Annotated in this window: 57 protein-coding genes, 1 rRNA gene and 1 riboswitch (1 of these 59 running past the window's edge); of the genes, 8 read left to right on the forward strand and 50 right to left on the reverse strand. The window is 53.5% G+C overall.

Annotated features, from left to right (window positions below; genetic code table 11):
- The 8 genes from PRECH8_RS06030 to PRECH8_RS06065 all read right to left on the reverse strand — a co-directional run.
- Positions 1-76, reverse strand: a 16S ribosomal RNA gene (locus PRECH8_RS06030); the annotation flags it as partial.
- Between the two features lie 1,071 nt (positions 77-1,147).
- Entirely contained in the window at positions 1,148-3,085 is a 1,938-nt protein-coding gene (locus tag PRECH8_RS06035; protein ID WP_200966201.1) for a heavy metal translocating P-type ATPase, read from the reverse strand.
- A gap of 179 nt (positions 3,086-3,264) precedes the next feature.
- Positions 3,265-3,489, reverse strand: coding sequence for a heavy-metal-associated domain-containing protein (locus PRECH8_RS06040; RefSeq protein ID WP_200966202.1), 225 nt, complete (start codon positions 3,487-3,489; stop codon positions 3,265-3,267).
- Between the two features lie 304 nt (positions 3,490-3,793).
- Complete coding sequence (locus PRECH8_RS06045; RefSeq protein WP_200966203.1) at positions 3,794-5,173, reverse strand: nucleotide sugar dehydrogenase; 1,380 nt, start codon at positions 5,171-5,173, stop codon at positions 3,794-3,796.
- A 181-nt stretch (positions 5,174-5,354) separates the two neighbouring features.
- Entirely contained in the window at positions 5,355-6,374 is a 1,020-nt protein-coding gene (locus PRECH8_RS06050; protein ID WP_200966204.1) for a glycosyltransferase family protein, read from the reverse strand.
- Positions 6,375-6,381: 7 nt separating this feature from the next.
- Entirely contained in the window at positions 6,382-7,095 is a 714-nt protein-coding gene (locus PRECH8_RS06055) for an acyltransferase (protein WP_200966205.1), read from the reverse strand.
- Complete coding sequence (locus PRECH8_RS06060) at positions 7,079-8,143, reverse strand: glycosyltransferase family protein (protein ID WP_200966206.1); 1,065 nt, start codon at positions 8,141-8,143, stop codon at positions 7,079-7,081. Before PRECH8_RS06060 ends, PRECH8_RS06055 begins: the two co-directional genes overlap by 17 nt.
- Complete coding sequence (locus PRECH8_RS06065) at positions 8,137-9,147, reverse strand: glycosyltransferase family protein (protein WP_200966207.1); 1,011 nt, start codon at positions 9,145-9,147, stop codon at positions 8,137-8,139. Before PRECH8_RS06065 ends, PRECH8_RS06060 begins: the two co-directional genes overlap by 7 nt.
- Before the next feature lie 187 nt (positions 9,148-9,334).
- Here PRECH8_RS06065 and PRECH8_RS06070 point away from each other — a divergent pair, with 187 nt between their 5' ends.
- Positions 9,335-10,348 (forward strand): DUF4855 domain-containing protein, encoded by a 1,014-nt coding sequence (locus PRECH8_RS06070; protein ID WP_200966208.1) that lies wholly within the window; start codon positions 9,335-9,337, stop codon positions 10,346-10,348.
- A 627-nt stretch (positions 10,349-10,975) separates the two neighbouring features.
- Here PRECH8_RS06070 and PRECH8_RS14470 read toward each other — a convergent pair.
- The 15 genes from PRECH8_RS14470 to PRECH8_RS06145 all read right to left on the reverse strand — a co-directional run bounded on the left by PRECH8_RS14470 (position 10,976) and on the right by PRECH8_RS06145 (position 24,059).
- Positions 10,976-12,055 carry an NTTRR-F1 domain gene (locus tag PRECH8_RS14470; protein ID WP_242457460.1) on the reverse strand — a complete coding sequence of 360 codons (1,080 nt, stop codon included), beginning with the start codon at positions 12,053-12,055 and terminating at the stop codon, positions 10,976-10,978.
- Between the two features lie 238 nt (positions 12,056-12,293).
- Complete coding sequence (locus PRECH8_RS06080; RefSeq protein ID WP_200966209.1) at positions 12,294-13,289, reverse strand: glycosyltransferase family 4 protein; 996 nt, start codon at positions 13,287-13,289, stop codon at positions 12,294-12,296.
- Entirely contained in the window at positions 13,286-14,245 is a 960-nt protein-coding gene (locus tag PRECH8_RS06085; RefSeq protein WP_200966210.1) for an NAD-dependent epimerase/dehydratase family protein, read from the reverse strand. The genes PRECH8_RS06080 and PRECH8_RS06085 overlap by 4 nt, the downstream gene beginning before the upstream one ends.
- A 2-nt stretch (positions 14,246-14,247) precedes the next feature.
- Positions 14,248-15,309 carry a Gfo/Idh/MocA family protein gene (locus PRECH8_RS06090; protein ID WP_200966211.1) on the reverse strand — a complete coding sequence of 354 codons (1,062 nt, stop codon included), beginning with the start codon at positions 15,307-15,309 and terminating at the stop codon, positions 14,248-14,250.
- A complete protein-coding gene (locus PRECH8_RS06095; RefSeq protein WP_200966212.1) occupies positions 15,306-16,418 on the reverse strand; it encodes a DegT/DnrJ/EryC1/StrS family aminotransferase in 1,113 nt (370 codons plus the stop codon). The genes PRECH8_RS06090 and PRECH8_RS06095 overlap by 4 nt, the downstream gene beginning before the upstream one ends.
- The gene (locus PRECH8_RS06100; RefSeq protein ID WP_200966213.1) at positions 16,419-17,423 is read right to left on the reverse strand and encodes a CgeB family protein; all 1,005 of its coding nucleotides are present in this window, start codon (positions 17,421-17,423) and stop codon (positions 16,419-16,421) included.
- Between the two features lie 328 nt (positions 17,424-17,751).
- Positions 17,752-18,495, reverse strand: coding sequence for an IclR family transcriptional regulator (locus PRECH8_RS06105; protein ID WP_200966308.1), 744 nt, complete (start codon positions 18,493-18,495; stop codon positions 17,752-17,754).
- 89 nt (positions 18,496-18,584) lie between these two features.
- Positions 18,585-19,178: a GTP cyclohydrolase I FolE gene (gene folE / locus PRECH8_RS06110; protein ID WP_200966214.1), complete on the reverse strand. Its 594-nt coding sequence runs from the start codon at positions 19,176-19,178 to the stop codon at positions 18,585-18,587.
- Between the two features lie 78 nt (positions 19,179-19,256).
- Positions 19,257-19,466 carry a YneF family protein gene (locus tag PRECH8_RS06115; protein ID WP_200966215.1) on the reverse strand — a complete coding sequence of 70 codons (210 nt, stop codon included), beginning with the start codon at positions 19,464-19,466 and terminating at the stop codon, positions 19,257-19,259.
- Between the two features lie 101 nt (positions 19,467-19,567).
- Entirely contained in the window at positions 19,568-20,605 is a 1,038-nt protein-coding gene (locus tag PRECH8_RS06120; protein ID WP_200966216.1) for an HD-GYP domain-containing protein, read from the reverse strand.
- A gap of 71 nt (positions 20,606-20,676) precedes the next feature.
- Positions 20,677-21,846, reverse strand: a complete 1,170-nt coding sequence (gene queG, locus PRECH8_RS06125; protein ID WP_200966217.1) for a tRNA epoxyqueuosine(34) reductase QueG — start codon at positions 21,844-21,846, stop codon at positions 20,677-20,679.
- A 49-nt stretch (positions 21,847-21,895) separates the two neighbouring features.
- Positions 21,896-22,336 (reverse strand): ribonuclease HI, encoded by a 441-nt coding sequence (gene rnhA, locus PRECH8_RS06130; RefSeq protein ID WP_200966218.1) that lies wholly within the window; start codon positions 22,334-22,336, stop codon positions 21,896-21,898.
- Between the two features lie 60 nt (positions 22,337-22,396).
- Positions 22,397-22,951 (reverse strand): signal peptidase I, encoded by a 555-nt coding sequence (gene lepB, locus PRECH8_RS06135; RefSeq protein ID WP_200966219.1) that lies wholly within the window; start codon positions 22,949-22,951, stop codon positions 22,397-22,399.
- 4 nt (positions 22,952-22,955) lie between these two features.
- Entirely contained in the window at positions 22,956-23,510 is a 555-nt protein-coding gene (locus PRECH8_RS06140; RefSeq protein WP_200966220.1) for a DUF402 domain-containing protein, read from the reverse strand.
- Positions 23,511-23,696: 186 nt separating this feature from the next.
- Positions 23,697-24,059 carry a GNAT family N-acetyltransferase gene (locus PRECH8_RS06145; RefSeq protein ID WP_503826590.1) on the reverse strand — a complete coding sequence of 121 codons (363 nt, stop codon included), beginning with the start codon at positions 24,057-24,059 and terminating at the stop codon, positions 23,697-23,699.
- A gap of 616 nt (positions 24,060-24,675) precedes the next feature.
- On the opposite strand from PRECH8_RS06145, the gene PRECH8_RS06150 reads away from it, so the two are divergent.
- Positions 24,676-25,287: a superoxide dismutase gene (locus PRECH8_RS06150; RefSeq protein WP_200966222.1), complete on the forward strand. Its 612-nt coding sequence runs from the start codon at positions 24,676-24,678 to the stop codon at positions 25,285-25,287.
- A gap of 122 nt (positions 25,288-25,409) precedes the next feature.
- Here PRECH8_RS06150 and PRECH8_RS06155 read toward each other — a convergent pair whose 3' ends face one another.
- From PRECH8_RS06155 to PRECH8_RS06175, 5 genes are all read right to left on the reverse strand, one after another.
- Positions 25,410-26,141, reverse strand: coding sequence for a metallophosphoesterase family protein (locus tag PRECH8_RS06155; RefSeq protein ID WP_200966223.1), 732 nt, complete (start codon positions 26,139-26,141; stop codon positions 25,410-25,412).
- 72 nt (positions 26,142-26,213) lie between these two features.
- The gene (gene mutY, locus PRECH8_RS06160; RefSeq protein ID WP_200966224.1) at positions 26,214-27,410 is read right to left on the reverse strand and encodes an A/G-specific adenine glycosylase; all 1,197 of its coding nucleotides are present in this window, start codon (positions 27,408-27,410) and stop codon (positions 26,214-26,216) included.
- A gap of 93 nt (positions 27,411-27,503) precedes the next feature.
- Complete coding sequence (locus PRECH8_RS06165; protein WP_276569094.1) at positions 27,504-27,818, reverse strand: DMT family transporter; 315 nt, start codon at positions 27,816-27,818, stop codon at positions 27,504-27,506.
- Positions 27,818-28,162, reverse strand: coding sequence for a DMT family transporter (locus PRECH8_RS06170; RefSeq protein ID WP_200966310.1), 345 nt, complete (start codon positions 28,160-28,162; stop codon positions 27,818-27,820). The genes PRECH8_RS06165 and PRECH8_RS06170 overlap by 1 nt, the downstream gene beginning before the upstream one ends.
- Positions 28,163-28,248: 86 nt before the next feature.
- Positions 28,249-28,358, reverse strand: a riboswitch (guanidine-I (ykkC/yxkD leader).
- Positions 28,359-28,412: 54 nt separating this feature from the next.
- Positions 28,413-28,559 carry a hypothetical protein gene (locus PRECH8_RS06175; protein ID WP_200966225.1) on the reverse strand — a complete coding sequence of 49 codons (147 nt, stop codon included), beginning with the start codon at positions 28,557-28,559 and terminating at the stop codon, positions 28,413-28,415.
- 322 nt (positions 28,560-28,881) lie between these two features.
- Here PRECH8_RS06175 and PRECH8_RS06180 point away from each other — a divergent pair, with 322 nt between their 5' ends.
- Entirely contained in the window at positions 28,882-29,250 is a 369-nt protein-coding gene (locus PRECH8_RS06180; RefSeq protein ID WP_200966226.1) for a c-type cytochrome, read from the forward strand.
- An 84-nt stretch (positions 29,251-29,334) separates the two neighbouring features.
- Here PRECH8_RS06180 and PRECH8_RS06185 read toward each other — a convergent pair whose 3' ends face one another.
- The 7 genes from PRECH8_RS06185 to PRECH8_RS06210 all read right to left on the reverse strand — a co-directional run bounded on the left by PRECH8_RS06185 (position 29,335) and on the right by PRECH8_RS06210 (position 37,615).
- The gene (locus PRECH8_RS06185) at positions 29,335-30,963 is read right to left on the reverse strand and encodes a response regulator (RefSeq protein ID WP_200966227.1); all 1,629 of its coding nucleotides are present in this window, start codon (positions 30,961-30,963) and stop codon (positions 29,335-29,337) included.
- A gap of 35 nt (positions 30,964-30,998) precedes the next feature.
- Positions 30,999-31,121: a hypothetical protein gene (locus tag PRECH8_RS14615; RefSeq protein ID WP_276569095.1), complete on the reverse strand. Its 123-nt coding sequence runs from the start codon at positions 31,119-31,121 to the stop codon at positions 30,999-31,001.
- Positions 31,122-31,141: 20 nt separating this feature from the next.
- Positions 31,142-32,470: an ABC transporter substrate-binding protein gene (locus PRECH8_RS06190; protein WP_200966228.1), complete on the reverse strand. Its 1,329-nt coding sequence runs from the start codon at positions 32,468-32,470 to the stop codon at positions 31,142-31,144.
- Positions 32,467-34,236, reverse strand: coding sequence for a cache domain-containing sensor histidine kinase (locus PRECH8_RS06195; RefSeq protein WP_200966311.1), 1,770 nt, complete (start codon positions 34,234-34,236; stop codon positions 32,467-32,469). Before PRECH8_RS06195 ends, PRECH8_RS06190 begins: the two co-directional genes overlap by 4 nt.
- Before the next feature lie 90 nt (positions 34,237-34,326).
- Complete coding sequence (locus tag PRECH8_RS06200; protein WP_200966229.1) at positions 34,327-35,172, reverse strand: carbohydrate ABC transporter permease; 846 nt, start codon at positions 35,170-35,172, stop codon at positions 34,327-34,329.
- The gene (locus PRECH8_RS06205) at positions 35,172-36,125 is read right to left on the reverse strand and encodes a carbohydrate ABC transporter permease (RefSeq protein WP_200966230.1); all 954 of its coding nucleotides are present in this window, start codon (positions 36,123-36,125) and stop codon (positions 35,172-35,174) included. Before PRECH8_RS06205 ends, PRECH8_RS06200 begins: the two co-directional genes overlap by 1 nt.
- 134 nt (positions 36,126-36,259) lie before the next feature.
- Positions 36,260-37,615, reverse strand: a complete 1,356-nt coding sequence (locus PRECH8_RS06210) for an extracellular solute-binding protein (RefSeq protein ID WP_200966231.1) — start codon at positions 37,613-37,615, stop codon at positions 36,260-36,262.
- Positions 37,616-37,867: 252 nt separating this feature from the next.
- Here PRECH8_RS06210 and PRECH8_RS06215 point away from each other — a divergent pair, with 252 nt between their 5' ends.
- Positions 37,868-39,670, forward strand: a complete 1,803-nt coding sequence (locus tag PRECH8_RS06215) for a SulP family inorganic anion transporter (protein WP_200966232.1) — start codon at positions 37,868-37,870, stop codon at positions 39,668-39,670.
- Positions 39,671-40,004: 334 nt separating this feature from the next.
- Here the strand turns inward: PRECH8_RS06215 and acpS are convergent, their stop codons facing one another.
- From acpS to PRECH8_RS06240, 5 genes are all read right to left on the reverse strand, one after another.
- Positions 40,005-40,394, reverse strand: a complete 390-nt coding sequence (gene acpS, locus PRECH8_RS06220; RefSeq protein ID WP_200966233.1) for a holo-ACP synthase — start codon at positions 40,392-40,394, stop codon at positions 40,005-40,007.
- Positions 40,395-40,428: 34 nt separating this feature from the next.
- Positions 40,429-41,238, reverse strand: a complete 810-nt coding sequence (gene nadE, locus PRECH8_RS06225) for an NAD(+) synthase (protein WP_200966234.1) — start codon at positions 41,236-41,238, stop codon at positions 40,429-40,431.
- 540 nt (positions 41,239-41,778) lie between these two features.
- Positions 41,779-42,216 carry a BrxA/BrxB family bacilliredoxin gene (locus PRECH8_RS06230; protein WP_200966235.1) on the reverse strand — a complete coding sequence of 146 codons (438 nt, stop codon included), beginning with the start codon at positions 42,214-42,216 and terminating at the stop codon, positions 41,779-41,781.
- A gap of 144 nt (positions 42,217-42,360) precedes the next feature.
- Complete coding sequence (locus PRECH8_RS06235) at positions 42,361-42,795, reverse strand: DUF3905 domain-containing protein (RefSeq protein ID WP_200966236.1); 435 nt, start codon at positions 42,793-42,795, stop codon at positions 42,361-42,363.
- A gap of 21 nt (positions 42,796-42,816) precedes the next feature.
- On the reverse strand, positions 42,817-43,719 hold the full coding sequence (locus PRECH8_RS06240; RefSeq protein ID WP_200966323.1) for a hypothetical protein: 903 nt from the start codon (positions 43,717-43,719) through the stop codon (positions 42,817-42,819).
- A gap of 231 nt (positions 43,720-43,950) precedes the next feature.
- Between PRECH8_RS06240 and PRECH8_RS06245 the strand changes: the two genes are divergently transcribed.
- On the forward strand, positions 43,951-45,231 hold the full coding sequence (locus tag PRECH8_RS06245) for a BaiN/RdsA family NAD(P)/FAD-dependent oxidoreductase (RefSeq protein ID WP_276569096.1): 1,281 nt from the start codon (positions 43,951-43,953) through the stop codon (positions 45,229-45,231).
- Here PRECH8_RS06245 and PRECH8_RS06250 read toward each other — a convergent pair.
- The 9 genes from PRECH8_RS06250 to PRECH8_RS06290 all read right to left on the reverse strand — a co-directional run bounded on the left by PRECH8_RS06250 (position 45,204) and on the right by PRECH8_RS06290 (position 54,913).
- A complete protein-coding gene (locus tag PRECH8_RS06250; protein ID WP_207161775.1) occupies positions 45,204-45,641 on the reverse strand; it encodes a hypothetical protein in 438 nt (145 codons plus the stop codon). The two genes, PRECH8_RS06245 and PRECH8_RS06250, sit on opposite strands and share 28 nt — an antisense overlap.
- Positions 45,642-46,062: 421 nt before the next feature.
- Positions 46,063-47,031: a sugar phosphate isomerase/epimerase family protein gene (locus PRECH8_RS06255; RefSeq protein WP_200966238.1), complete on the reverse strand. Its 969-nt coding sequence runs from the start codon at positions 47,029-47,031 to the stop codon at positions 46,063-46,065.
- Between the two features lie 111 nt (positions 47,032-47,142).
- The gene (locus tag PRECH8_RS06260; protein WP_200966239.1) at positions 47,143-48,243 is read right to left on the reverse strand and encodes a Gfo/Idh/MocA family protein; all 1,101 of its coding nucleotides are present in this window, start codon (positions 48,241-48,243) and stop codon (positions 47,143-47,145) included.
- Between the two features lie 91 nt (positions 48,244-48,334).
- Positions 48,335-49,093: a sugar phosphate isomerase/epimerase family protein gene (locus PRECH8_RS06265; protein WP_200966240.1), complete on the reverse strand. Its 759-nt coding sequence runs from the start codon at positions 49,091-49,093 to the stop codon at positions 48,335-48,337.
- A gap of 107 nt (positions 49,094-49,200) precedes the next feature.
- Positions 49,201-49,776 (reverse strand): TetR/AcrR family transcriptional regulator, encoded by a 576-nt coding sequence (locus PRECH8_RS06270; protein WP_200966241.1) that lies wholly within the window; start codon positions 49,774-49,776, stop codon positions 49,201-49,203.
- 24 nt (positions 49,777-49,800) lie between these two features.
- A complete protein-coding gene (locus PRECH8_RS06275; RefSeq protein WP_200966242.1) occupies positions 49,801-50,517 on the reverse strand; it encodes an MBL fold metallo-hydrolase in 717 nt (238 codons plus the stop codon).
- A gap of 146 nt (positions 50,518-50,663) precedes the next feature.
- The gene (locus tag PRECH8_RS06280; protein WP_200966313.1) at positions 50,664-52,451 is read right to left on the reverse strand and encodes an ABC transporter ATP-binding protein; all 1,788 of its coding nucleotides are present in this window, start codon (positions 52,449-52,451) and stop codon (positions 50,664-50,666) included.
- Between the two features lie 103 nt (positions 52,452-52,554).
- Positions 52,555-54,291, reverse strand: a complete 1,737-nt coding sequence (locus PRECH8_RS06285) for an ABC transporter ATP-binding protein (RefSeq protein WP_200966243.1) — start codon at positions 54,289-54,291, stop codon at positions 52,555-52,557.
- Positions 54,284-54,913, reverse strand: a complete 630-nt coding sequence (locus tag PRECH8_RS06290; protein ID WP_200966244.1) for a MarR family winged helix-turn-helix transcriptional regulator — start codon at positions 54,911-54,913, stop codon at positions 54,284-54,286. The genes PRECH8_RS06285 and PRECH8_RS06290 overlap by 8 nt, the downstream gene beginning before the upstream one ends.
- 190 nt (positions 54,914-55,103) lie before the next feature.
- Here PRECH8_RS06290 and PRECH8_RS06295 point away from each other — a divergent pair, with 190 nt between their 5' ends.
- The 3 genes from PRECH8_RS06295 to PRECH8_RS06305 are packed head-to-tail and all read left to right on the forward strand — an operon-like array spanning position 55,104 to position 56,716.
- On the forward strand, positions 55,104-55,670 hold the full coding sequence (locus PRECH8_RS06295) for an RNA polymerase sigma factor (RefSeq protein ID WP_242457461.1): 567 nt from the start codon (positions 55,104-55,106) through the stop codon (positions 55,668-55,670).
- Complete coding sequence (locus PRECH8_RS06300; protein WP_200966245.1) at positions 55,663-56,433, forward strand: hypothetical protein; 771 nt, start codon at positions 55,663-55,665, stop codon at positions 56,431-56,433. The genes PRECH8_RS06295 and PRECH8_RS06300 overlap by 8 nt, the downstream gene beginning before the upstream one ends.
- Positions 56,369-56,716 (forward strand): hypothetical protein, encoded by a 348-nt coding sequence (locus PRECH8_RS06305; protein ID WP_207161776.1) that lies wholly within the window; start codon positions 56,369-56,371, stop codon positions 56,714-56,716. The genes PRECH8_RS06300 and PRECH8_RS06305 overlap by 65 nt, the downstream gene beginning before the upstream one ends.
- A gap of 246 nt (positions 56,717-56,962) precedes the next feature.
- Here PRECH8_RS06305 and PRECH8_RS06310 read toward each other — a convergent pair whose 3' ends face one another.
- On the reverse strand, positions 56,963-57,671 hold the 3' portion of the coding sequence (locus tag PRECH8_RS06310; RefSeq protein ID WP_200966247.1) for an MFS transporter. 587 nt of this gene lie beyond the right edge of the window; 709 of the gene's 1,296 nt are visible here — the last part of the coding sequence; the start codon falls outside the window, past its right edge — the gene reads right to left on this strand; it ends in the stop codon at positions 56,963-56,965.

Here is a 57,671-nt window from a genome sequence, read left to right on the forward strand (position 1 = left end):
GATGACTCCGCTCGACTTGCATGTATTAGGCACGCCGCCAGCGTTCGTCCTGAGCCAGGATCAAACTCTCCGTAAAAGGCCCTCAGGATGAGGTCGTTCGACGTTGTCGCATGGACGCGACCGCTTGCAGTCGAACTTCCGCTGATCCCAGAGGGATATTACAGAGCTTTTGAACTAAGCTCGAAAGTTCATTCATTGACGTGTAAGATGCACTAACCGTCATCGGCTAGTCATGTCTTACTGACAGGACATACATGTTCGTTCTGCAGTTTTCAAAGAACAAGCGTGTTGATCTTGTCTCTCGAGATCACTCGACTGTTGCCGGCGTCTCATGAGAGCTTATTTAATTTATCATGTTCTTTAACGAATTGCAAGAGGTTTTTCTGGGCTGTATAACCCGTTATAATCAATGTCTCATAATCAACGTTCCCATTGATCCACCGCGCCGAAGGAAACTCCAACAACGCAGCCGTTATTCCCTCTTGTTTAAGTGCCGCCTCGCGGCGACAGAATATAATTTAACACAGCTTAATATTCAAATGCAAGTCCAGAAAGCTGGAAATCATCGAACGCAATAGTGCATATGAGAAACGCCGGCTCCATCCCGTTACAGTACTGCCAGGACTGATTAAAGCAGTCCATGAAGCAAAGGATTCTGGAATTGTCCGCAGGACTGTCTTTATTAATAAACGTAAGATGCGCAGCTTTCCTCAAGAGTATTCCTTTGCTCCATGCTGCTTGGCTGCACAATTTCCGCCGTCACCTATGTTGCGCCTTGATTGCACCATGCAGCCCCACAGGTTTTATACGATTTTTAGGTCAAAACCTTTCTCCAAATGCACCATTTCAAGCTTTTTGTACGATTTTTCGGATAAAATACTGCACCTAACACTGCATCGGAACCTTTTTATACGATATTTATGACAAAAACCTCAACCGACGCGTTTCCTCCATCATTTTATACGACTTTTGGGACAAAATCTTCACCCGGCTCTCCCGGACCTTCCCAATCCTCCGGATCTGACCAAGCTCTGGATCTTCCCAATACTCCGAATCCTCCGCATAATCCCGCCCGCGAACCCCCTATCCCGAACCTTCCTAAACCTCCTAACCAGCACCACCCCAGCCTTCCCCAGCCTTCCAATGACTACACCGCTTCCCGCATGACCTCACCGCGTTCTACACGCCCCATCGTCCCTCCACCTCTCGGCCCAGGATAACGAATCAAACGCATCGCATTCAAAATCACGATCAGCACGCTTGCTTCATGGATGAACATCCCCGAAGCAAGATGAATATCGCCGCTCAAGACACCGACTAACAGCACTGCAACCACAGCAACAGCAAACCACGTATTCTGCTTCATATTACGCATCGTGGCGCGTGCCAGTGAATGCGCGTGGGCGAATTGGCTCAGCTTATCGGCCATCAGTACAACATCTGCCGTCTCCATCGACACATCCGTACCGCCTTCTCCCATCGCCAGGCCGATATCCGCTGCAGCGATCGCCGGTGCATCATTGATTCCATCTCCCGCCATCGCCACCACATATCCTTCCGCTTTGAGCTTCTCCACATAAGCCGCTTTGTCCTGCGGCAGCAGCTCCGCATGAACCTCATCCAGTCCCAGTTCATCGCCAACCAGCTTGGCCGTATGACGGTTATCGCCGGTTAACATGATGAACTTCTTAACCCCATTCCTGCGCAAGGCAGCAAGGGCTTCCTTCGCATCTTCGCGAATCTGATCGGCGATGGAGATGACACCGGCCACACGCCCGTCAACAGCGACATATACCGCCGTATGACCGGCACGCTCACGCTGTTCCGCATGGATCACAGCTTCCATCACAGCTTCCATCCCCGCCTCATCGCTCAGCAGAATCCCCCGCTCCTGCATCAGCTTACGATTGCCGATCGTAACCGTATGGCCGCGGACAGATGCTTGAATCCCTCCGCCCTTGATCACTTCACCCTGCGGCTTATCTTCTGCCAGCTGCAAGTTCCTCTCATGAGCGGCTTGCACGATCGCTCTCCCGAGATGATGTTCGGATATCCGTTCTGCCTCTGCTGCGATCAGCAGCAACTCTTCGTCACTCAGATCGCCGAAGCTTCGCACCTCCGTTACTTCCGGCGCCCCCTTCGTCAACGTCCCCGTCTTATCCAGGACGACAGCATCGATCTTCGCCAGACGATCCATCACTTCCCCGCCCTTGATGAGCACTCCGTTTCTCGCGCCGTTTCCGATTCCAGCCACCGTGGATACCGGCGCACCGATGACCAGTGCACCCGGACATGCGACCACGAGGAAAGTAATCGCCATATGGAGATCTCTGGTCAGAACATATACCAGGACCGCGAAGACGACAACGGCCGGCGTATAATAACGGGCGAAGCGGTCAAGATACTTCTCAGCAGGCGATTTGGCTTCCTGAGCTTCCTCAACCAATTCGATGATCTTAGCAAATGTCGTATCCTCGCCCACCTTCTCTGCGATGACCTCGATATAGCCGCTGTCTACGATCGTACCGCTGAATACATGATCATCCGGCTCCTTCGTCACGGGGAGGGATTCCCCGGTGATCGCCGCCTCATTCAAGACGGCATGCCCCGCTGCGATCCTGCCGTCCGCAGGCACCTTGCCGCCGGAGCGGATGATCAGCCGATCACCGACGGCGACCTCATCGGCGGGAATCGTGATCTCCTCTCCATCCCGCCTTACCACTGCCTCCTGCGGTGCCTCATCAATCAGCGCCTGCAGAGAAGAACGCGTCTTCTCCAAAGTCCGCGATTCCAGGTAAGCTCCGAACAAGAAGAGGAAAGTCACCACGGCGGACTCGATGTATTCCTGGATGTACAATGCGCCGATGACAGCGATGGTGACGAGCAGTTCGATGCTGAACACCTTCATTCGCAGGGCTTGGTAAGCTCTCACAGCGATCGGCACGCCTGCGAGGATCGCAGCCGCGATGAGGAGAAAATCACGCAGCACCGCAAGCCCTAGCGTACCTGCCGCGATTCCTCCGCCGATGAGGATGCCGGATCCGACAGTCATGACATTTCGATAACGATGGATGATCTGAAGCATGTGAACCCTCCTCTTCTTGTTCCATTTGTGCTGTTCGCATAGTCGATTCCCCTTGTGCTATTCACACGGTCAATTCCGCTTATTGCCGCTTAAGTCCCGCAACTAACCACAGAGCCTGCATCTTTCCTGCGCTATAGATTCGCACGTTTCGCAGCTGCACTTCATCTCGGATGCTTTACTCAGGATTCCTTAACGGATAACACCGCATAGCCTAGATTGCGGATCACAGACTGCAGATCCTCAACCGTCGTCTTCGCCTCATCATATTCCGCTTTTACCTTGCTCGAGTTAAACAGCACCCTTGCTGACTGCACCCCATCCACTTTGCTCAGCGCTGTTTCGATCTTCTTAATGCATGTTGGGCAAGTCAGGGTTTCCAGTTGCAAAACGGCTTTTTTCGCCATATGGATCACTCCTTGCATCTTATTGTGTCTTCAGTGTAGTGCAGTTCCAGATCAGGCACCTTGACGGCGGTCAAGTTTTTGAAAACCGCTCACACGCCGCACGATGATCTCCATTCGTTCTCCATGCTTTTTCTTGCCAGTCCTCCTTCGATTCCCCTTCAACAGAAAAAGCCGCACCCGCAGCGAACATCCACGATGTTCAACTGCAGGCCGGCCGATCTTCATCTGCGACCTTAGCGCATCTCCCTTAACGCTTCTGCCGCATCATTTCTGCGTGGTTCAGCCTGTTCAGCTTCAATATCTTCTACTTCATCTTCTTCCGTCTCTTGCTTCTGCCCTTGCCGCTGCCCAATCGATACACATGAGCGGCCTCCTTCATCGCCGCCGTCACGTTCCGTGTATCGAACACCAGCTTCGATTCAGCAATGATGCGCTCCACGGGGATGCTGCTGTGATCGGTCAGGATGACGACGCAATCAGCGGCTTGCAGCACCTCATCGGTGAGCTCCACACTATGCATAACTTGCTCGCCAAGCCGTATCTCTTGGATGTATGGGTCACAATACGCTACCTCTGCCCCCCTGTTCTGCAGGATGGGGATCAGATCAAGTGCCGGGGACTCGCGGACATCGTTAACATCCTTCTTATAGGCCACGCCATAGAGAAGGATGCGAGGTTTACCCGTTTCCCTTTCCTCCACAAGACTGTTCCCCGACGTTCGATTTTCCCCCAAAAGCTCAAATACCTTGTCGGCAACCTGCTGCGGCATTGAGCGGTTCAGCGCTTCGGATAACGCGATGAATTGGCTCTTGATGCCGTAAGCCTGTGCCTTCCACTGCAGATACAATGGATCGACCGGAATGCAGTGGCCGCCGATCCCCGGGCCTGGATAGTACGGCGTGAATCCGAAGGGTTTCGTCGCTGCCGCATCGATCACTTCCCATACGTCAATCCCCATCTGTTCACAGATCAAAGCCAATTCATTGACGAAGGTAATATTCACGAGGCGGTGGCTGTTCTCCACGATCTTCGCCATCTCGGCGACCTCCGGGGACGAGACCCGCACGACCCGCTTGAACACCCGGCGATACCAAGCCTCGGCGACATCTCCGCACTTCTCAGTCAGCCCGCTGACCAGCTTCGGGATCTGATCGACGGTATAGGTCTTGTTCCCGGGATCGATTCGCTCGGGGGAATAACCGATATAGAAATCCTTCCCCGCTCTCATGCCGCTCATCTTCTCCAAGATCGGCCGCAGCACCTCGTTTGTCGTTCCCGGATAAGTCGAACTCTCCAGGATCACGATCTGTCCCTGCCGCAGCTGCTCACCCACGGAACGGGCGGCATTCTGCAGGAAACTGAGATCGGGTGTATGATAAGCGGTCAGCGGCGTCGGCACGCATAGGATGATCATTTCCGCTTCGCCAGCGGCGGCGTAATCCGTCCCGGGATGGAAGCGGCCGCTGCCCATAGCCCGGCTGATATCTTCATCGTTCACATCAGGAAGATAACTTATGTTCTCTTGAAGCTTCTGAATTTTCCGTTCATCCACATCGATCCCGTATACTTCAAATCCTTTATCAATCAATAGAAGCGCGAGCGGCAGTCCCACATATCCTAAACCGATTACGGCTGACCTTGGCGGCGTATGGATCTCATGGGAGGACGACCCTTGTTCAGCCATCAGGTATTAACCTCCTCCTAATAATCTCAGTCCAGATACACTAGTGTATTAGAGAGAAGGTCGGCCTGACCCGCCGCATGTCCATGGTTGCGAAGAATGGGGATTGGAACCAAGTAAAATATCTCGCTGAGAGCGCCGCACTTCACACGCAGAGCTCCTCACACAACACCTCGTTAATCCACTACCGCTGTACTCTGGCCGCTGTCAATCGTTCTTTGCCTGAGGCTAATCGATATACCTCCATCACCTGCTTGACCACCACATCGCTGCTGTGCACCTTCTCCACATATGCCCGTCCGGCTTTGCCGCTGGATCTCCTAAGTTCCGCATCATTAAGCAGGTTCTTGAGTACATCGTAGAGCGTATCCGGATTGGCATTGTGGATCGGCGGCATGTTCCCCTCCGCTGCCAGGTCCTCGCGGATATACGCGATGACAGGCTTGCCGTAAGCCATCGCTTCTACGCTGAACAAACCGTAAGAGCCGCAGAGGATCTGATCGATGATGATATCCGCTTTTTTGTACAACCTGACCGCTTCTTGATGGGACATTTTTTCGATCCGTACATAATGAAACTTCCGTTCACTGCGCAGCTGATCGATGACGCGTTCGATCACCTCGGTTCCCTTGAACTCCTTGTTCGTAGGCGCATGGATGATCGTCGGCTCGGCAACATCCAGCCGCGGATAGACGGGTGTGAACTTGCGGAGATCCACAGCGATCGGAATCACATGCACGCGCTCATAGTATGGAGCAACATAGGGGTACACCTCATAATCCTGCACGATGGCATCGCGGATATATCCTTTAAGGATGCTGAGATCCTGGTGCACTTTGTCCGCATCGGGGCAATCCCCCGTGTACATATAGCGGTTGTTTGCCGAAGCCTGTTCATGGGTGCGCACATCGCTGCCCCAGTGATGCATCACCATCGGCTTGCCCATCTCGTGAAGCATGGCGATATCCTGGAACTGTGGAAGAATCGAGAGCCCGTAATGATAGTGGAACAGATCGAAGTAATTAACGGCTTCTTCAACCATCCGGCCCATTTCGAAGCTGTCCGTATTCATCAGATAATCCTTGTAACCAAGATAAGTGGAAAAAAAATTATACCCGCTCGCAAACAGACCGCGTTTCCTCAAAGCCCCGCACAGCACTCCGATCTGACCGGCGATCTCGATGGGGGCATGCAAGATTTTCATCCATCCTTCAACTCCTCTCTTGCTTCTTATGAATTGGCCGGGCAGGATTGCCCACCACGGTTTGTTCATTCGCCACATCTTTCGTTACGACGGCCCCGGCTCCCACCACCGCTTCTTCGCCGATGATTACACCCGGCAGCAGAGCGGCGTTGTTCCCAATCCGAGCTCGGCGCTTGATGATCGGGCCTTGGTGTTTGTAGTTGCCGCAGCCCATATACTTGTCATTTGATGTCGAACAGCACGGACCGATGAACACCTCATCCTCGATGACCATATCGCTGGTTATATAGGAAGCAGTTTGGATCGTCACCCGGTTGCCGATCACCGTCTTCGGTTCGACGGTTACCGCTCGGCCGATGATACTGCTCTTGCCGATCGCCACGCGCTCGCGGATGCTGGCCAGGTCACCGATGAGCACATCCTGTTCGATCATCACACCGCGATAGATGACAACATGGGCGCCGATCTTCACGCCGTCGCCGATGATCAGCGGCCTTAGCTCCTGAGCCGGCTTCATCGCCATCTTGTTGTTCCCAGCAGGCATCTTTCCTAATACAACGAGATCGCCGATTTGCACGCCCTTGCCGATGATCGTATCGCGCTTGATCACCGCATAGTGACCGATGCTCACATCATCGCCGATCACCACTCCCGGCTCGATCACCACCCCTTTACCCATAGTCACATTGCTGCCGATGACAGGTTCATCGTTTGCGTTCATCCCTTGCCGCCCCTTTCCCTGGTTCAAGAACCTCTTGATAGATGGTAAGCAACTGCTTAATCACCGACTCGGCGGAATGATAATTCTCAACATAAGCTCTGCCCTTCCGTCCCAGCTGATGGCGGCGTTCAGGATCCAGAACCAGCGCCTTCACCTCATCATAGATCGTGTCGGGATTGGCCGAGACGATCGGCAGGTCCGGCGGATATTTGTCCATGAGGTCGGGACGAATATAGCAAACCACCGGTTTCCCGAGGGCCATGCCTTCAATGCTAAGGTTGCCATAGGCTCCGCAGAGCACTTGATCGATGATAATATCGGCCTGCTCGTACATGTTCCAAGCATCGGCATGGGGCATATGCTCCACAAGCTGATATCGCACGGGCAGTTCCGCCTGCAATTTCTCCATCGCTTGGTTGATATATTCCGTACCTTTAAAATCCCGCTGCGTAGGTGCATGAACGATCAAGATCTTCCGGTCAGCTGCTTCCTTTTTTACATATACAGGCTGTCTGCGGTGCACATCGAATAACCTGGGCAGGATGTAGACCTTCTTGCCTTCCGCTGCATAGTAATCTTCCACGTACGAAAGCAATTCATGGTCCTGCACGATCGCTGCGGTAACACGGCTGGCAAAATACCTCAGATTGCGGTCGATCTCCTCATCCGGCAGCGAGCTCTCTGCATTGACATAAGGATTCTCATATCCATTCCAAGCTCGGGACCGTTTCCTGGAACGCACATCATTGCCCCGATGATGCATGATGATCGGTTTGCCGTGTTCGAGGATGACCTCAATATCTCTGAAATCCTCGAAGAAGGTATAGCCGTTGTGAAAATGAAACAGATCATAATGCTTGATTAAATCCTCTACGATTTTAGCCAGTTCATAGGAATCGGTATCGATCACATTGGTGTATTTGAGATAGTTTGGAAAATAGTTGTACCCAACCGCTTCTATATTGTACTTCTTGAGAAACTGACAGATCATCCCGACCTGTCCCGCGATCTCCAGGGGCGCATGCACCACCTTGAGCCCATCTAACATACGGCGTAATCCTCCTTCTCAAGCTGCGCATACACCTTCAGGATCTTGGGTACCACCTGCTCCACCGCATGATACCGCTTGACGAAATTCCGGCCTGCGATGCCGATCTGACGACGTTTCTCCGGATTCTGCAAGAGATCCAGCAGCACATCGCGAATCGTATCCGGCGAAGCCGTAACGATCGGCAGTTCATAAGGAATCTGTGCTCGGACATCATCGCGAACGTAGGCAACCACCACTTTGCCCATGGCCATCGCCTCGACGCTCAACATCCCGTAGGTTCCGCATAGGATCTGGTCGATGATGATGTCGGCCTTTAGATACTGTTTCATCGCTTCGTCATGGCTCATCTTCTCGATCGTTCGATAGTGGAACGGAACTTTCCCGTTTAGATCGGCGATTGCTTTCTCAACATATTCTGAACCTTTGAATTCCCGATTGGTCGGTGCATGGATGATGGTTGGTTGATTGCTTTTGTCACTGGGGTAAGCATAGGGGATGTTGTAGACGTTCACAGCAAGCGGGATCACATGGACGTGCTCGTAATAGTCGCTTACATGGGGATAGAGTTCGTAATCTTGTACGATGGCATGGCGGATATAACGGGACAGAAGTTTCAGCCGGTCGGTGATCTTCTCGTCAGTGAGGTAGCTGGTTGGGAACGGATACTTATTCAGCAGCTTGGAGCGTTCGGCGGTGCGCACATCATTGCCCCAATGATGCATGACCATCTTCTTGCCCGCATCATGTAAGAGAGGAATATCGGCATTGCCTATCAGGAAGGTGTTTCCATTATGAAAATGAAAGATATCCGTATGCCGAAGGATTGGATCGATGATCTTCTTCAATTCATAGGCTTCAGTATTGATCACATGACTGCTTTGGTAGTTCAGATACGAATGAAACCAGTTATAACCAAGGGCTTCATGACCTAATTTGCGCAAGCCATAGATCAATGTCCCCATCTGTCCCGCGATCTCTGTAGGTGCATGGACGATACGCATGCGGCAGATGCCTCCTTCTCATCAGGTATAACCTTCTCAATGGTCTGTATTATGTTGTATGCATCCCGCCGCAAGCTTGACTGTATACGAATGATAAATGGTCAAATACCCTTGGCGCACTCTGCTCATTTGCCTCATAAGATATACAACGAGACTGGGATGGAATCTACAAAGGAGTGAATCTGGCATGTTTAAAACATCCACCGACGGCTACCTAGCACCGGACGCCTTCGATGTGCAGAACCATATCGCCGTTATTCCATGCGGAGGATTATCCGAAAACAGCATCCTAAAGTGGACTCGCGACCAATTGCAATATTATGTTTCATATATTGTAGAAGGTAAGCCCATCGACCGCATGTTCGGCGGCGTCATCTTCAACGGCATTCAGATGCGTGACAAATCCTTCATACATCCGCTGTTCGTCGGTTTCGGAAAACCTTCCCGCAAGCGAGACTGGCAGCTGTGGATTGAGACCCTGTTCGCCAAGAATGCCAATCTCTACGCATTGTACGATGCGGCTGGCAATTACAAACTAGATGTATGGGTGACGATTCCTTATCCGCATACATCACAAAGAGATTTTGGCGAAGTCCGCGATGAGGATCTGGATTTTCGCAAGGAAGCCGATCGTACCCGTGCGATCCGATGGTGGCTGGACCGTTTCCTGCAACGCTGGAAAAGCGAGACCAAGCTCCATGATAAGCTGACCTTCCGCGGTTTCGTCTGGCAGCGGGAAGCTATCGATGAAGCCGATGCGGAACTGGTTAAGAAAGTGAACGGGATGATCCATCGGCGCAGCTGCCTCAGCATGTGGCTGCCCAACTACGGATCGAGCGGCGTTATCAACTGGCGGGACTTCGGCTTCGACATGGCGATCTTAAACAGCAACTATTACGGCAATACGGCCTATGATCATACTTGGATCAACAACACCTGCACCTTCGCCAAATACTACAACAACGGCATTCAGATTAACTATGGCAAGGGATTGATCTATAACGACACGCATCTGCTGGATTATCTAAACCTCGGACTCCCTGAACATAATAACTACATGACAAACTCGATGCTCGTCTATCAATTCCCGAACCAGTCACTGGATGTGGTCTATCGCGATAAGTTCGTCGATTACGTCCGTTTGTACACCTTCATCAAAGGCCTGTACCAACGCGTGGACTACCCCGGCATCGGTTATTAATTTGAAACCATTGAATCTGTGAGTAAAACCTGTCCGTGTAAATATTGCTTGCAAGTAAGCACCCGTCAGCGCCAAGGTCAAGCAGTCCTTGGCATTCTGTTTTTTCGCCGATACAGAGGCTTAGAAGATGCAGTCTTAGAAGTGAGTCCTGATGAGCATATCTTTGAAAGCAGAGTCCTTCGAATCCCTGGATGCTGGATCCCTAGATGATGAATCCATCGATGCTGAATCGATCGTTTTTGCCGACCCACGGGCTGATCTCATATTTCGCACTATGAGACAACAGATTTTGTTGATTCACTAGAGAGGATCAACTTCTGCTCGTTGAGACGACACTTTCTGTTGACTCACGACTGGATATCAGCATCTGCACCTTGAGACGACACTTTCTGTTGACTCACGACTGGATATCAGCATCTGCACCTTGAGACGACACTTTCTGTTGACTCACACTGATCAGTCATTATGTATCCAGAGTCAGCTCTCCTTACTGCTTCGATCAGACAACATACCAAAACTGAACTTCATAAAAATAAGGCCTTTCTTCCCAAGAAGAGAGGCCTTATTTATCTGCACTATTCGTCCAGTCCAGCTGTTAATGAATCAACATAGATTCTACGTTAATTATTAGTCATCCAAGCGTATAATCGTTAACCCTGCTCCTAATCCATCTTGAAGGGTAACTAACTCAGCCAATCCGAATAATTCGAGAGTAAGCGTGTCATTAGCTGCCAGTGTTACGATTGCTTCACCATTCAGGGAGGAAGCGGATAATGCCGGAGCACGCGTTAACTCATCGACGGGCGCACCATTTATCGTAACCCTTGCCCCCAAGAGCAGCGCTGCTGTCAGGTTGACATTGAAGTGGATATAGTAGCGCCCTGCAAGAGTAACAGTAAATACTGTATTTGTTCCGTTAACCGTGATGTTGTTCAAGTTCTGCGCATCGGGCAGCGGGACCGGTGTTCCACCTAAGATAACCGTAATTGAAGGCCCTGAGGTATTAGCTGCAAATCCGGATGTTTCGGTAAAACTGATCCCTGTCGGACCCGTCGGACCTGTCGCACCGGTCGGACCTGTCGCGCCAGTCGGACCTGTAGCACCTGTCGCACCTGTCGCACCTGTTGCACCTGTCGCACCTGTTGCACCTGTCGCACCTGTCGGACCCGTCGCGCCTGTCGCGCCAGTCGGACCTGTCGGACCTGTCGGTCCGATCACGCCCGTTCCTAGTGCTGCTAACAGCGACACATCATCAACCAGCACGTCCGAGCTTACCGGTCGTGGAAGCTTATTGATCAATACGAAGACATAAGCGGCGTTAGCAGGCGCAGGACCCGCCGTTGAGTAGAACTCCGTCCAGCCGTCCGTATCGACATTCGGAAGTCTGCCGTCATCGATCACATCGATGAGCTGATATTCTATAAAATTAAATGCAGCATCATAATATTCCACGCTTAGACTGACAGCAGGGCTCTCTCCGGGTCCGCGGCTGGAGAGGGACACGAGCAGTTCGAAATTCTCTCCAGGACTAACCGGTGCGATCTGGTAGATAAACGAGTTGATCGGACCGCCGGGCATCAGTACACTGAAGAAACCCAAATGGCTGTAATCGCGGGTAATCGTTGCATTGAACGGCACGAAAGGACTGAAGTCACCCGTTTCGAAACTGCCGTTAACGATGCGATTATCGATCGTCAACCGTCTCACCCCTTCTTGCGTTAAAGTGTTCCATGCTGAGCATGAAACCTTATACACCATATGAGGCTTCGACAGTACTTGTCCCGGCACTTGGCAATGTCATTTCGCTCATTTTTTCTTCTAACCCGTCATCCGCCCCGCACCGAACCGCAGCAGCATTGGACATAAGAGCAAAAAAATCAGACCCTGCATCATCGTACGAAAAATGGCAGGATCTGATCAATCAGTTCCCTCGTCCTTCCAGCCTTTATTGCTCCACATCCAATTCGCGGTAGATTCGCTCCAATTGGTCCACGACCACTTCCTTCGCATGATACGCTTCCGCATAAGCCCTGCCCCGGTGTCCAATCTCCTCGCGCAGCGCTTCGTTATCCAGCAGCTCGGCTAATTTGTCTTTCAGATTATCAGGATTCGCATTCATCACCGGCAGCTCCGGCGGGAAAGTCGGCACCAGATCATCCCGGATGAAGGTGATGACCGGCTTGCCCAGCGCCATCGCCTCCACGCAGAGCAGCCCGTAGGAGCCGCATAAGATCTGATCGATGATCAGGTCTGCCTCCGCATACCGCTTAATGGCCTCCTCATGTTTCGTCTTCTCGATGCGCCGGTATTCGAAGTCATATTGTTGCTGCAGGGCATATATCGCTTCCTCGATCACCTTCGTACCCTTAAAATCCGGATTCGTCGGCGCATGCAGGATCAGCATACGGTCGTGCCGTTTAGGCCTCGCTAATCCCTTGAACTTCGACAGATCGATGGCGATCGGCAGGATATGCACCTTCTTATAGTAAGGCTTCACATAGGCCGCCACCTCGCGATCCTGGACGATCGCTTCATGCACATATTGCGAGATCTTGCTAAGCCGTTCATGGATCACTTCATTGGGCGGAGAATCGCCGGTATAGACATAAGGATTGTGCACTCGCGCTTGATCATGGAAGCGGACGTCGTTGCCCCAGTGATGCATGATGATCTTCTTGCCCTTCTCACGGATCAAGGGGAGATCCGCATAGTCCTTCAGCAAACTGCTCGCATAATGAAAATGAAACACATCAAATTCCTCGATCAACTGCTCATGCTGAGCCGCGATTTCTTCCTCACTGGTATTCACTAGATGCTCCTCGTAACCAAGATACGAATGAAAGCTGTTGTACGCCTTCGCATCGTATCCGCGCCGCTTCAGTTCCCCGCACAGGATGCCCATCTGGCCGGCGATCTCGACCTGACCGTGGAAGATCCTCACGCCGAATCACCTCCTCCACGCAGCCAATCATAGGTTCGCCTCAGCCCCGTTCGCAGATCAACAGCGGCCTTCCATCCCAGGGTCTGCTGCAGGTAGGAAGCATCCAGACAGCGGCGGTAGACGACATCCACCGGTCTTTTGGCTTCATACACAATCGGATAATCACTGCGGCCGGACAGCTCGCCGATCATCGCCGCCAGTTGATTAACAGAAGTTTCGGTCCCTGTGCCTACATTGAACACCTTGCCGACAGCATCCGGATGCACCGCCGCCAGCAGGATGGCATACAAAGCATCTTCTATAAAGGTAAAATCCCGCGTCTGATTCCCATCCCCATAGATCGGCAGCGGCTCCCCATGGTCCATCGCTTCGAAGAATTTAGCCACTACGCCGCAATATGGATTAGAAGCAACCTGTCCCGGACCATATACATTTGACAGCCGCAGGATGCTCACCGGCAATTCATACATCTCGTTATACACTTGGCAGTAATGTTCCATGGACAGTTTGCTCGCCGAATAGGGCAGCGCTGTATGATAGTATGACTCAGGTGTCGGCAGGATCGGAGCGTCCCCATAGATCGAAGCTGTCGAAGTATAGATGAACCTTTGCAGATGGCTGCAACATTGCTGGGCTTTCTGTAAGAGCAGGTAACCGCCGTAGAGGTTGACATGGTAATCATCATCCATATCCCGTGTTGACATCACGATATTACGGCAAGCGAGATGAAAGATCGTATCGACCTTCGGCAGCACCTTCTCAAGCAGCGGACCGTCCACATAAGATCCTTCAATAACATGCAGATGATCCGACTTAGGCAGCGCTGCTCTGCTTCCCGTTGACAGATCATCGATCACCGTAATGTGATCCGCGATGGGCAGCAGACGGCGGACGAGCTGCGAACCGACGAATCCCGCGCCGCCTGTAACCAGCACCCGTCCGAATCTATGCTCCATAATTAACCCTCCCATTCCGTCATCATCGTCGTCGCAAAATTCCTAAGCGGCAGTGAAATCTCCCGCCCCTGCCGGACGGATTCATACAGGGCGAAGATCATCTCCAGCGCCTTGCTGCCATCCCCTGCATCGATGAGCATCTGATCCGCATCTCCTTCCAGCGCCCGCACATAGGACTCATACATCAACTGATGTTCATCTATCTTAAGTTCATCTTCATCCGGCGGCTGGGCGCCGTCTTCGATGTACCAGCGTCTGATCTCATTCATCTTAATGCCGCCGATGCTGATTGTTCCCCGTTCGGCGAACAAGGTGACGGCATTGTCGAAGTTGCCGGGCTTCGAGATCGTATTGGCCTCGATGATCCCGATCCCCCCGCCAGCGAACTGGATGATGCCGGCGGCGATGTCCTCCGTCTCTTTGGGCATCGATGTCCGCGCCATCTTGCCGTAGACATGAACCGCATCACCAAGGAACCATTGGAGCAGATCGATCAGATGGATGCCTTGATTCAGCAGCATGCCGCCGTCCTGTTCCCAAGTTCCGCGCCAATGCGCTTCTTCATAATAGCGCTTGGAACGCTGCAAACGGATCGTCGCCGTTCCCATGTATACCCGGCCAAGCGCCCCTTGCTCGATCAGGTCTTTGACCCGGCGCATCAGCGGCCGATAGCGCAGCTGGTGGCAGATCTGTACCTTTAACGCCTTCTCCTCCGCAAGTTGAATGATGTGCTTCGCATCCGCCAAGCTGAGCGTCATCGGCTTCTCGAGGATCACATGTTTGCCTGCTTGCAAGGCACGCAGGGCCAATTCTGCATGCAAAGCGGAGTGGGTGCAGATCACTATGGCATCGATCCGATCATCCTGCAGCAGATGATCGACATCAAGGTGCTGCGAGATCCCTTTGCTGACCCCTCCGCGCATGCGATAGGCCTGCTCAGCCTCGCGCATCCGCTCTTCGCGGATATCGCACAGGGCCGCGAGCTCCGCTCCGCGGCATGCCGCCAGGGAAGCGATATGCCGGTCAGCGATGCGGCCGCAGCCGATCAAGCCGAAGCGAATCAATGCTCCGGACCTCCTTCCGCTTCCCGCAGCACACGGATCACAACGTCCTGTTCCTCTTCCTTAAGGAAAGGACTGAGCGGCACCGCAAACAGTCGCTGAGACTTCTGCTCAGCAACCGGATAGTCCCCCCATTGGGATCCCAGATGGCGATAAGCCTCTTGCAGATGCAGCGGCAGCGGATAATAGACCGCGCTCTGCACCCCTGCTTGCTGCAGCACCCTTAGCATCTCATCGCGCTTCGCCGATTCCAGACAATAGAGATGGTAGATATGCTTCCTGCCCTTCGCCTCCTGCGGGAGATGAAGATGCGAATGCCCGCTTAACCGCTCGTTATATCGCGCCGCTAATCGGCGGCGCTCAGCGTTCCATCCGTCGAGCTTGCGGAGGCAGACGCGCAGGATCGCCGCATGCAGTTCATCCAAACGGCTGTTATAACCGATCCGTTCATGATAGTACTTCTTCTTGCTGCCATGATGCCTTAACTGCCGGATCCGCTCCGCGAGCTGGTCATCGTTGGTCGTGATCAGCCCGCCGTCGCCGACCGTTCCTAGGTTCTTCGTGGGGAAGAAGGAGAAACATGCGGCATGCCCGATGCTGCCCGCCCGCATCCCGTGATACTCCGCCCCGAAGGCCTGACAGGCATCCTCGATGACCAATAGGCCGTGCCGCTTTGCTATATCCATGATTTCTTTCATATCTGCGGGCTGACCGAACAGATGGACGGGGATGATCGCCTTGGTGCGCTCCGTGATCGCCTCCTCGAGCCGTTCGACATCGAGGTTGTACGTCTGCTCATCGATATCAACGAAGACGGGCACCGCCCCTACCCGCGAGATCGCTTCAGCACTGGCGAAGAATGTAAAGGGCGTCGTGATCACCTCATCCCCCGGCCCGATCCCGCAGGCATCAAGTGTAAGCACCAAGGCATCCGTTCCATTCGCCACGCCGACGGCATGTTTGACACCGAGATAGATGGCCGCTTCAGCTTCCAATAAACGCACATTAGGACCTAAGATATAATGACCGGAGTCAATCACCGCTTCGATCTGCGGGATGATCTCATCCTTGATCGACTGAAATTGCCTCTGCAGATGTACCAATTCAATCATTCATATAACGCTCCTTTTCATCATTCGCATCCGTTTCCGGACATGAGGCCAAAGCATGGTTAAACGATGCTCAAAGGTATGTTCCCGCATAACCGCCGCTCTTGCCTTCATCCCAATCCTCAGCCGCTCCTCCGGGTGACGCAGGTAATACTCCACCAGCTCCAGCGTCTCCTCAGGAGAAGACGAGAGGACGATCTCCTCTCCCTCCCGGAACAAACGCATGAGTTCCGGCGTCCGGCTGGCGATCATAAACGCTCCTGTGCCCAAGATCTCGAAGGTGCGCTGCGTCACCTGATCCTCTGCATTTTGCACGCCCAGCATGATCCTGCTCTGATGATAAACTTCCGCCGTGCGTTCGAAGGGCAGGAATCCATGATCCCATTCCGGAGGCAACACCAAGCCGAACTCCTCCTGCAGCTGCTGCCGAACCTTCTGCCAGTTCCGTCCCCACACTTCCGTGCGAATCCCGGCCTTAACCAGCGGAAACAGCAGATGTTTCAAGCTCGTATATCGGTAAGTCCTTACTTCGAGATGTGTGGTACCGACGAAGGATAGATCATAGATCTCTCGGGAAAGATCGGTCTTAGGCGGAAATAAGCGGGGATTAAGTGCGAAGTTAAAATGAATCGCGGAGAATCCGTGCCGTTGATACATGGGAATGCAATCCGGATGCAGTGTCAAAATCAGATCGGGCTTCAATCTCTGCACCACGGGCAGGGAGATGCGGTCATAGTGAATCTTATCCTCCGTTGCCCAATATAAGTGGATCATGTGAAGCCGGTCGCATAGTTCCCGCAGCCGGACGGGCATCGCCGAGGGACCCTCCTCCCGGCAGCCAACAGTGATTAACAGATCCGGTTTGATCCGTTCTGCAGCTGCCGCAATCTCTCCATCTTCCCAAGACGGGAGGCAATATACGGCATGCCCTTGCTGCTTCAAAGCATCCCCCAGACTCTGGGTATAGTTCGACAACTCGGTGATGAACAGAATCTTATAAGGCTCCATAGCAAACACCTCCTTGTCACCCGTCTCACTGCGCTTACCCGTTTCACTGCGCTTGATGAGCATTCTCTAGAGAATATGTGGCGTGGATGAAGATGGAAACGGCTTATGCGGCATAAACGGCTATCCTGTCCTGCCCATTTTGCTTGAGGCTCCGGCGGTCGGTCCCTCGTCCATACACGGCGAACTCACCGATCGTTCAGCGGCATCCATGCAGCCAACAAAAAAAAACGCCGGGCTTCTTACCATCAGCCTCGGCGTTTCGTTGATCGTATGTATGAAAATGTATGACTGCTGCATGCTGAGCGGGCCCCTCAGAACCCATGGGGTCCTATCGAAGCAGCTTGCCCATCACTTGCGCGGATTCGATCACCTTAGGTGCGATCTCCTGCATCTTCTGCAGCGTGAACCGGTTCGAAGGACCGGATATGGACAGCGCTGCCGCCAGCTGCCCTGAACGATTGAAGATCGGCGCAGCCACCGCAGCCGCACCGAGTTCGCGTTCTTCGATGCTCGTCGCATAACCGAGCTTGCGAATGTCCTCCAGCTGCGCCAGATAGGCTTGTCGTTCCACCGAATCCGGCCAGCTGGGATCATTCAGCACCCTGTCGCGAACATCTTCGTCGGCGAAGGCCAGCAGCACCTTGCTGGAAGCACCGACATACAGGGGCAGCCTGGCGCCGACTTCTGCGACCCGGCGGATCGCTTGCCGGCTCTGCACCGCTTGGATGCGTATCCTCTCTATGCCGTCGCGGATGTACAAGGAAACCGTCTCTCCGATCGCATCGCGCAGTCTCTCCATCTCCGGCAGAAACAGAACAGCTGGGTTGTCCGTTTGGTCCAGGCTTGCCGCCAGCTCCCAGATCCGAATGCCCAGCCGATACTTGTCTGTATGTGAGTCGCGCACGATGAAGCCCTTGCCCTCAAGAGAAGCCAGGAGGCGATGAACGGTGCTCTTATGCAGACCGACCTTCGCAGAGATCTCCGAAAGACCCAGCTCCCGCTTCTCAGTAAAGCACAGCAAGATATCCATTGCTCGCTCTACGGCACGCACCGTCAGCTTCTGCTCCTCCACCGCCATCGCCTCCTTAGGAACTGTCATCAATGATAGATGTTCATGTATCGAACTAAAGCCAGCGCATCCGCGAATCCCTGTCTATGATTCTACTTCAACAGAGACAGGAATTCCGAGCGGGATGCCGCATCGGTGCGGAAGATGCCGCGTACGGCTGAAGTGACCGTCATACTGCCCGGCTTGCGGACGCCGCGGGCACACATGCACATATGCTCCGCTTCGACGACGACCATCACGCCGTGCGGTTCTAACACTTCCATCAAGATATCCGCGATCTCGGAAGTGATGCGTTCCTGCACCTGCAGTTTGCGCGTCACAGCTTCGGCCAGACGGGCGAACTTACTGAGGCCGGCGATCTTCCCGCTGGGGATATAGCCGATGTGGATCTTCCCGAAGAAGGGCGCCATGTGGTGTTCACATTGGCTGTAGAAGGTGATATCCTTCACGATGACCATCTCTTCATGCTGTTCATCGAAGGTGACGCCCAGCACCTCCCGCGGATCCAAGCTGTAGCCGGCGAAGATCTCCTCATACATGCGGGCTACGCGGGCCGGTGTATCCTGCAGCCCTTCGCGGTCGACATCTTCGCCGATTAAGCGCAAGATTGCCCGGATATGCTCCTCGATCTCCTGTCTGTTCTGATCAACCAGATGATTACGATATACTTTCAAAGAATCAGACATCTTGGTTACTCCTCTCTGACGGACTCAACACAGACTGATCTCCTGCAGCAACTTAAGAATGTTAGAACGCTGTATGAATCACTTGAATTTTTGTTTTTTGAGCATGTTCTGAACTTGGTTCAGCTGCTGTTTGTTGACTTTGTAGCCCATCTTCCTGGCCATCTCTTGAATCATCTTCGGATCGGACTGCATGCGTTCCAGCTGCTTGCGCAGGTAGAACACCCCGATGAAGAACCCGATTAAGATCCCTGCTAATCCCGTAAGGATCGGGAGGATGACATCCCACATTATTCCATTCCACCTTTACTGATCATCTAGTATAACGTATCAGAGTTTCCTCTCATCTATAAAAAAGCCGTTTAATAAAGCCAATTAATCTCTCATCTTCCTTAAGTCAATACCCGCTCGATGAAGATCGTCGGATGTTTGGCCAGGTCGATTTCTTTGACCTCGATATGGTCTGCGGTCTTATCCGCTTCGATCACCCGAACGATCGGCCGGCTGGGCAAACCCCGGTGTTGACCGACGATCACACCGATCTCCTTGGTCGAAAGCTGCACAGTGATCCCCGTTGGATAGACGGATACCACCTTTAAGAATTCCACCACACACTCGTAGTCCAGCACATTGCCTGCCATCGCCATCAACCGTTCACAGGCTTCATGCGGCATCACCGGCTTGTTGCTCGAATCGCCCGCCGTGAGATTATCGAACACATTCGCTACGGAGACGATCTTAGCATAGGGGTGGATCTGGTCCCCCGTCAGTTGTCTCGGGATCCCGGTCCCATCCACATGCTCATGATGCTGCAGAGCGATATGCGCAGACATCAAGCTGAATTCGTGCTTGTTCTTGATGAACTCAAAGCCCCGCCAAGTATGATGCTCCCTGCTCTCCGGATCCTCCCGTACATCGATGGGCAGACCCACTTTCCCCACATCATGCAGCAGGGCTCCCATAGCCAGTTCCTTAAGCTGCTGAGGTTGATAGCCCAGATTCATACCGATCAACACGGCCATGACACAGACATTCAAGGCGTGGATGAACTGCTGGTTGTCATGGGTGCGAATATCCGTCAGCTGGACGAGGATCTCCTTGTTCAAGAACAACTCTTCCAGCAATCGATCGATCGTTGTGCTGAGACTCTTCGTATGAAACTCCTTGCCGGACTTGATCGCTTCGAAGGTCTCGATCATCTTGTTGATCACGGCCCGCTTCGTCTCATCGGAGACAACCTGTTCCAATTCGACATCATCATACAACGGGTCCTTGATGTAGACCATCGTCACGCCCACTCGTTTGAGCGTGTTAATCATATAGACCGTTAACTGGACGTCCTCGGCCAAGAGCACCGTCCCATTGTTGGAGAAGATGCTGCGGCCTAAGATCTGGCCGGGTTCCAGCGAGTTAACATCGACGTATCTCATGTTGTTAGTGCCTCCTTAGCGGCCCACCTTAATCCATATTATTGATTTTTCCAGCCAGTTTCAAGCAATTCTTACTCTTCCGCTTCACCGCACAGCCGCTCCAGTTCGGTCAAGACCTCCGGGTCTTGTTCGACTTCCCTGGCCTTATGCAGTGCCCGTTCAGCTTCTTCGCCGCCGATCCGACTAAGAGCCCAAGCCGCCGTCGCCCGGATTACGGGGCGCGGATCGCGGATGATGAGTTCGGCTAGGAGAGGTATCGCCGTATGATCTTTGAAGTTGCCCAAAGCGATGATGGCGTTGCGCTGGATTGGCTTCTTGCCCCGCCATGATGAAGCGTTGTCCCCGTATCTGGCTTTGTATTCCCGGTTGGATATCGTAAGCAGCGGTTTGAGCAGCGGCTTGACCAATTCCGGGTCCGGCTGCAATTCGGGATGATGGGTAGAGTTGATCTTGCGATTCTTCGGACAGACGACCTGACAAGTATCGCATCCATAGAGACGGTTGCCGATCTTCTTCTTGAATTCATCCGGCAGCAGATCCTTGGTCTGTGTAAGGAAGGAGATGCAGCGCTGGGCATTCAGCTGCCCCGGTCCAACCAATGCACCGGTCGGACATGCATCGATGCAGATCGTACAATCGCCGCACCCCTCGGTGATCGGCTCATCCGGCGGGAAGGGAATATTCGTGATCATTTCACCGAGATAGACCCAGGAGCCGTACTCCGGGGTGATGATCGCACAGTTCTTCCCCGACCAGCCGATCCCCGCCCGCTCTGCAACCGCCCGATCGACCAGGGCTCCGGTATCGACCATGCTCATAAAGCGCGCATCAGGAACGCGCTCAGCGATCCATTCCTCGAGCCGCTTCAGCCGCTCGCGCAGCACATGATGATAATCCTTCCCCCATGCCGAGCGGGCCAGGATGCCGCGGTATGCGCCCGGCTCCGAACGCGGCGGGTTGGACATCTTAGCTGGGTAAGCCACGGCGATCGAGATGATCGAACGCGCCTCGCTCATATTAAGCGACGGATATACCCGCTTCTCGATATCCGGTTCTTCAAATCCAGACTCATACCCCTTGCGGCGGCGCTCGATCAACCGCTCCTTGAGCTCAAAGAAGGGATCTGCTGTCGTGAATCCGATCTTATCTATGCCTAAAGACTTCGCCGCCTGTTTGATCTCATCTTTAAGCTGCTGCCAAGCTGCTGGTTTGGCCTTATTCGCTGTTTCTGCAGGGGCCATAAGCAGATCCCCCTTTCTATTGTGAGTTTTGATCGTACGGTGTGATGCCTTAGTTGTTCAGTGACTGAATCGCCTCTCTCGCCAACGCATCACAGCGGTTATTCCATTCATTGTCGCTGTGACCCTTCACCTTGATATAAGTGACCTCGTGGATGTCCATCAGCTCCAACAGCCTGATCCACAAATCCTGGTTCTCAACGGGTTTGCCCTTGCTGTTCTTCCAGCCGTTCTGCTGCCATCCGATGTACCACCTCTCACGGAAGCAGTTCACCAGATATGCTGAATCGCTGTAACACTGAACCTTGCAAGGCTCCTTCAGCATCTCCAGCGCTCGAATGACAGCGGTAAGCTCCATGCGGTTGTTCGTTGTCTCGGGTTCCGCACCGGAGATTTCTTTGATATGCCCTTTATACATCAGCACAGCTGCCCAGCCTCCGGGGCCGGGGTTCCCTGAGCAAGCACCGTCCGTATAGATCACAACCTCTTTCAAGATCACTGCTCCTTACCGTTTTGTTTCCGATGTGCTTAAATTTATAAATGAATGAACATCTTAAATATCGCCGATCTTCGACACCGGCCACAGGATGAAGTCCGCCTTGCCTTTGATCATACCCTTAGGAATCCAGTTGATCAGCGGATTACGGCTGTCATTGCTTTCGCCGCGGCGGCGGTTATCCCCCAGGACAAAATACGATCCTTCAGGCACAACGCCCGGACCCCAATCCCCATCTTCGATCTTCGAGCTGGTGTAAGGCTCGTCCACCGCTTCCCCGTTCCGATAAAGCACGCCGTCAACGATCTCCAGGGTGTCCCCGGGAACGCCGACGATGCGTTTGACGAGGTATTTCTCCCGGCCGCCCAACGGATTCTCCAGAATGACGATATCCCCCACCTGCGGTTCGCGAATCAGATAGACCAATTTATTGACAAAAAGCCATTCCCCATCCGAAAGCGTTGGATCCATGGAATGACCTTCTACTTTCGACAGATGAAAAACAAATTGATTCAGCAGGAATACGATGACCACAGCGACAACCAGCGCCTTCAGCCAATCGAGCAATTCCCGCACGGCTTGCGATGTGCCTTGCGATGCACTTTGATTCATCCGATCACCCGTTCATGGATTTCCATTCTTCATAATAATGATAGGCTGTATGCTCCTCGAAGGGCGTCCTTGCTTCTTGCACGCGCTGCAGGAGCTTCTTCAGTCCTTGTCCGACTTTATGTTCCACAAGAGATGAGTAATGGTACAATCTGCGGTGTTCTGCATATTCATCCTCATCGACGACCACAATCTCACCGTCGGCCGTTCTAATCACATCGAGGTCATAGTCGATATACGTGATCGTATGGTGAGTAGCATCTTGATACGGCGGCGAGGCTACATTGCAATAGAATCGCACGCCTTCTTCTTCAAGCAAAGCCACGATGTTATACCATTCACCCGGTATGAAAAAAGAAACGCCAGGAACTTTACTCGTCCATTGGCTGCCATCGGCTTCTGAGATTAACGTCTGTTCATTGATCAAGATGAGCATCTGCTCCGCCGCATGTTCCGGCAGCAGCAATTGCTGCGGCACTAACCAGTTCTCATACCAGGTGCGATGGATGTGCCCGTTATGCTTAAAGCTCTTGATTACGTAACGCTCATAATCCGGCTTCATCCCGATCGCTTCCTTTACATATGGAGCTCAGCGCTTCTAGATTGAGCTTGCTTGAACTTGCACTTTTTGCACTTTAATAATAAGGTAATCATAATTATTTCAGAAAAGCAACACAATGTTTAAAGAATACCCGCCAGTAAAAACCATATAAAAAAAAGCCCCTTACCGGGGCAAGTAATCCGTCTATCAGCCGTTTACGATACGCAGCGAAGCGATTCCTGACATGAAATCCTTCGCCTGATAACCAAGCGACTCATAAAAGGAGCGAAGATGCTCATTGTGCCTGTCCAAAGCGATCATGATTTTGTTCACCTTGCGGTTCTGGAATCGCTTGTCCAGATGGCGGATCAACGTGCGGCCGATGCCGCGGTTGCGATGGCTGACATCGATCGCCAGGCGGTAGTAATATCCTTTGTTATCGTCCACCGTGCCGATAATCACACCGACAACTTGCTGATCAACCTCAGCTACTAAGATTAAGCCGCTGTCCAGCGAAAGCTGATTCGCCAGCGCATCGATCGTCTCCTCGTAGCAGTCCGCTGTCAGCACTTCCGACAACAAACGATTGACGCAAGCATGATCTGAAAGTCGAAAAGAGCGAATGATCATCTCATTAAGCCTCTCCTTCTAAATCGGGTATCCCATACGTGATCGAACCTATGATGCATGCGGTTAGTCGCTTGTGTTTTGCATAGCTGCGGTCTGGAACTGGTGGTAAATCTTCGTGACAGGATGAGTACTGTGAAGGTGTATAAGCTCTAACCTTGCTTCTGACATGTTACGGAATCATTGGCGGATGGTCTGTGACATATGTTTCCTAACGTGCGAATCGCTAATTGCTTTTAATATTATACGACATTAGCCGACATTGTCCTTCCCCAGAATCAAAAATAATTAAAAAATCATTAATTCCATTGTGAAAACGCTTTATTTTAAGCGCTTTCTTGTCTTTTTTTGAACAGGATGAAAGGTTGAGGATGAAAAAGGAAGAACAATATAAAGAAATTATGAAGAATATGGAACGCATGAGTTGGAGAGCCTATCATTTGTCGAAGGATTGCCCGAGATTTGTCGATACTTTTGAAACATAAGTATTGATTTATTATCATAAGTAGGCGATAATACATTTAGAAAAACCTACATATCGTATAGGAGGTTGTATACAATGGCACATCAACTGCCACCACTGCCGTATCCGAACAATGCTCTTGAGCCTTATATCGATGAGATGACGATGATGATTCACCATGATCGCCATCATAACACGTATGTGACCAACTTGAACAAAGCACTGGAAGGTCATCCTGAACTGCAAAGCAAGTCCGTTGAAGAACTGATCAGCGATCTCAATGCCGTACCGGAGTCGATCCGTACAGCGGTGCGCAACAACGGCGGCGGCCATGCTAACCACTCCCTGTTCTGGACGGTCATCGGTCCAAACGCCGGCGGCGAGCCGACTGGCAGCCTGGCTGAAGCGATCAACGCCGAATTCGGCAGCTTCGAGAAGTTCAAGGAAGAGTTCTCCGCTGCTGCAGCAGGCCGCTTCGGAAGCGGTTGGGCATGGCTGAGCCTGGACAACGGCAAGCTCGTTGTTCACAGCACGCCGAACCAAGACAGCCCGCTGATGGAAGGCAAGGTGCCGCTGCTCGGTCTTGACGTTTGGGAGCACGCTTATTACCTGAAATATCAGAACAAGCGCCCGGATTACATCGCTGCATTCTGGAATGTGGTGAACTGGGCAGAAGTTCAGAGAAGATATGACGAAGCGAAGAAGTAATCTGCGCTGATCACAAAACATGGCTTCTCACGACCCTTAGGGGTTCGTGGAAGCCATGTTTTTGTGGGGTCCTCTATTCGGTTTAACCTATGGCTGCTGCCGGGGTGCCTTGACTTGGATCGTTACTTCGGTGCAGTACCGCTCCTCAGAGCAGCGATCACGGAGTCCGCGAAGGGATGCCCGCTTCCCTCATAAGCGCGCACCGTCTCCTCGACATCATAACTTACGCGGCGCAGCGTGATGCTGTAATCCCGGCCGGCGGCTTCGATCAGCGCATAGGAACTGCGGGGATTGCCGTCGAAGGGAAGCCCCACGCTCCCCGTGTTCACCAGCACTTTGCCGGACAGATGGCGGATATACGGCTGATGAATATGGGCGTACACCGTGATCTGGGCATCGGTGTCCGCGAACATGCGAGCCATCTCTTCCTCAGATGCATCCGGCAGGATATTGTCCAGGATGTTCTGCGGATTCGCATGGACACAGCGCAGCTTTAGCTCCGAAGTCAGCTGCTGTTCATGCATGAATGGCAGCTCAGCCAGATACGTAAGCTGCTCTTCCGTAAGCCGCGCCCTCGTCCAAGCCATCTCTTCCAGGATCGCGGCTTCATGCTGCGAAGACTTGGCGAAGCCCGGCTGGATCTGACCGCTTCCGACCAATTCATCGATATTGCCCCTGATCACCGTCGTGTTCAGCTTGCGAATCGCCTCCACGCACTTCTCCGGCTGCGGTCCTTTGAAGACCAGATCCCCCAGCACGATGATGCGATCGGCTTGCTGCTCCTCAATATCACGCAGCACGGCTTGCAGCGCCGGATAGTTGCCGTGGATGTCTGCGATTAATGCCACGCGCATCTGCTCTCACTCCTTTATCTATTACGTTAGTCGCCATGATCCTGCAGCAGGTATAGAAGGACATGCTGTCACTTACTCTCCCCGCTCGGAATAATATCGCTCCAATATACGGATAAACACATTCGGCAGCGCCGCCTCCCGCCACGTCTCCCGCGACACCCAGATGACGGACGCCTCCTCGTCGGCCGGGCTGCCATCCGATGGATCGGCATCATAGGCAGCCGCAGCTTCCGCTGCAGCCCCTGCTTCTGCCGCAGCCGCCGTCCCTGCTTGCTGACTCCTGTCATCCTGCTCTCCGCCGGGCAGCTGTTCCAAAGGTTTGCCGAGCAGTTCCTCGATCTCATCCTCACCGCAGACATAAACCCTCAGCTTCCAGCGAATATGGCTGAAGATATGCTCCGCCTCCATATAGAATCGCTCCGACAGGCCGAACTGTTCCTGGGCTTCGAAGGGAAGCAGTTCATGGGGCAGTTCCCACATGCGGGCGAGCAGCCCCTCCGAAGGGCGCCTGCGCAGCATGATCTTGCCTTGCCGCTTACCGGTTCCCTCGATGATATAAACCGCTCTTTCCTCCGGACGCGGCTTCTTCGCCTTGCTCTTCACCGGCAATTCCTCGGCGGCGCCGGCCAAGTTCGCTGCGCAGTGTCCAGCGATGGGACAAGCCGTGCAATTCGGCGAACGCGGCGTGCAGATGGTCGCCCCGAGATCCATCATCCCTTGATTGAACTCCCCCGCTGCATCCTCGGGGATGATCCCGTACAGCATCTGCTCCACCTTGACCCGCGTCGATGCCTTCGCGATATCGTCATATAGAAGGAAGAATCGCGACATGACGCGGAGCACATTGCCGTCCACCGCTGGTTCGGGCAGCCCGAAGGCGATGCTGAGGATCGCCCCTGCGGTATACGGTCCGATGCCGCGCAGCTTGCTGATCTCTTCCCGGGTCTTCGGCATCTTGCCGCCGTACGCTTCCTGTATCGTTCGTGCAGCGATCTGCATATTGCGTACGCGGGAATAGTAGCCGAGGCCTTCCCAAGCCTTCAGCAGTTCCGCTTCCGGTGCTTCAGCCAAAGCAGCGATCGATGGGAACTTCTCTAAGAATCGCTGATAATATGGGATCACCGTATCCACCCTTGTCTGCTGCAGCATGATCTCTGACACCCATATATGATAGGGGTCCTTCGTTCTGCGCCACGGCAGATCCCGCTGGTTCGCCCGGTACCAGCGTACCAGCTGCTCAGCGAACCACTGTTTCTTGAACGCATCCATATGATCTATACAACTCCAATTCAAGCGCGATGATCCATTTCCTTTACCAGATACGTTGCCTCCTGTTCCATTTCTTTATTTTATCATAAACGATTATGAGACCAACTTTAACCCGACCGTCGAAACAAGGATGATGATGATGAACAAGATTCTTCGCCAATCCGCCGATTCCTTGAACCAGAGGATTCCCACGATCGCTCCGCCCGATGCGCCGATCCCGGTCCAGACCGCATAGGCCGTTCCCATCGGCAGCGTCCGCATCGCCAGCGCTAAGCATACGAAGCTGAGACCGAAGCCCGCTGCCAATCCCAGCGCCGACCAGATATCGCGGCGGCGGTGCAGCTGGTTGATCATGATCACGCCTGTCATCTCGAACAAGCCGGCGAGCACCAGCCAGATCCATGCCATCAGCCCTCAACCTCCTGCTTCTTCTCCTCATTGGAGGTGACGAGCTTAAGACCGATCACGCCGATGAGCAGCGTGCCGATCAGGAGAAGCTTGACGATATCCACCGGTTCATCGAAGAACAGGATCTCCGACAGCACCGTGCCTGCTGTGCCCAGCCCGACGAATACCGCGTACACCGTGCCTACCGGCAGATATTTGCCCGCTGCGATCAACGCATAGAAACTGATCACGATGGCGATGATCGTCACGATCCAGCTCAGCACATCATCCGCATGTTTCAAGCCGATCACCCAGACGACCTCGAAGGCCGCTGCGATGATGATCTTCAGCCATTCCTTCGTCATCTTGGACATGCTCTTCTCTCTCCTTATCGCAGTTAACCTCATCATCCCATACAAAAAAGCCCGAGAAACTTGGCAGATACCAAAGAATCTCCCGGGCTTTTGTCCCTCCGTGCCGCCAAGGCTTTCATCCAAACCTCAGCGCGTTCTCTCTCGGTCCAGTCCTGCGGCTCACAGCGGAACCCTAGAGAACTTAATGATGTATGTGATTGATGTATCCCATTATACTCCAACATTGGGCAGATGTCCAAGTTCACTTCATCACCCACATGACGAACAACCCGATCACCGCCGCCCACATCGCTCCTCCGATCGCGATCCCCCAGGCGATCCCGCGGGCGATTCGCAGGGGATCTTCATGCAATTCGTCATATTCTTCCTGCCGTCTGCCTTCCTGCATCTCTTCATTAACCTCCCTATACCGCTTATAGGAACAGTATCGGAAAGCTGCTGCACCCTTATACGAACGACTTGCTATAATATATGTCAACTTAGCTTGGTGATGATTTGAACATTTTTGTGAACAATCGCCTAAACCCTTTGGAAATGATTCGCAATTAGCATACAATGAGGGCAGATAACCTCATGCCAAGCGATCCATTACCTATACATGCAGCAGTACGAAAAAGGCAGGATATTCCATAGTAAAATTACACAATAACATCCATACTTCATACACAAGATGTTAATCCTAAGATCACATAGAAAGGACGGATAAACGGATGTCTATATCGAAGAAACGCGCTGTCATCGCTCTTCTCGCCATTTCTTCCTTGATCTTCACAGCGGCCTGCGGAGACGGGGGTGCGGCACGCCCGAATACCGGCAACAACCAGGACGGAAGCGTCAACGCCGTCTCGGAAGCCCCCGCAGCATACCGCAATTCCTGCATCGGCTGCCATGCCGCAGATCTCAGAGGCAATGTCGGTCCGAACAGCAATCTTCAGAAAGTCGGTTCCAGACTAAGCCGTGACGAGATCGCCGACATCATCGCCAACGGCAAGCCGAACACGCGAATGCCGGCTTTCAGCAAACAATTAAGCGAAGAAGAGATCCAAGAGCTCGCCGACTGGCTGGCTGAGATGAAGTAGCCCTCATCTCGACAACTAGACCGCCGCCATGGAGCACTCCGGTTGCTGTGGGAGTCCCATGTGCGGCGGTCTTTTTCAGACGCATTAAGATGACTGCGCCATGCGGTATTCCGACGGCGTCTTGCCGACGACCTTTTTGAATACCTGGGTAAAATACCTCGGATCCTGATAGCCGACGAGGGGCGCGATCTGGAAGACCTTGATCTCCGAGTTGCGCAGGATAGAGCAAGCCTTGTCGATCCTGTACTTGGTGAGATATTCCAAGAACGTGCAGCCCATCACTTGCTTGAACAGCACACAGAAATGACTGCAGCTCAGCCCCACCAGCTCCGCCACCTCATCGATCCCCAGATCATGGTCATAATGCTGCTCTACATAGTCGAGCACCTTTCGCACGATCGCCTGCGCATCCACGCGCTGATCCTGTTCCGTCGCTTGCTGAATCCATCGGCGGAACTGCTCCCGAATCTCTGCGATCATCTCTTCCAAGGTCACCAAGGAGGTCAAACGGCTGAGCAGCGGCTCCAGCTGCCCATGCTGCATCTGATGGTAAGCATCCAATTGGCGGTGAAGCATGACGACCAGCTGGATCAAGATATGAAGCACAGTCTGCTTAGGCGCAGAAGCGCTGCTCAGATCCCTCTCCAGTGCCGCTAGTCCCCGGTCCACCCGCGGCCAATCCAGCGTTCTCAGGGCATCTGAGAGCTCCTTCTCCAGCTGCAGCGGGTAATGGACGGGCACTTCCTCTCCCTGTGCCAAAGCCGCTCCATCCTCCTGTCTTTCACCGTCCATGTACACCTTCTCCTTGCCGTAAGTGAAGCGGCGGTACAAGGCTTCGCGGCAGCTCTGATAACTCGCCTGGAGGCTGTCGATATGCTCGAAGCGGCGGCTGATCGCCACGGACACCGAGAGCTTGGTGCACTTCTTGATCGTCTCGATCAGTTCGCCGGCGATCCGTTTCATCTCTGCGGCGTCGATTCCTTGCATGATGTAGATCCACTCGCCGTTATGATAAGGGAATACCGTGAAGCAGCCGCGGGCCATGAGGTATTCATTCAGGATATTGTTGACCGCAAAGTTCCACAAGCGCCGTTCCTCCGCGCTCCAACCAGCGATCACGGCCTCGTAATCGTCCAGGTTGACAAGCCCCATATAATAGGGCGAACGCAGCTCCCACTCGTCTAGCCAGTAATCCTGACGAAACTGACTATACGGCAGGCCGTCCCTTCCTTCGATCAGACCGTAGAACATGCGCTCGCGCACCAGTGAAGACAAGGATCGCAGAGATCGACGCAGTGTGTCCTGTTCCTGCGACGTCTTCCTCCGCTGTTCGATGCGCTCCTTCGCTTGGATGAGCACCTCCTGCAATTCATCGTGATCGATGGGCTTCAGAAGATAATTAAAGGCACCATGCTTAATCGCTTCACGGGCGTACTCGAACTCTCCGTAACCGCTCAATATGATGAACATGACATCCGGATCTTGCTCCATGACCGTCCGCATTAATGTAATCCCGTCGATCGAGGGCATGCGGATATCGCTGATGATGATGTCCGGCCGCTCCTTACTCACGATCTCCAGCGCAGCTTCCCCGTTCCTGGCCGAACCGGCGAGTTTAAGCCCCAGCGCTTCCCATGGGATCACCTTCGTCAGACTGCGCAGGATGATCGGTTCATCATCGACGATGATGACTTTGCACACCGCTTCGCTCATATCAGATTCCCTCCCAGCTAAGATCTGCTGCCTGCTCAGCTTTGCTGCAGGGCTTCCCTTATCCGCTTCTCCCTGCTTCTTCCCGTTTCCTCCAGCTTTCCTCTGCTTCTTCCCGCTTCAGATTTACCCCGCTTCTTCCCCGCTCTTCCTGCTTTCACGGCTTCTCCCCGCTTCTCCCTTACCTGTTCTCCCTGAGTTTCCAGTAGGCAGTCGACGCTGCATCCAGCTCCCGCAGCGCTTCCTCGGGTGAAATCTGCAAGTTGATCAAACGATCCACCACGCTGAGGAAGGACTTGGTGACTTCCGGTGACAGCACATTATCATAAGCGATGAAGGTCTCGGTCCCTTGCTCCATTAACTGATGAACCTGCACGAATACAGGTCCGGTCTGCGACGGATCGATCGGGATGGCCATGGAGGGAAGCCGCTGCCCTTCATATACGATGCGCGCCTGTACTTCTTCGGTGTACATCGCCGCTAGAAGATCATAGGCCGCTTCCTTCTGCTTCTCCGTCAGATTGGATGATAAAGCGATGCCGATCGTATAGCCCCCCGTCAGGCTGCGCGGTTCACCCGGCCTAAGTGAAGGAAACGGCATCACGCCGATCTGATCCTCGAAGCCGCCCGTGCCTTCCGCATCCCGGAACATCGTGATGTCCCAGCTGCCGTTCACATACATCGCCGCCCGGCCGCTCGTGAACAAGCGGATCGCTTCCTCCGTTGAGAGATCCGAAGCATCGCGGTTAAAAGCGCCGTCCTCAGCCAGCTGCTGAAGGGCGGTCAAGGCCTTCAAGTAGTGCTCGTTATAGAAAGAAGCCCCGCCTTCATAGGCAATGCGTTCGATCAATTCAGGACCGGCATAGCGATCCATCAAGTAGTGGGCGTAGATCGCTCCCGGCCACAGCTCCTCGTTGCCCAAGGCAAAGGGGATATAGCCATGCTCGCGCAGCACATCCGTCACATGGAAGAGCTCTTCAATCGTCTTCGGCGGCGTCAGCTGCAATTCTTCGAACAGCCTGCGGTTGTAATAGACCGGCTCGGCATGCCCCTCGAAAGGCAGGCCATAGACCCGGTCGTCGAAGGTCCAGAGCCGCAAATCATGGAAATGCAGGTCCAATTCCTCAACCAGCGAGGTAAGGTCCATCAGCCGCGCTGATCTTGCATAGGGTTCGAGCTCCGCTCCCCCGAACAACACGAACAGATCCGGCGGCGTCCCCGTGACCATCTCGCTCTTCAGCTTCTGTTCGCGATGAATCGTCTGATCCAGTCCTTCAAAGTTCACCTTCACATGGGGATGCTCCTGTTGAAATTCATTCACCACATCCAGGAATATGCGATAGAGGGGCTGTTCATGCTCTTTCGTCCAGATATGGCGAAAGGTGAGCGTGACCTTCTCAGGCTCCGGTTCCCCCAAGGGCTCCAAGCTGCCCTGCATGCTGTAGAAGATCACCGCCCACATCACCAATGCATAGAGCAGGATCCAGCTGTATTTTCGAATGAGCCTCATCCCATCCCCTCCCTGGGCTTGTCCAACACCGCCCGCTCCAGCTGCTCCTCCTGCGGCAAGATCTTCGGTACGCGGATACGCACGATCGAGCCTTCGCCCGGCGAGGAACAGATCATCATTCCGTAGGGGCTGCCGAAACGGATGCGGATGCGCTCATGAACATTGCGAAGGCCCACGCCGCTGTCCTTGTACTTCTTGTCCACGGGCCGCTCCCACAGGTTTAGGAGCACCTGCTCATCGAAACCGGGGCCGTTATCGATGACTTCGATCAGCACTTCCTGGGCGGCCTCGATCGCCCGGATCTGGATGAAGCCCGTCTGTTTCATGGGTTCGATGGCATGGTACAGGGCATTTTCGACGAGCGGCTGGACGATCAGCTTCTGCGTTAACACCGGCTCCAGATGCGGCGGCAGATCGATGTCGAATTCGAACCCGTCCTCGAAGCGGAACTTCTGGATATTCAGATAATGGCGAACATGCTCGAACTCAGTGCTGAGCGGGATCAGCTCCTGGTTCTCGCTGATGCTGATGCGGAGCAGCCTGCCCAGCGAGACGACCATCTTGCTGATATCCTTGTTGCCAGCCATGACAGCCATTGAGTTGATCGATTCCAAGGAATTGTAGATAAAATGCGGATTGATCTGCGCAACGAGCGCTTGCAGCTCCGCCTCCTTCTTCCGTTCCTGCTCCACCTTCACCCGCTGCAGCAGTTCCTCGATCTGACTGCTCATCTTGTTGAAGCCGTGTACGAGCATATCGGATTCATCGCTCTGCGACCTGCCGGCCGGGATGCGCGTGAACACCCCCTGCTCGACACGGCGCATGCCATTGACTGTACTGCTTATGCTGCGGATCAGACGCGAGACGAAGAAGCGGTCGAAGATCCACGCCGACAACAGCGAAAAAGCTGCCAGGATCAGCGCCGTATTGCGAATCGGTGCAGATTCGGCCTGTAAGACTTTCGTCGGGGTAATCGCGATCAGATACCAATTCGGGTTATAAGAAGGAAGGTATGTGATGAGGGATTCCTCGCCCAAATAGTGATCAATATAGGAATTTCTCTCCTGTGACCGAGAACGCAGGAAGGGGAAGCGCACCTCTTCCCCCATATGCTCGCCGGACTTGTCATAGACGATCGCCCCGCGGTGATTGACGAGCAGCACATCGCCGCTCTCCATCGTGGCTGTATCATAGAAAACCTGTTCCAGCAGCTCAGCCTTCAAGGTGATCACCAGTGCTCCAATGTCGTGAAGGGAATAATAATCCTTAATCACACGGGCATGAACCAACACTGGGCGGTCCGCGATGAGTGATCCATTCTCCCCCGGCCCCGACCATACCGGCCGTCCATCCGCAGACTCCATCTCGTCATACCAGGGTTGATGAATGATTTCTGACCATGGCCTGTCTTCGTTATAACTGTACACCAGTCGATCCATCGAATAGAGGCCGAAGGACTCGATCATCGGGTGGTGGATGAGCAGGTTGTTGATCTCCTGCCTCATATCATGATCCAGTTCCACGTCAGGATGTTTAAGCAGACGCTGGATCACCGGCTGCGTAATCGCCGAATTCGAGATCGTCGTGATCTCGTTCAGCGCAAACTTGAGCTTGCGGTCCGTCTCCATGAGGGAGACCATATAGAAATTGCTCGATTGCGTCTCGATCGCATTGGAGAAGATCGTATACGAGATCGTCCCGATCGAGATGACCGGGATAAACACCAGGAGAATGTTCGCCAGCAGAATCTTGGGCCGGAGCTTCAGCATAACCCACCCCTTATCTGTAAACGCATTCAACTAATGTTTATCCCAATATCCTGATATTGTCAATGTCATCCATTCATCACCACGGCATCAGCTTTTGACCGCTCCGGAAGTCAGTCCCGCGATGAACCAGCGGCTGAAGAGCAAGAACACGATCAGCAGGGGCAATGTTGCCATGAATGTCGCCGACAGGATCATGCCGTAATCCAGCCCGTCGCGCGTATGGAACAATTGCTGCAAGGCAATCTGAATCGTATAGTGACTCCGGTCCTTCAATACGACGAAAGGCCAGAAGAAATCATTCCATGTGTTCATGAAGGTGAAGATCCCAAGGGTTGCATAGGCCGGCGTGATGATCGGCACCACGATTTTGCTGAAGATATGCAGATGCCCTGCGCCGTCGATCCGTCCGGCTTCCAGAAGTTCAGAATTCACCGCGCTCGAGATATATTGGCGCATCCAGAAGATGCCGAAGGCGTTCACCATCGCCGGTACGATAACCGCATAATAAGTATCGATCCAGCCCAGTTTCGCCATGATCACATAAGTAGGCAGGACACTGAGTTGTGTCGGTACGAACAGCGTGCCCAGCACGAAGATGAACAGTGTGCGCTTGAACTTGAATTCATACTTTGCAAATGCATATCCGGCCAGCGAACAGAACAACAGCACGGACAAGGTCACCGCCGATGAGATCATGACCGAATTAAGGATCGCTGTCCAGAACTCCGTCTTCGACAGCGCTCGCTGAAAGTTTTCGACGAATTGATCACCAATCGTAACTACGGGCGGAATCCGGGTAGCCGCTCCCCTGCCGTTGGAACCGATGACGAACATCCAATAGAATGGGAAGACCGAAATGATCGCGCCGGTGATTAAGAACACATAATATAAGACCTTCGTGATCACTCCGGGTTGATCACCCTTCGTCTGCATCACAATCCACCTCCGTCATCCGTACCGCCGATGCGGCGCGTTGCCGCGATGTTGATTAAGGAGAAGATGATGGTGAAGAACAACAGGATCACCGCCGTTGCCGCTGCCGTTCCGAAGAACGAATTGCTGAAGGCCTCGGTATACAGATAGATGACCATCGTGATCCCTTCGGAGCGGGTGGAACTTGTCCCGGACTGACCTAAGTAGACATACGGCTCCGTAAACAGCTGCAGCGAGCCGATCGTCGACATCATCACGGTGAACAGCACGAAGGGTCTCAGCAGGGGCAGGGTAATCCGGGTCATGATCTGCCAGCGGTTCGCACCGTCGATCCTCGCCGCTTCATAGAGATCCGTCGGTATGCTTTGCATCCCTGACAGATAGATGATCGTGTTGTATCCCGTCCACCGCCACATGATCATCGTTGCGATAGCGATCTTGACACCCCACCAGCCGGACGTCCAATTGACCGGGTCCACGCCGAGCAAGCCGAAGAACCAGTTCACCATGCCGCCGGAGCTGAACAGCGCGCTGAAGACCAGCGTTACAGCGACGATCGACGTGATGTTCGGCATGAAATAGAGCACGCGAAAGGTCTTCTTAAAGCGGGTGATCTGGGAATTCAGGAATGCAGCCAATACAAGTGCCAGCATTAGCTGGGGAATCGTCCCCATGGCACTGATCAGCAGTGTATTGGTAAAGGAAGTCCAGAAGATCGGATCTTCGACAACAAATTTGAAATTCTGCAATCCGACATATTTCATCGGCCCCAAAGCATCCCAGCGGAATAAGGACAGATACAGGGTGAAAATAATCGGATAAAGGCCGAAAATGGCGAATATTACGAAAAAAGGCGATATGAACAAATAAGCCGTTAGACTGCTTCTTCTTCTCTCCGTCAGCCAGATGCGTTTCTGTGCCGTGCCGGCAGAGGATGGAACCGTCTGTGGCATAGGACACCTCCATCATGCGAGTAGTAGGAAGAGTTCGCCGAGAGCAACACTGCTCCGGCGAACTCAGTCTAAAAAGGATCTATAGAGGGAAGGGAATATCTTGGACCATATCCCGCAGCCGATATGGACTGCGATTATTGACTGCGCTCGATCAGGCGCAGGATCTTATCAAGGGCTGCGTTCCATTCCGCTTCTGGATCGGCACCTTTCTCCTGAACGTTCTGCAGCGCCTCCTTGATGTAAGCATCCGTCTGGTCGTGCAGAGGTCCGTAGTATACCGGAGCCACGCGAGTCGCAGCTTTACCGAATTCAACAGCGGACTTCTGACCGCCCAGGAACTCATCCGTGAAGTCTGCGAACTCGGGCTCATCGTACACCGAAGGAATCGACGGCATCAAACCTTTGGTCTGGAAGGACTTGATCTGGCCTTCCTTGCCGACCATCCATTCGATGAATTTGTAAGCTTCCTCAGGATGCTTGCCTTCCTTCGGCAACACGAGGAAGGAACCTCCCCAGTTACCCGAACCTTCCGGAAGCTGAGCGATTCGCCACAGACCGCTGGTGTCAGGACCGCCGCTCTTGATATTGCCCAGCATCCAAGCCGGACCGAGAACAACCGCGTGATGGCCGTCGTTCATACCCTGCGTCCATTCGGTGGACCACAGTCCGTGCGAGCTTACCCATCCTTCTTGAATGCCTTTGACGGTCAGATCATAAGCCTTGCGCACCTGCGGATTCTGATCGCCGATGAAGGAGCCGTCTTCCTTGCTGTAGTAGATCTCCCCGTCGGATTGGTCGCGGACAGCGTTGTAGATCAGGTCGCGCGAATCCACGAAAGGCTTGCCCATCTTGTCGGAGTATTCCTTCGCTACCGCAGTGAATTTGTCCCAAGTATCGATCATTGCGGTAACCTCTTCCGGATCCGTTGGCAGACCTGCCTCTTCGAAGAGGTCGATGCGATAGTAAGCAACGGTAGGACCGATATCCGTCGGCAGCCCGATCTGGAAGGAGCCGTCCGGCGAAGACGCCTGTGCCCATTTCCAATCGAGGTACAAGTCCTTGACATTCTGCGCACCGAGATCGTTCAAGTTATGGAACTTATCTTGTGCTCCGATGAAACGCTCCATAAAACCGATCTCCAGCTGGAAGATATCCGGTGCCCCCGAATTAGCTGAAAGCGCTGTCGTTAAGTTGTTGTGGTGGGCAGTCTGATCCCCCGTGTTCTGCACGGTGATCTTGATATGCGGATTCTCAGCCATGTACTCCTGAGCCAGTTCCTCATAGTTGACGTTCCCAAGCGTCCAGAAGGACAACTCGATGATCTCCGTATTCGATGGAGTTTCATTGTTATTGTTGTTGTTCGCTGGCTGAGGATCGTTGCCGCCTTTGTTGTCATTGCCGCCGTTTGATCCGCCGCCGGTGCAAGCAGCCAGTGCGAAGATCAGGGCAATAACCAAGGCGAGAAAACTTCTCTTCCTCATCTTGCTCATCGTTCTACCCCTTTCTAATCTATTAGTGATAAGTGCATTTCTCCTCTTCATCATAAAAAAACCTCCCCATTTTGATGAGGAGGCAATCTTTCGATATCAGGTTGAAATTTTTTGTCTATGTAAAGCGTGTAAGGTGAATATATGTTGCAGTAGCTATATTTGACACTACTGACATTCACCTGTATGATGGATATGTCGTGTTTATAACATCTGTGTCATTACATCATAGAGAAGCAGCGAGGTTATGTAGTCATGCTCTTGAGAGATGATCGGTTTAAGGGTTATCGACTGCAGCATTTGCAGAAGGATGTTATCTCCGGTTTCGTCGTAGGGATCGTCGCCATTCCATTAGGGATGGCGTTTGCTATTGCTTCGGGGGTCAAACCTGAGTACGGTCTTTATACGACGATTATCGCCGGGATCATCATTTCGCTCTTAGGGGGGTCCAGGTTCCAGATCGGCGGACCGACGGGAGCTTTCATCCCGATCCTGTTCGGGATCGTCATGCAGTACGGGTATGAGAATCTTCTCATCGCAGGATTCATGGCGGGGATCATGCTCATCCTGATGGGTGCCTTCCGCTTAGGAGGCGTGATCAAGTACATTCCCCGGCCTGTGACGATCGGCTTCACCGCGGGAATCGCCGTCATCATCTTCACTGGACAGATCGGCAACTTCCTGGGTTTGACCGGGATGGAGCGGCATGAGGACTTTATCTCCAATATGGGAGAGATCGCTTCCCACATTCATACGATCAATCTGTACAGCGTGATCACCGCTTTGATCTGTCTTGCCGCGATGCTCATCATTCAGAGATATTTCCCCAAAGTACCGGCTTCTTTGTTCGGACTTTTCGTTTCCAGCATCACCGCCTACTACTTGTTCCCGGGCAAGGTGGCAACCATCGGTTCCACTTACGGCGGCATCCCGAGCAAACTGCCCAGCTTACAATTTCCTGAGATCACGTGGGACCGCATCGAGATGCTTCTGGTGCCGGCCTTCACCATCGCCATGCTCGGCGGCATCGAATCCCTGTTATCAGCCGTTGTCGCTGACGGCATGACGGGTACCCGCCATAACAGCAACAGGGAATTGATCGGGCAGGGGATTGCTAACGTCGTCACACCGCTGTTCGGCGGTATACCCGCTACGGGAGCGATCGCACGCACGGCGACGAATATCAGAAGCGGTGCGATATCGCCGTTATCCGGGGTCATACACGGCGTGGTCGTCCTGCTCGTGCTTCTGCTGTTCGCACCGCTCGCCTCGAACATCCCGCTGGCGGCGATGGCACCGATCCTCATGGTCGTCGCTTGGAACATGAGCGAGCGCTATGAGTTCGCCCACATCATTCGGACGCGCAGCGCCGATACCATCGTCCTGCTGGTCACCTTCCTGCTCACGGTCTTCACCAGCCTGACGACGGCGGTGCCCGTTGGGATCGCGCTGTCCATCGTCATCTTCGTCAAACGCATGACCGAGATCTTGACGATCGCTAAAGTCGGCACCGGCGCCGGTCAAGAGCAGGACGATGGCAAAGAGATGACCGACGGTGAATCGGCGGTCTCCGACATCTTCGAAAGGCAGCGCAGCTGCCCGCAGATCGATATCTTTAATATCGAAGGGCCGTTGTTCTTCGGCGCAGCGAATATGTTCGAGAAGTCGATCATGAGGGAAATCCAAAGCAAGCCGAAGGTGCTGATCCTGCAGCTGACGGATGTGCCGTATATGGATACGACCGGAGAAGGCAACTTATCCAGCATCGTCCGACACTTCAAGAAACAAGGCGGCACCATCGTCTTATCTGGACTGCAAGAGCAGCCGCGGAAGCTGCTGGAGAAGACCGGCCTCTTGAACTTGATCGGTGAAGACCACATCTTCGCCGCAACGGAGGACGCGGTGAACTTCGCACTGAGCAAGGTGGATGCCTCATCCTGCGCGAACTGCCGACAGATGGCCTTCCCGAAGTGCAGCCTCCTGTCCGAGTCTGCCATGCGTGAAGTCAGCACAGCATCCGCCCTCCTCGAAAGCAAGCAAAGCAAGCAGTTGTCGTAACCTGGTTGTCGAAGAAGGTTAAGGTTAGCATATAGCACGAGATCACATTGGCAGGCATCATTCGTACTTGGTTACCAAATAAGCTGTCCCCTGTGCTTACGAACGTTCCCGCTCACCGCGAATCGGCGGCTGAGTCATTCACGTTCAGCTCAGCTGAAAAACTGAGAAGCACATCGGGACAGCTTTTTTCATGAATCTATCCCCTCTGTCACCACAAATCTCCGCAACACATGCGCTTTACAACAAGATATCCTGGACGCAGCATCTTCCTGATCAATTCCCCAATCATATTCAAAATCCATGGCTGCTGAATCGACTGCCGATCACTACTCGATCAATTCTCGATCACCACGAAAGCCGCTGCAACATCTTGGGTATGGGTGATCGTAAGATGGATCTTAGCCGTATGATCCAGCCCGGCCCGGATCAGCGCTTCTTCACGCACGGTGCAAACCGGCTTGCCGGTACGAGCATCATTGATGATCTCGATATCCTGAAAACTTAAGCCCGCTCCGATTCCGCATCCTAATGCCTTAGCCACGGATTCCTTGGCCGCAAATCGGCCCGCTACGAACTCCGCCAATCGGGCTCCTTGTTTAAGTTCCGCCGCCTCTCGTTCTGCGGGCGTCAGGATCCGCTGCAAAAACCGCTCGCTAGACGCCTTCCCAAGCAAATCCTGGATGCGGGAGATCTCCGTCAGATCCGCACCTATACCGGCTATCATGAATCCATCACCTCAGATACGACCTCAAGCCATCTCATATGCCCGGGATGGGAGAGCGCTTATGTTCCGTGCGCAGATATTGCTGCTCCAGCTTCTCGCGTGCTTGCGGGTCAATCTCCTTGCCTTCGAGATAATCATTGATGATATCGTATGAGAGGCCGAGCTCCTCTTCATCCGTCTGACCATCCCAGAGGCCCGCTGTCGGCACTTTATTGATCACTCGCTCCGGCACGCCGAGGTATTCCGCTAACATGGCAACCTGACGTTTGTTCAGCGAGGCGAGCGGCATCAGGTCGGCAGCGCCGTCCCCCCATTTGGTATAGAAGCCGGTGATGTTCTCCGCTGCATGATCGGTTCCGACTACGAGCAAGTTTAGATCAAAGGCCAGCGCATATTGTATAACCATGCGGGTGCGCGCCTTAACATTCCCTTTGGCTGCTTTGCTTAGATGACGAGGTTTGCCGAGGGAGCGAAAGGCGACTTCCGTCTCCAGCACGATCTCATCTACGGCTTCGACGATATTGGTCTCCACGGTATGATCCAATTGCAGCGCTTCAGCGATTTCGTAACTATCGCCGATATCCTCCTGCTCTCCATAGGGTTGATAGACACCCAATGTGATATATTCCTGGCCAGTCTCTTCTGACAGCTCATCCGTAGCACGCTTGCACAAAGCTGCAGCAACCGCACTATCCAGACCGCCGCTGATCGCGATCAGCAGTCCGCTTGTCTTCGTCTCCAGCACATGCTTCTTGAGCCAATCAACGCGCCGCCTTACCTCTTCCTCGACATCGATCGTCGGCTTCACGCCTAAGCGGGCGATGATCTCTTGTTGCAAACTCATGCACTCTCCACCTTCCTGATGATCCAATATTCGATCTAACGTATTCGTTCCAACCGTTGATATCTGTATTATCAGTATAAATCGTCAGATCTATATTTCCAAGCGGATCCTGTCCAGTCTGTTCGGATGCTTGAGCTGCTGTCCAAAGGATCATGATGTCCTCTTCATTATGCCGACCGAGGAATTTTATCCGATATTTCGTATAAACTGATCCGAATCAACGGTCCATTCGGGAGTTTTATACGAAAAGTCGTACAAAACGCGCCTAGATTGCGAGCGACACGATGGTTTTATACGAAAATTCGTATAAAAACTTCCTGATTGACGCTCCATGCATATGTTTTATACCAAAAATCGTATAAACCTGCCGACTTGACACTGGCTACACTACGCTTGTACGAACCATAAACCGCTCATTAAAACAGCTGAAAATCAAAAAACATCCTAAGGGCGCCTAACGCAACTATATAAAAACCCTCCCGCTTAACGCAACATTGCGAAGCAGGAGGGCTGTACTGAGCAAACTATATTGCCGATTCATTACTTGCAGTACTTATCAAACGCAGCGATCAGATCAGCAGCGATCTCTTCTGCTGAACGATCTTCGATCTGGTGGCGCTCAATGAAATGCACGAGTTCGCCATGTTTCATCAAAGCGATCGACGGCGAGGAAGGCGGATACGGTGCAAAATACTCACGAGCCTTGGCCGTCGCTTCCCTCTCTTGGCCGGCGAATACGGTGAACAAGTAATCCGGCTTCACATCATGCTGCAATGCGCGCACCACGCCCGGGCGGGCTTGCCCTGCAGCGCAGCCGCAAACGGAGTTGACGACGACGAGCGCTGTGCCGTCCTTCGCCTTCTCGAAGTTCTCCTCTACTTCTTCCGGCGTCAGAAGTTCCTTGATTCCTGCACTCGTCAGCTCGTCGCGCATCGGTTGGATCATATCTTTCATATATAATTCGAAATGCATATTCATCCTGCTCACTCCTTATCCATGTTGGTACACAAAATTTCGAAGATCCGTCACAATCACGGCCTTAGAATCATTATACACAACATGCTCGAGGAGTGAAAGGTTGGTGCAGGATTCGCCTGAAACAGGGATTTGCCATCGATATATTCACTGATCCTTCCGCTTCTCTAACCCATGATCTTCATCATTGACTTTCAAATCCATTCTGTATGCAGCATCTTCGCCTGGATGCATGAACATACCGCTGTGCGGTTTGATTCCCCGCTCAAAATAGTCCCTGTTCTCCCGCGTATGAAAGCCGATATCCTTGAACGGATGCACCCACTGATCACCGGACATCACTGCTGGATCCGTATCTTTGCTCCAATTGTTCAGCGGGGACTCCGGGGAATCGTACATATGGTCGCCGATCACAACCCCGTATTCATTAACGAAAGGTTCCCTTGGTCCTCTGCCGCTCAGGAACTCCTCTCGAAAATTGATCTCATAAGGATCCAGCGTATGATCATCCTTGGCGATCTGTGCCAGCTTCTCTTGGACGTCCTGGTTGCGCGGCGACTCATCCTCATATTCCTTATTCATGACCATAGCGAATCATGCTGATCATTCAGCCGGACGGTTGGGACCGTCAAGCTTCTTGTCGATCTGATTCGGCGCCTTATATTCGCGTCCTTCCTGACGGTTCTCCTGTGCTTGTTTGCGCTGTTCTACGGAACTGTTTGATGTTTCTTTGACCATATCCATCATCTCCTTTCCGCCATTAGTATGTTCAGCAGGAGCCTTTTGTATCAATCCCGCCCGCCTTACGACATACGGCAGTGCCATACCAACAGCGATCAGGAGCAGCTGCACCCATTGGTTCAATGTCAACAATAAGTAAACCTCTCCCCGTTCAAAAAAGGAGATCACAAACCAGCCCAAACCTAATCCCGCCAGCAAGTCACGAGCGATCGTCCCCGTTCCCCATCTGCCGCTTCTCGTTGCATATTGGGCATACAGAACCAACGCCAATGCAATCAACGCAGCATAGATATTCACTGGATGATAGCGATAATACCCGTCGGACAGGGCGATCCCCCAAGGCATTTCGGTGGTGATCCCATACTCCCAGAACATCAGCCGATAGATCCCCCATGTGACCACCGCACCTAACGCCAATGCATCCAGAGCCAATGCTCCGATCTTCCTTGTACTCCATATGTAATAGATAAGGCCTGCTGCAATCCCTAAGAATACACCGAGGGTGCCTCCGGTGTATTTTAAGACACTGAACGGACGCGTCCATAACAAGCTGGGAGATTGCAGAATCGGCGTGAATTTCCATACGAGGATTGCGATGATCGCGGCACTTATGAAGTGGTCGAGCAGTTTGCGAATCGTTTTTTCTTCTGCCTTCAAGCGAACAAGCCGCCATCTTATGACAAAATACGACGCAGCGATGGATAGAATCAGTACGAGCAATTTCATCTGGATCAAGAATGACCATAGTTGGATAATCTCCGGCACGATTGTTCTTCCTTCCTGCAGATCACCTTTTGTGAACCTTAATTACCACAATTGTACATGGTTATTGTGATCTTTCCAACCCGTATTTCGGTTATCTGACTTTATCCATTTTTTTGACAAATTCGAACAAAACCGGACAAGGTAAGAACCCGGGCGCTTTTTTATCCAAACAACCCTTGATTCCACCCGCATAATTCTGGATACTACTGTATCATAAAGAGGTGATCAGGATTGTATGACGTTATCATCATCGGCGGAGGTCCGGCCGGGCTCATGGCGGCCATCTCCGCGAGCAAGCAGCAGGCAAAGGTGCTCTTAGTGGACAAGGGAGATAAGCTCGGCCGCAAACTCGGCATATCGGGCGGCGGGCGCTGCAATGTCACGAATAACCAAGATCTTGACGAACTGATTCGCAATATCCCCGGCAACGGCCGGTTCTTGTACAGCGCGCTTGCCGAATTCAATAATCGGCATATCATCGAATTCTTCGAAGGGCTCGGCATTCCCCTGAAGGAAGAGGACAACGGCCGGATGTTCCCGGCCACGGACAAGGCGAAGACCGTCGTCGATGCCCTCGTGTCCCAAGTGCGCAGACAAGGGGTGCGCATCATGACGAACAGTCCGGTCAAGAGGGTCTTGTACGAAGACGGCTCTGCCGCCGGCATCGAACTGCAGAGCGGCGAACGCATCAACGGCCGCAGCGTGATCATCGCCACAGGAGGCAAATCCGTGCCGCAAACCGGTTCCACCGGCGACGGCTATCGCTGGGCGGAGGAAGCCGGGCATACGATCACGGAACTCTTCCCGACTGAAGTGCCCATCACCCTGACCGATTCCTTCATCCAAAGCCGCGAACTGCAAGGCCTGTCCTTGCGGAATGTGACGCTGTCCGTATGGAACCCGAAGAAGAAGCGGGTGATCTCCCATACAGGGGATATGATCTTCACCCACTTCGGCATATCCGGTCCAATCGCATTGCGCTGCAGTCAGTTTATTTATAAGGTGCAGCAAAAATTCCAAGTTCAGGACGTGCGGCTGACGATCGACCTGTTCCCTGATCAGACAGAGGAAGAGGTGTTCCGTCAGTTATACAGCATCATCAAAGAGCATGCCAAAAAAACCGTCAAAAACGCGCTCAAAGGCGTTCTTCCCGAGCGTCTCCTGCCCGTCCTCCTGCGCAAATCCGGCCTTGACGGCGAACGGACCGGAGATCATGCCAGCAAACAAGGCATCCTGACGATCGCCCAGAAGGCCAAAGCCTTCTCCCTTCATGCGAATGGCACCCTGTCGCTGGAACAGGCTTTCGTTACGGGCGGCGGGGTCAATATCAAAGAGGTCGATCCCAAAACGATGCGCTCGAAGCTGATGCGGGGATTGTACTTCTGCGGCGAGGTATTGGATATCTATGGGTACACAGGGGGTTATAATATAACGGCTGCATTCGTCACCGGATACACCGCCGGCAAGAATGCAGCCTTAGATACTTATGCCCGAACATCGCCGGAGAAATAATCATACGTATCTGCCGACACATCATACAGCGGACCTTCATCGCTTCCAGGAATCTCCGGCACCGGTCCTCCTCCGTCGTTCCCTGCATCGAGGCGGTCAGCATCTCCTAGCCCGTCTCGATGCTCCGCTGACAGCAATGCCCCCTCCTGCAGATCATAAGCCATCTCATATGCCTTCCCTTCTTCAGGCCCTTGCTCGTTCTCGAGCAAGGTGCCGCCGAAGGCCTGGCCGATTTCCAGCGCCGAGGTGATGTCTTCGCGGATGATTCGGATCGCCACCTTCGGCGGCTGTCCGTCCGCTTCCACGAGCGAAGGATCATAACCCAGTTCTTCAAAGATATCCAACGCCTCTAGAGCAGTGCGCATATCAGCAAACTGATATACAATAACCGGATGATTCACACTGTTCATCTCCACCCTATCCTTTCTGAGCAAGATCATGTACATGCAGAATGTTGTTTATCTCAATTCGCCGGCGGGTTTATCATTCCATAACTGCTTCAGCACTACTCGGATAGGTTCTCCTGCGCATCTTGTTCCCATTCAGAAGCACTGCAGTTCCTATAATGCTCCATAGCAAAGGGCCCGACCAGACGGTCGAACCCTTCTCTTGCTTTCACACAAGCTGAGACGACAAGGATTGTCGATTCAGGTTTCCAGTGGCGGAATCAAAGCGTGAGACGATAACATGTATCATTTCAGCGAGTGTGATGGCGGATTTCGAGGCTGAAACAACAAAGATTGTTGATTCTGCTTTCGAAAAATCCGATTCCTCACGTGAGACGACATAAACCATCGACTCCGTGCACGCATGTGCGGCGATTCCTTCGCTTTATACCCACCACATATCGCCAATCGGCTCTTTCATCAGGATCGGCTGCAGATTCTGCACCGCCTTGGTGAAGCCCTCCTCGATCGACATCAAACCGTCCTCGTGTTCGATGCTGATCACATAGTCATAGCCGACAAGGCGAAGCGCGCTGATCATATCCGCCCACACCTTCATATCATGGCCGTAGCCCACCGTGCGGAACTGCCATGCCCGATCCAGCATATTGGAATACGGCTGCATATCGGTGACGCCGTGGATATTTATATTGTTCACATCAAGAGAAGTATCCTTCGCATGGAAATGGTGGATCGCCCCGGCCTTGCCCAGGTAGAGCACCGCTTGCACGGGATCGATCCCCTGCCACCACATATGGCTCGGGTCAAAATTCGCACCGATCACCTCGCCGACAGCTTTCCGCAGGCGCATCAGCGTGGCCGGTGTATGCACGGAGAACCCGCCGTGCAGTTCGATGCCGATCTTCACCCTGCGCTTCTCCGCTTCACGCCCAGCCTCCCGCCAGTAGGGGATGACCTTGTTCTCCCACTGCCAGGCCAGCACTTCCTGGAATTCATTCGGCCAAGGCGCTACCGGCCAGTTCGGATACTTGGCATCCTCCGAATCCCCCGGGCAGCCGGAGAAGGTATTGACGACGGGTACGCCGAGCCGGTGTGCCAGCTCCAAGGTTTTCATAAATGTCTCGTGGGCTTCAGCTGCGATCTGCTTGTTCGGATGAAGCGGATTGCCGTGGCAGCTGAAGGCGCTGATGATGAGGCCGCGGGAGGAGAATTCTCGCTCATATTCTCGCAATTTCGCATCGTCCGCCAACAACTCATCAATCGGGCAGTGGGCATTGCCCGGATAACCTCCCGTACCGATCTCCACCGCCTCAATCCCCTTCGCCGCGACATGATCGAGCATCTCCGGAAGCGGCTTCTTCGAATACAGGACTGTGAATACTCCGAGTTTCATCGTGTGACAGCCTCCTTCTATTTCATTGACCGGTGTTTTATGGGTCAGTTATCGTTTATCAATTAACCACGTTAACTATAGTGCTTGTATTAGTACGTGATTGAGGGCACCTTAACCAACCAGCGTCGGATCCACGGACAGCGTGATCGCCTTGCCGGTACGCGCCGATTCATAGATCGCCTCGAGGATGAGCGTCACGACATATGCTTGCTCAGGCAGCACGAGCGGATCCTTGTCCTCGATGATCGATTCGATCCACATGCGCGCTTCCCGCTCGCCTTCCGTCTCCTTCTTGCCTTCGAAGAAAGCGACGCCGTCCAGATCGGTCTGCACTTTGTTCACATACAATTGGCTGAAGGCCTCACCATTGATGCGCAGCCCCTCCCACATGTCGGCACCGGCTTCCGTGCCGTGCAGCGTCGTCTTCGCCTCACCTTCATTCAAGGTATTCAGCGCCCAGCTCGATTCGAGCATGATCGAAGCGCCGTCCTCCATCGTGATGAAGCCGAAGGCTGAATCCTCGACGGTGAATTTCTTCGGATCCCATGGACCGAAGGCGTTCGCCGCATTCTCGCGCTGACCCAGCTTATGATAGACAGCTCCCAGCACCGTCTTCGGCTTGTAGTTATTCATCATCCACAGGGTCAAGTCCAGCGCATGCGTTCCGATATCGATCAACGGCCCGCCGCCCTGCTTCTCCTCATCGAGGAAGACGCCCCAGGTCGGTACGGCGCGGCGGCGCAGCGCATGCGCCTTCGCATAATAGATCTCGCCCAAGCCGCCGGATTCACAGAGCTTCTTCAGATACAGGCTGTCATCGCGAAAGCGGTTCTGATATCCGATCGTCAATTTCCTGCCCGTGCGCTTCGCCGCTTCCACCATGCGCCGCGCTTCCTCCGCGGTCTTCGCCATCGGCTTCTCGCACATCACGTGTTTGCCCGCCTCAAGGGCAGCGATCGAGATCTCCGCATGGGTATCATTGGGTGTGCATACGTGGACCACATCGATCGACGGATCCTCGAGCAGCCTGCGGTAATCATCATAGATCTTCGCATCCGAAGAACCGAAATCCGCCTTCGCCTGCGCGGCTCTCTCCTCGATGATGTCGTAGAAACCGACGATATCAACTTGCGGCAGCTTCGCCAAAGCCGGCAGATGTTTGCCGACAGCGATCCCGCCGCAGCCGATCATGCCAACCCTTACTTTGTTCATTACTGACATCCCCTTCACTCTCCATCCCTTCGTCGTGTTGATCATACGTTCTTGTGCTTATAAACCATGAATGTTCGTTCATGGATTTCAGTTATAGATTTTCTTGAATCCATGCATAACTCTTGCGCACGCTTTCAAGCGGATCTCCCAAGCATTCATCCTGCTCTACGATCAGCCACTTGGTTCCAATAACGGCTGCTGCGCCTGCTATCTCCCTAAGCGGCACGATCCCCTCTCCCAGCTCTACGGTGAACGGACCTTGTTCCGTCGGCCGGTAATCCTTAAGGTGAATCACCGGGATCCGGCCTTGATACTTGTGGATGTAACCGACGGGATCATACCCGGCCGCATAGGCCCAGCAAGCATCCAGTTCCATCTGCAGAACTTCGGGCGCAGCCGATTCGAACAGCGTATCGATGATCGGCTTCTCCTCCAGCTTCACGCGAAATTCAAAGTCATGGTTATGATAGAGCAGCTGGATTCCTTCCGCTCGGCACCGCTTTCCAATCTCAGCGAGATTACGGCAGACTTCCCGCCAAGCCTCACTTGATGCATAATGCGCTTCGCTCAAGTAGGGAATCGTCAGCGTATGCCCGCCGATCTCCTTCATATAAGCGATTTCTTCTTCTGCATGGGTCAACATGCGCTCATAAGAAACATGATTACTAACAGGTGTTAGATGCAATTCTGCAAGCAGCTGCTTAAGCGCGCCCGCCTCCATCCCATAATAACCGGCGAATTCGACTCCCCGATATCCGATCTCGGCTGCCCGTCTGAGCGTTCCTTCCGGATCCGCGCTCATCGGACCGCGCACGGTATATAACTGCAGCCCAATTGAATAATCCGGCATCCCCGCTGGACCACCTCCTGTGGTTTGTATTCGCTTACCATTAAACCAGGATGATGCCGGATTGACCATGAATGATCTTGCAGAAACATGAACAATCTGGCTGCGACTTAACGATATTCAGCTTGGGATTGGATGCCGGCGATCAGCACAGCGATCATTCTGCGCTGGGTTTCTTCTAAGTTCAGCGGCAAGCCGAACCCGTTTTTTTGTTCCAAAGAAGCAAATCCATGCAGCAGACTGCGCAGGATGCGAACATGATGCACCGCTTCATCCCCCTGTAATCCGTACGGCTCCAGGATCGTCATGATCAACTCCACGACTTGGTAGGACAAACGGATCCATTCTTCCTCCTCCGGCGAAGGGGCAAGCTGTGCCGCTTCATATAATCCAGGGTGCCGCCGGGAAAAATCCAGATACGCCAGACACAGTGCTTCGATCGCTTCTTCCTTGCTTCGCCCATTCACGGCATGCATCAGATGATCGTACAACATTTGAACGGAATAGATCGACAGCTCACGGCGCAGCTCATTCAGTCCCTCGATATGGTTGTACAGCGACGGCGGACGAATGTTCAGGGCCCTGGCTAATCTGGCTACCGTCACTTCTTCGAAACCGTATTGATCGGCCATCTCCGCAGCCGTCCGCAAGATCACCTGCTTATCGATTCCTGCTCTAGGTGACATTTGATCCTCATCCTCCCGCATGCTTTATTGCTCAGAAACACCAGCCCTAGTCGCTGCATCGATGGCTTTTCTCATCGCCGGCAGCGGATCAGCGAGCATCTGCCCATGTCCGACGGCCAGCCATTTTAGATCCAACTCTGACAATTTGCAGGCACTCTCCAAGGCCTTCTGCTTACTCCATGTAGCCCACGCCGGGAACGGAAACAGCGGCCGAAGCATACCGGATACAGCTGCACCGCCGCGCGTCTGAAAGGCGTCGCCGGCGATGAGGATCCCTTCCCTTTCCTCATAGAAGGCCGTATGCCCTGGTGTATGCCCCGGCGCCGCGATCGCCAGAAGCGACCCGATCCGTTCCCCATCCTGGAAAGGATGCACCTTAAGTGATAAGAGCGAGCGGTCAAAACCGCCTCTGATCGGCAGATTCGGCTCCCCGTCATCCAGGGAGAAGTCCCCCGCAAGCAGCCGTGCATCCCTCTTAGAGACCAGCACGGGGACATCCGGCAGCAGCGAAGTTAGATGCTTCAGTGCCCCTGTATGATCCACATGGGGATGCGTCAGCACAATGCGCCGGATCGGTCTTGCGATACTCTCCGCCGTCTGCAGGATATTCCGCCAAGCATAAGGAAGAGCTGCATCAATCAATGTCAGGCCGTCCTCTTCTTCTACAAGGTAACAATTCACAGGAAAAACACGCGGCAGAAAGCCCAACTGATAAACACGCCCTGCACGGGTTATTTTCATCGGTCACTCATCTCCCAAAAACAAAAACTAATGCCATTAGTTTACATGCTAACTAATGGCATTAGTTTTGTCAATATAAGGAAAGGAATTTGGGCGGAAAAACCGCATTCCTTCATATATTCACCATTCTTATACACCCCTCTGCCTCAGCTCGACTTCTTAAACTGGCTGGCATACAGGTCGTAATAGAAACCTCGCTGATGAAGCAGCTCCTCATGCGTGCCGCGCTCGATGATCTCTCCATGGTTAATGACGAGGATCTGATCCGCCTTGCGGATCGTTCCCAGCCGGTGAGCGATGACAAAGCTCGTCCGGCCCTTCATCAACTGGCGCATCGCCGTCTGGATATGCATCTCCGTCCGCGTATCGATGCTGCTCGTCGCTTCATCCAGGATGAGAATCGCCGGATCAGCGAGGATCGCGCGGGCAATCGTCAGCAGCTGCCGCTGCCCTTGGCTGAGGTTCGCACCGCCTGCCGTGAGCATCGTGTCGTAACCCTGCGGCAGCTTCTGAATGAAGCTGTGCGCATTGGCGAGCTTCGCCGCCGCTTCCACTTCTTCGTCCGTCGCCTCCAAGCGGCCGAAGCGGATATTCTCGCGAATCGTGTCCGAGTACAGATATGCATCCTGCAGCACGAGACCGATCCGGCGGCGCAGGCTGTCCTTATCCAGCTCCCGGATATCCGTGCCGTCGATGGTGATGCAGCCCGAATCGATCTCATAGAATCGGGTCAGAAGATTGATGATTGTCGTCTTCCCCGCACCCGTCGGGCCGACCAGCGCGATCATCTGTCCTGGAGAAGCGCGCAGGGAGATCCGATTCAGTACAGGGGCGCCCTTTTGATAGCTGAAACACACATCTTCGAAAACAACCTCCCCCCGCACATCCTTCAACGTTTTCACCGAGCCGCTCTGCTGCTCGTACTCCGATTCCGTATCGATCGTCTCGAATACCCGCTCCGCACCGGCGATGGCCGACTGCACGAGGTTGAACTGATTCGCCAGGTCGTTGAGCGGTCTCTGGAACTGCTTCGAATAGTTGAGGAACGCCACGACGACCCCGACGGATGTCCAGCCTTGGAATGCCATCCAGCCGCCGACTCCTGCCATCAAGGCGAAGCTGATGTTATTCAGCATGTTCATCATCGGGCCGACGGTGCCCGAGAAGATCTGCGCACGTATGCCGGCTTCCGTAAGCGTGGTGTTGATCTCCCTGAACCGGCTGAGCGAGGTCTGTTCCCTTCGGTATACTTGGATGACCTTCTGCCCGGAGATCGTCTCCTCGATGAAACTGTTCAGCTCACCGAGATGCGCTTGCTGTTTGCTGAAGTACTTCCTCGTCCACTTGGCAATCGTCCTCGTGAACAGCAGAACCAGAGGGATCGTCACCATGCTGACCAGCGTCAGCCAGACGTTCAGATAGAGCATGATCGCCACAGATCCAGCAAGGGCCAGGATGCTGGAGATCAGCTGAGTGACGCTTTGGTTCAACGTTCCGGATACGTTCTCGATGTCATTCGTCGTCCGGCTCATCAATTCCCCATGGGTTTGGCTGTCGAAGAAGCGGATCGGCAGAACCTGCAGCCGTTCGAAGATATCCCGCCGCATCTCCTGCACCGTATGCATGGAGACCTTCACCATGATGAATTGCTGCAGCCATGAGGTCAGCGATTGCATGGCATAGACGGCCAATAGAAACAAGCTGAGCCGAACCAATCCCGCATAGTCCCCGGGGATGATATAGTCATCCACCGCCGAGCCCAACAGGTAAGGAGCGATGAGCGAGCATGCCGTCGCAGCGATGGTGCAGAGCAGCACACCGTATAGTCCAGCTCGATACACCCTGAGATACTGCCAGATCCGCTTCAGAGTCCGGGCAGTATTCTTCGGCTTCGCCTTGCTTAGTACGATCCCCCTGGGACCGCCGCCGCGCATGCTGAAGTCGGGACCAGAAGGCGGTGCGCCTGCTCCGGCAGCGGCCGGGCCGGAAGAACCCGCACCCGCCGCCGATCTTCCCGGTTGAAACTGTCCCGGCTGATTAGCCATATCTTGCTTCCTCCTTCCCCAATTGGGACTCGTAGATCTCTTGATAGATTCGGTTCGATGCCAGCAGCTCCGCATGGGTCCCCGAGGCGGCGATCCTTCCTTGATCCATCACCAGGATGGTGTCCGCATCCATGACGGAGGAGATCCGCTGGGCGATCATGATCGTCGTCCGTCCCCGCATCAGCTCCGCCAAAGCCTGCTGCAGACGGGACTCCGTCCCCATATCGAGGGCGCTGGTGCTGTCGTCCAAGATCAGGATCGCCGGCTTAAGGATCAGCGCCCGCGCAATGGCGATGCGCTGCTTCTGCCCTCCGGACAGGTTCACGCCGCGCTGGCCGAGCTGCGTATCATAGCCGTTCGGGAGAGCGGTGATGAAGTCATGGGCTTGGGCTGCCTTCGCCGCGGCGATGACCTCCTCCTCCGCGGCCTCCGGCTTGCCGAAGCGGATATTATCGCGGATCGTGCCGGAGAAGAGGATCGTCTCCTGCAGCACGATGCCGATCTGTCTGCGCAGTTCATACAGATCATGTTCACGCACATCAACACCGCCCACAAGCACGGCACCGCTTGTCGCATCATAGAGGCGCGGGATCAAACCGACCAGGGAGGATTTCCCCGCACCGGTAGCGCCGATGATCGCGACTTTCTGTCCATGCTCTACGGTGAAACTGACATCTTGCAGGACGAGCTCCGATGATGAACCATAGGAGAAGCTGACGCTCTGGAACTCGACCCGGCCCATATCCCCAGCTGCAACCTTCACCGGCTTCGCCGGCGGACGTATCTCTGACTGCGTATTCATCACTTCTAACACGCGATCGGCGGACACTTTGGCACTCGACAGTCGAACCAGCAGCATCGCCACAGAGGACATCGAGAACAGCACTTGTGTCACATAGTTGATAAACGCCACCAAACTCCCCACTTCAAAAGAACCGCCGATGACATCCTTGCCTCCCATCAAGAGGACGATGATGATGCTGACATTCAGGATCAACATCAGGATCGGCATGTTCACGGCCACCAGCCGCTGTGCTCGGACCGCCGTCTGCGTATAATCCGTGTTCGCTCGACCGAAGCGTTTTTTCTCATAATCCGCCCGCACAAACGCCTTCGAGACGCGCATCCCCGCCAAGTTCTCCTGGAGCACGGTGTTCACGCGGTCTAGACGCTGCTGCACTTTGGTGAACATCGGCAAAGCCAGGCGGATGATCATGAACATCACGATGAACAAGAGCGGCACGGAGACGGCCAAGATCCCCGCCAGCTTCGGACTGATGATGACCGCCATGACGATACTGCCGACAGCAAGCAGCGGTGAACGGACGAAGATGCGCAGCAGCATCTGCACCATCATCTGAATCTGGACGATATCGTTGGTCAAGCGGGTGATCAGCGAACCGGTCTTTAGATCATCCAGATTCTTGAAGGAGAACGTCTGTACATGCTGGAAGAGATCATGCCTTAGATCCGCTCCGAATCGCTGGGCGGCGATGGATGAGTAGATCGTGCAGCCTACGCCGCCGATGATCCCGATCAGCGCCACCGTGATCATGATCAGTCCCGTCCGTCCAATATGGGCAAAATCCCCCGCCATGACGCCGTGGTCGATGATACTTGCCATAAGCGCAGGCTGCAGCAGATCCATCACGACTTCCAAGACCATGAGCAGCGGCGCCAGTATCGCCGCCTTCCAATGCGGCCGAAGATAACGCAACAGTCTAATCATCTTGCACCTCATCATCGTTATTCGAAGCTTCATCCTTCATATCTTCATCTGCTTCATTCGAATCTTCACTTGCCTCGGTATTGGCCTCAGCACTTGCCTCCATATTTTCCTCGGCCCCGGCCTCGGCTTCACTGCGGGATGTGCCGCGGGATCTGCTGATATTCCGATTGATCCTCAGCAATAGTTGACGCAGGATATGAATGTCCTCATCGGTAAAGCCTTCGATGGCTTGCTGTTCCAATCGTTCTAAGGTCTCGCGCACATCTTCCAGGATCTCGAGCCCTTTATCTGTCAGATAGATCCGCGAGATCCGCTGATCTTCCACATCCGCCTCACGGCGCAAGAGCCCGTTCTTCTCCATGCGTTTGATCATCACCGTCAGCGTCGCCGGCGTGATCTCCAGCTGTTCTGCCAATTCCTTCTGACTCTGCCCGTTCTGCCGGGCTAAGGCGAACATCAGCGGCGGCTGTCCGGGATAGACATCATACTCACTGAGTTCCGCGTGAATATGGTTAAAGTGGTGTCTTGAGATATGGTACATCATCGCCATGATCGGTTTATCCCGGATGCGGCGGTGCCCTCCATGCCCCTGTCCTCTGCCGCTATGTCCATGTCTGCGCATCATACATCCTCCATTTTTTATGTACAATAGAAGCACCAACAGCATTCGTCACGAATTAGTTAGTCGGCTAACTAATAAGATAATCGAAAAACCCTGCCTTGTAAACACAACATTCATACATCTTCATTCAACAAAATGGGAACTATTCACATCGTGGGGAGGTCTATTCTAGTGAAAGGAGGAGGAACCTGTGCAAGAACACTACCTATACGATGTCGCCGCAATCGATGTAGAAGACCTTCGGGCCTTGATGGAGCACTACGGCGAGGACGTGTGGAAGTATGCCTATTTCCTGACTGGAGATCCCCATCTGGCCGATGATATCGCACAGGAGACCTTTATCAGGGCATACCGCAGCTTTCATACCTTCCGCCGGGAATCCTCAGTCAAGTCTTGGCTGCTCAAGATCACCAGGAATACCGCCTTCACAGCACAGCGCAGAGCATTCCTGCGGAAAGCGGTGCTGCTGGACAGCCGTTCACCGGATGGATCCCCCTCTGTCTCTGCAGGACATAGGACGGCTCCTTCTGCTGAAGAAACCGTCATCGCCTATGAAACGGAAGCAGAACTATGGCAAGTGATCATGGAACTGCCGAGGAAATTTCGCGATCCGCTGATCCTGCGGTTCCATTATCAGTTCAGTATGGAAGAGATCGCAGAGATCTTGAACATCTCCGTCGGAACGGTCAAATCAAGAATCCACCGCGCTAAACAGAAAGCAGCGAATATCCTGAAGGGGAGGAAGATCTATGATTGATCAAGATTCGTTCTGGGAAGAGAAACTCGCCCGTCCCCCATTCCGCGGGAAGCGATTCACACCGGAGATGATGACCAAGGTTGAGCTGCGTGTGCAGCGCATCTCCCGATCCCGCTCGGTCTGCCCGCTGCCTGCAGCAGCCATGCTCATCCTTGCCCTTGGCATGTTGATCATCCTCCCGGTATGGATCTCGGGCCATGTTATGGAAACCAGCGTCCCAGCTGGGCCGCAGCCCGGTACAGAGATCGAACCGCCGGTCGATCCTGCACCCTTTGAACCTGTGATTGAACCAGTGAAGCTGGAGCTCAAAGAGGGCGACGGAGGCAATCTGGAATTCTGGAAGCTGTTGGATGCTGATGCATATCGCGGTACCGACCAGACGATCATCGAATTCGCGAAAGCTCTGATGCTGCGGGAACTGGGGGCGCTCAGCGGACAATCGGTGCCCGCTGACCGCTTATGGGAACACGTCGAGGACAAGAAACTCTTAGACCGCTATGATATTTCCAGTCCATGGGTGCAAGAAGTCCATATCGAACAGGTGATAGAACAAGACGGCGAAGTTCATTATCGCCTGCGGTTGATGCTGACAGACTCCACGGGTTCCGCCTTCTACGAAACCTTGCGGATGAACATCGCCGCGGACACGAACCTGATCCGTGAAGTACAGATCATCGAAGATGAGGACGGGGATGGCCATGCAGAGAAGCCTTCGAATACGGAGTCGAGCTCTAACAACCGCATATGGCACCGGGATCCGTGATTCGGAGCTCAAAGTACTGAACGCTGATCTGGAAGAGCTCCCTGAGCAGGTTCCGCGCACCGCGGTTGAGTCGCTGGTCGAAGCCAGACTTGATCGGCATGACCACAGCCGCACCTATACCTTTGTGTTGAATGGAGAGGAACGAAGCTTCACGTATGAGGAAAGCGATGCCGGCATGTGGTTCGATACCCCCGTTTTCGGCAACACCCTCCGTTATCGGGCAGAAGACGGCGCCATCTATGCGGACGTATCCGTTCAGGTTTCACTGGTTTCTATCCACTAACCGTTACGCTGCGCTATCAAGATCAGGACGGGGAATGGCTGCAGTTGATGCAGCTTTTACAGATCCATAAGATTTCGATCCTCGACTCATAAGGACCCCTAAGCGTAGGCGGCTTAACGTCTCCGGCAGACCAGACGAAAGCCGCCTTGTTTATTAGGAAGACATCCGTTGTACAGGACAGCTTCCGTACAAGGCGGCTTGACATGTCTCTAACCCTTCGGCATTAGATCCGTCCCTGCGTTCATACTATACGATCTCCTTCCGCTTGTGCAGATAGGAATAGAGCACAATCCCTGAAACCGTGCACAGCAAAGCACATAATCCAATTACACCATAACCCGCTTGCAGACCGCGGAGCAGACCCAGCGAAGTGTCTGAGCCGTATAGATGTTTCGTCACCTCGATCACACCGCCGATTAGATAGTTGCCGATGACGCTCCCAACCCCCATCAAAGTGACCGTAAAGGTGATGACCGTATCACTCTCCTTCGGGTATCGCTTCGCGATAAGCGCCATCACCGTCGGATAGATCATCGCGATTCCTGCGCCGGACAGTGCAAACAGGAACGCCGCGGGTTCACCGAATATCAGCGCCCCAAAGGTACACAACCCGGATGCCAGCGAAAACACGATCAGAGACAGGGTATATCCGAAGCGATCCGTCAACGTTCCCAGGAATAGACGCGCAAACGTGAAGCAGACGAAGAACATGGACAGCATCCCGGAAGCCGATACGGTATCCCAGTCATAAGCCTTCTCCAGGAAGTTGACGAGCCATCCGCCGACGGCCAACTCGGAGACAACACCGAAGGTCAAGATGAGCACGGTCAGCCACAGCGCCGGATCCCTAAGCAATGTACTTACCGGGGTGCGCTCTGCCGTCTCTTCTTCTGCCTCAGGAAACTTGCCCATAAGCGTCAATATCATCGGGATGATCGACAGGGACAGCATGACG

This window comes from Insulibacter thermoxylanivorax (assembly GCF_015472005.1).
In the GTDB taxonomy this organism is placed as follows: domain Bacteria; phylum Bacillota; class Bacilli; order Paenibacillales; family DA-C8; genus Insulibacter; species Insulibacter thermoxylanivorax.

Bases quoted from the DNA above. Each gene is read 5' to 3' on its own strand.
- PRECH8_RS06255 (WP_200966238.1), bottom strand. From the start codon at position 47,031: ATGAAACTCGGAGTATTCACAGTCCTGTATTCGAAGAAGCCGCTTCCG.
- PRECH8_RS06035 (WP_200966201.1), bottom strand. From the start codon at position 3,085: ATGCTTCAGATCATCCATCGTTATCGAAATGTCATGACTGTCGGATCC.
- PRECH8_RS06205 (WP_200966230.1), bottom strand. From the start codon at position 36,125: ATGCCACAGACGGTTCCATCCTCTGCCGGCACGGCACAGAAACGCATC.
- PRECH8_RS06215 (WP_200966232.1), top strand. From the start codon at position 37,868: ATGCTCTTGAGAGATGATCGGTTTAAGGGTTATCGACTGCAGCATTTG.
- PRECH8_RS06190 (WP_200966228.1), bottom strand. From the start codon at position 32,470: ATGAGGCTCATTCGAAAATACAGCTGGATCCTGCTCTATGCATTGGTG.
- PRECH8_RS06095 (WP_200966212.1), bottom strand. From the start codon at position 16,418: ATGATTGAATTGGTACATCTGCAGAGGCAATTTCAGTCGATCAAGGAT.
- PRECH8_RS06120 (WP_200966216.1), bottom strand. From the start codon at position 20,605: ATGAGATACGTCGATGTTAACTCGCTGGAACCCGGCCAGATCTTAGGC.
- PRECH8_RS06235 (WP_200966236.1), bottom strand. From the start codon at position 42,795: ATGAATAAGGAATATGAGGATGAGTCGCCGCGCAACCAGGACGTCCAA.
- PRECH8_RS06085 (WP_200966210.1), bottom strand. From the start codon at position 14,245: ATGGAGCATAGATTCGGACGGGTGCTGGTTACAGGCGGCGCGGGATTC.
- PRECH8_RS06275 (WP_200966242.1), bottom strand. From the start codon at position 50,517: ATGAAAATAACCCGTGCAGGGCGTGTTTATCAGTTGGGCTTTCTGCCG.
- PRECH8_RS06210 (WP_200966231.1), bottom strand. From the start codon at position 37,615: ATGAGCAAGATGAGGAAGAGAAGTTTTCTCGCCTTGGTTATTGCCCTG.
- PRECH8_RS06155 (WP_200966223.1), bottom strand. From the start codon at position 26,141: ATGCGCGTGGCATTAATCGCAGACATCCACGGCAACTATCCGGCGCTG.
- PRECH8_RS06055 (WP_200966205.1), bottom strand. From the start codon at position 7,095: ATGAACGCAAACGATGAACCTGTCATCGGCAGCAATGTGACTATGGGT.
- PRECH8_RS06150 (WP_200966222.1), top strand. From the start codon at position 24,676: ATGGCACATCAACTGCCACCACTGCCGTATCCGAACAATGCTCTTGAG.
- PRECH8_RS06180 (WP_200966226.1), top strand. From the start codon at position 28,882: ATGTCTATATCGAAGAAACGCGCTGTCATCGCTCTTCTCGCCATTTCT.
- PRECH8_RS06250 (WP_207161775.1), bottom strand. From the start codon at position 45,641: ATGAACAGTGTGAATCATCCGGTTATTGTATATCAGTTTGCTGATATG.
- PRECH8_RS06260 (WP_200966239.1), bottom strand. From the start codon at position 48,243: ATGAACAAAGTAAGGGTTGGCATGATCGGCTGCGGCGGGATCGCTGTC.
- mutY (WP_200966224.1), bottom strand. From the start codon at position 27,410: ATGGATGCGTTCAAGAAACAGTGGTTCGCTGAGCAGCTGGTACGCTGG.
- PRECH8_RS06170 (WP_200966310.1), bottom strand. From the start codon at position 28,162: ATGACGAAGGAATGGCTGAAGATCATCATCGCAGCGGCCTTCGAGGTC.
- PRECH8_RS06070 (WP_200966208.1), top strand. From the start codon at position 9,335: ATGTTTAAAACATCCACCGACGGCTACCTAGCACCGGACGCCTTCGAT.
- PRECH8_RS06270 (WP_200966241.1), bottom strand. From the start codon at position 49,776: ATGTCACCTAGAGCAGGAATCGATAAGCAGGTGATCTTGCGGACGGCT.
- PRECH8_RS06305 (WP_207161776.1), top strand. From the start codon at position 56,369: ATGCAGAGAAGCCTTCGAATACGGAGTCGAGCTCTAACAACCGCATAT.
- PRECH8_RS06060 (WP_200966206.1), bottom strand. From the start codon at position 8,143: ATGTTAGATGGGCTCAAGGTGGTGCATGCGCCCCTGGAGATCGCGGGA.
- PRECH8_RS06100 (WP_200966213.1), bottom strand. From the start codon at position 17,423: ATGGAGCCTTATAAGATTCTGTTCATCACCGAGTTGTCGAACTATACC.
- PRECH8_RS06175 (WP_200966225.1), bottom strand. From the start codon at position 28,559: ATGCAGGAAGGCAGACGGCAGGAAGAATATGACGAATTGCATGAAGAT.
- PRECH8_RS06285 (WP_200966243.1), bottom strand. From the start codon at position 54,291: ATGATTAGACTGTTGCGTTATCTTCGGCCGCATTGGAAGGCGGCGATA.
- PRECH8_RS06230 (WP_200966235.1), bottom strand. From the start codon at position 42,216: ATGAATATGCATTTCGAATTATATATGAAAGATATGATCCAACCGATG.
- PRECH8_RS06045 (WP_200966203.1), bottom strand. From the start codon at position 5,173: ATGGCTGAACAAGGGTCGTCCTCCCATGAGATCCATACGCCGCCAAGG.
- PRECH8_RS06185 (WP_200966227.1), bottom strand. From the start codon at position 30,963: ATGAGCGAAGCGGTGTGCAAAGTCATCATCGTCGATGATGAACCGATC.
- PRECH8_RS06040 (WP_200966202.1), bottom strand. From the start codon at position 3,489: ATGGCGAAAAAAGCCGTTTTGCAACTGGAAACCCTGACTTGCCCAACA.
- PRECH8_RS06050 (WP_200966204.1), bottom strand. From the start codon at position 6,374: ATGAAAATCTTGCATGCCCCCATCGAGATCGCCGGTCAGATCGGAGTG.
- nadE (WP_200966234.1), bottom strand. From the start codon at position 41,238: ATGAGTTTGCAACAAGAGATCATCGCCCGCTTAGGCGTGAAGCCGACG.
- queG (WP_200966217.1), bottom strand. From the start codon at position 21,846: ATGGCCCCTGCAGAAACAGCGAATAAGGCCAAACCAGCAGCTTGGCAG.
- PRECH8_RS06065 (WP_200966207.1), bottom strand. From the start codon at position 9,147: ATGCGTATCGTCCATGCACCTACAGAGATCGCGGGACAGATGGGGACA.
- PRECH8_RS06265 (WP_200966240.1), bottom strand. From the start codon at position 49,093: ATGCCGGATTATTCAATTGGGCTGCAGTTATATACCGTGCGCGGTCCG.
- PRECH8_RS06290 (WP_200966244.1), bottom strand. From the start codon at position 54,913: ATGCGCAGACATGGACATAGCGGCAGAGGACAGGGGCATGGAGGGCAC.
- PRECH8_RS06280 (WP_200966313.1), bottom strand. From the start codon at position 52,451: ATGCGCGGCGGCGGTCCCAGGGGGATCGTACTAAGCAAGGCGAAGCCG.
- acpS (WP_200966233.1), bottom strand. From the start codon at position 40,394: ATGATAGCCGGTATAGGTGCGGATCTGACGGAGATCTCCCGCATCCAG.
- PRECH8_RS06165 (WP_276569094.1), bottom strand. From the start codon at position 27,818: ATGGCATGGATCTGGCTGGTGCTCGCCGGCTTGTTCGAGATGACAGGC.
- lepB (WP_200966219.1), bottom strand. From the start codon at position 22,951: ATGAATCAAAGTGCATCGCAAGGCACATCGCAAGCCGTGCGGGAATTG.
- PRECH8_RS06300 (WP_200966245.1), top strand. From the start codon at position 55,663: ATGATTGATCAAGATTCGTTCTGGGAAGAGAAACTCGCCCGTCCCCCA.
- folE (WP_200966214.1), bottom strand. From the start codon at position 19,178: ATGTCTGATTCTTTGAAAGTATATCGTAATCATCTGGTTGATCAGAAC.
- PRECH8_RS06140 (WP_200966220.1), bottom strand. From the start codon at position 23,510: ATGAAGCCGGATTATGAGCGTTACGTAATCAAGAGCTTTAAGCATAAC.
- PRECH8_RS06200 (WP_200966229.1), bottom strand. From the start codon at position 35,172: ATGCAGACGAAGGGTGATCAACCCGGAGTGATCACGAAGGTCTTATAT.
- PRECH8_RS06115 (WP_200966215.1), bottom strand. From the start codon at position 19,466: ATGTGGGATGTCATCCTCCCGATCCTTACGGGATTAGCAGGGATCTTA.